The organism is Streptomyces hazeniae (genome assembly GCF_031845485.1).
Lineage (GTDB): Bacteria > Actinomycetota > Actinomycetes > Streptomycetales > Streptomycetaceae > Streptomyces > Streptomyces hazeniae.
The window spans coordinates 57,187-114,857 of sequence record NZ_JAVREQ010000021.1 but is presented as its reverse complement, the minus strand read 5'-3'; the positions used below and the strand labels follow the sequence as shown (position 1 = coordinate 114,857).

The following is a 57,671-nucleotide window of genomic DNA, read 5'->3' as shown; positions in this document are numbered from 1 at the left end:
ATGGGGAGCGCGCCCCCACATTCCGCGGCGCCTGCGCGGACCTCCCGCGCCCGGCCGACCGCGGCCCCGGACCAGCACCCCCGTCGCGCGCCGGAGACCGGGCCGCCGCAGGCCGCGCGTACACCCGGGACGCCGTGGGGGAATATGGGGGCGCGTTACCCATGCGGGGCTCCGCGGCCGCTGGCAGCGTGGGGGACGTGACGAACCCGAGATCCTTCCACGACCCCGCGGGAGAAGGCCTCGCCCCGTACTGGTGGGCGCGTGGGCTCACCCTGCGCGACCGGCTCCACGCCGGCGCCGCCGAGGCGGTCACCGCCGCGACGGGTGCGGAACTCGACGACTGGCGGCGACGTACCCGGACGCTCGATCCGGACGGGGCGATGGCCCTGCGTCTGGACGACCTCCAGCTGGGAGAGGGCGAACTCGCCGCGCTGGCCTCGGAACCGGCGGCCCGCCTGGCCGGCCGCAGCGAACTCCCGTCCTGGGCACGGTTCGTGGCCGACGCGCTGGCCGACGCCCCCGCCGCGGCCCCCGAGGCCGCCTGTGCGGCCCCCGGTGCCGGGCCGGACGGCGACTGGCGGGCGGCGTTCGCCCAGGTCTTCGCGCCGCTGGTACGCGCCGCCGCTCTCCGCCTGCAGGCCGGAGTGCCGCAGGACCCCCAGGTCGTGGACGCCCGCGTCGGCGCCCGGTTCTCCGAACGGCTGGGACGGCGACTCGCCGAACCCGCGGCCCGCACCCTGGTCCTGGAACTCCACCGGGCACGGGAGGCCGGCAGGCTCGCCGGCGCGGACCCCCGCACCCGCTTCGCGGACTTCGTCCGGCGCACCGGCGGGCGGCAGGACCTCTGCCGGCTCTTCGCGGACTATCCCGTCCTGGCACGGCTGCTGGCCCAGCTCTGCCTCCAGACGTCCGATGCCACCGCAGAGGTGCTGGGGCGCTACCGGGCCGACCGGGACGCCCTCCGCACCACGCTGTTCGGCGGACGCGACCCGGGCCCGGTGGTGGAGGTGGACCTCGGGCAGGGCGACACCCACGACCGGGGACGGTCGGTGGCGAAGCTGCGCTTCGCCTCGGGCGCCCGCGTGGTGTACAAGCCCCGGTCCACGGCGCAGCACGCCCCGCTGGACCGGATGATCCACTGGCTCAACGGCAAGGTGCCCGGCCTGGCGCTGCGGACCCTGGCGACGCTGGACCGGCCGGGCTACGGATGGGTCGAGCACGTGGAGCGGCGTCCGTGCGACGAGGACGCCGACGTGGACCGCTTCTACCGGCGGCAGGGCGCCCTCCTCGCCCTTCTGCACGCGGTGGAGGGGGTGGACATGCACTGCGAGAACCTCATCGCCTGCGCGGACCAGCCGGTGCTCGTGGACGTCGAGACGCTGCTGCATCCCTCCGTGCCCCCCGCCACCACGGCCGGCTCCGACCCGGCGGCCGTCGTCTTCGCGGCCTCCGTGCACCGCACCTGCGTCCTCCCGCAGCCGATGTTCGGCGAGAACGGGGCGCTGGACGTGTCGGCGCTCGGCGGATCGGGCGGCGGGACCTACCCCACGGACTGCGTGACCTGGGCCGACCCCTGCACCGACACCATGCGCCTGGTGCGCCGTCCGCAGCCCTACGCCGGGGCGGACAACCTCCCCGCACGCGCCGGGGCGGACGCCGACCCGGGCGCCTACGAAGCCGCCCTGCTGTCCGGCTTCCGCGCCGGATACGACGCGCTCACCGCGCACCGGGACGAACTCCTCGCCCCCGGAGGCCCGTTGAGCGCCTGCGGCGAGGCGCAGCTGCGGCTGATCGCGCGCCCGACGCGCCTGTACGGCACGCTGCTGGAGGAATCCACCCACCCCGAACTGCTCCGGGACGCGCTGGACCGGGACGCCGTCCTGGCCGCCCTCCATCTGGAATCGGAGGGCGACGCCCTGCGCAAGCGGCTCGTGGAAGCCGAGATCGCGGACCTGTGGCAGGGCGACGTGCCGCTCTTCCGGCACCGCCCGCAGCACCGGCACGCCTGGACGTCCGACGGCACGCGGCTGACGGGCCTCCTGGCCCGGTCGGGGCTGCAGTCCGCCCACGAGAAGGTCCGTACCCTGTCCGAAGTCGGGCGGCACCAGCAGGAGTGGCTGATCTCCTCGGCGCTGGCCGTCCACCGGAGCGGTCCCCAGGCCCACCGCAGCGGAAACCCCTCGCCGTCGGCGCCCCCCGCGGCGGCAGTCGGGGAGCGGCGGCTGATGGCCGCGGCCTGCGGAATCGCCGACGAGATCGTCGGCCGCGCCGTCCACCGGGACGATCGCGCCAACTGGCTCGGCATGGAACCGGTCGACGGCGCGCACTGGTCCGTGCTGCCGATGGGGGCGGGCCTCGCCCACGGGTACACCGGCCCGGCCCTCTTCCTGGCCCAGCTGGGGGCGCTCACCGGCGTCGCGCGCTACACCGAACTCGCCGCGGACGCGGCACGCCCCCTTCCGCTCCTCACCCGCGCCCTGGCCGACGACCCCCGGCTGGCCCGCGCGGTGGGCATCGGAGGCTTCCACGGGCTCGGCGGCCTGTGCTACGCACTCGCCCGGCTCGGCACACTGCTCGGCGGGACCGCCGGTGACGGTCTCGCGGACGCCCTCACCGCCTGGGCGGCCGCGGGAGCGGCGGCGGCCGAGGAGGACGACGGGCCGACGGGTCTCGGCGACGGAACGGCCGGAGCGCTGGTCGCCGCCCTCGCCGTACACCGCGAGACCGGTCTCCCGCACGCCGCCTCGCTGGCCGACGACTTCGCCGCACGCCTCCTGCCGGCGGCCGAGGCGCACCTCGCCGCGCCCGCCGTCTCCCCGTCGTCCGGCGGCGGTTCGCCCCACGGCTTCGCCGACGGCCTCGCCGGCGTCGGCTGGGCACTGGCCCGCTATGCGGCCCGGGGCGGCCGCCGCACGCGGTACGCCGAGGTGGCCCGCGCGGTGCACCGGACGGCGCTCCAGCGGGCCCGCCGGGCCGGCGACGACAGCTGGTGCTCCGGGATGGCCGGCGCGCTGCTCCCGGCCCTCGAACTCGAACCGGCGAGCCCGGGGTCGTCCGCCGACGTCGACCCCTGGCTCGCTCGGCTGGCCACCACCCCGGTCCGCGCCGATCTGAGCCTGTGCCACGGCGAACTCGGCGTCCTGGAGGCCCTGCACCTGCTGCGGACCTCCGGGAACACCACTGCCGGAGACCTGCTCGCCCACCGCTCGGGCCTGGTGCTCGGCGCTCTCGACCAGGGCGGCCCGCGGTGCGGCACGCCCGAGGGCACCCGCACTCCCGGGCTGCTGAGCGGGCTCGCCGGAATCGGCTACGCGCTGCTGCGTCTCGGCGCGGACCGGCACGTGCCGTCGGTGCTGCTCCTCGACGCCCCGCCCCGGCCCGAGCCGGGGGACGCCGGCTTCGGGGGGCACGACGGCTCCGCCCGGAACGGTACGAACTCCCGGGGCGCCATGAACTCCCCCAGCGGCACGAACTTCCGGGGCGGCCGGGCCCATGGAGCCTGCGAGGCCCCGGAACGCACCTCCCACACACCCTTCCCCACCCCGACCGTCATGTGACCGTCCCACCCACCGAAAGGAACCACCCATGCGTCAGCACACCGCACGCCAGACCGTGTCCCCCCGCGAGGCCGACTCAACGGCGCTCGTCGCAGGACCGGCCGGCGAGATCAGACCGACGGGACGCGCCGGCCGCTCCGCCCGGGCGCAGGTCCTCGCCGGACTCAACCTGGGTACGGGCCTGGTGCCGGTCCTGAACGAGGTGCACACCAGCGTCAGCGTGCCCGTCGTGCCCTCCTGACGCGACGCAGCGGGCCACCGCCGCCGGCCCGGCAGCCCTCCCGGGCGGCCGGGCCCACTGCCGTCGTGCCGCCGGGAGAACGATTGGTCATCTCCGAGATGTGACCGAGTGGTGCACATGGCGGGTACATTCCGCCTCATGCAGCCTCAGGTTCCCCAGACGGTCGGCCGCGAGGAAGAACTCGCCCGGTTGCAGTCGCTGGTGCATTCCGGGAGCGCCGGCCGCGGCCGCTCGGTCTTCCTCGTCGGCGAGGGCGGCATCGGCAAGTCCCGCCTGGCGGCGGAGGCGACCGGGCGAGCGGTCGGCGCCGGGATGCGCGTCATGACGGGCCGCGGCAGCACCATCGGGCCGATGCTGCCCTTCCGGCCCCTGACGGAGGCGCTCATGTCGCTCTTCCGTACCGGGCCCCCGGTCGAGGAGTCCGGACTCGGGCCCTACCGGCCCGTGCTGGGCAGGCTGGTGCCCGACTGGAGCACCGGGGAGCACGGCGACGAGTCGCTGGTCGTCCTGGCGGAGGCCGTACTGCGGCTCCTCGCCGTCGTCGGCCGCGACGGCGGCTGCATGCTCGTCCTCGAGGACCTGCACGACGCCGACACCGAGACCCTCGTCGTCGTCGAGTACCTCATCGACAACCTGTCCCAACTCCCCGTGGCGCTCCTGGTGACCACCCGCGCCGAGCCCTGTCCCGCCCTCGACCTGGCGCGCTCCGCGGCACAGCGGCGTTCCGGGGAGCTCCTCGCCCTCCGTCCGCTGACGGAGGGCCAGGTCGTGAGCATGGTCGCGTCGAGCCTCGGGACGGAGCCGGACCAGGTTCCCCGGGCCGTCGTCGAGAGACTCTGGCAGGACAGCGCGGGGAACCCGTTCCTGGTCGAGGAGCTGTTACACGGACTCGTCAACAGCGGCTCCCTGGTGCAGGGCGCCGACGGCTGGCGCGCCATCGGGCCCCAGCGGACCGCCGTGCCCAGCACCCTGGTGCAGGGGATAGCCCGGCGTACCGATCGCCTCGGGCCGCAGGGCCGCGAACTGCTGTCCGCCGCCGCCGTGCTCGGGCGCCGCTTCCCCCTCTCCGTCCTGCAGCGCACCACGGAGATCGACGACCGGAGCCTGCTCAGCCACCTGCACGCCGGCGTGGCCGCCCAACTCGTCGTCCCCGACGACCCCGCGCCCGACTGGTACGCCTTCCGCCACCCCCTCACCGCGGAGGCGCTCCTCGCCCAGCTCACCTCCTTCGAGCGCGCCTCCCTCAGCCGCCGGGCCGCCGACGCCGCGGAGTCGCTGCATCCCGCGCTGGACGGCGAATGGTGCGCCCTGGTGGCGGCGCTGCGCCGTGACGCGGGGGAGACGGACGTCGCCGCCCGGCTCTTCACCGAAGCAGGCCGCAGAGCGTTGGACCGCGGCGCGGTGCAATCGGCGATCAGCCTGCTCGAAGGGGCCGACGAACTGCTGGCCGACGGCCGGGACACCACGGCCCGCGCGGACACGCTGCAGGTCCTCCTGCCCGCACTCGCCGAAGCGGGCGAACTGGACCGTGCCCTCCGCCTCGCGGAAACCCTGCACGACACCGTGGGCACCGGGGTGGCCGCGTCCCGGCTCGCCGACCTGCACACCAGGCTCGCCCGCATAGCCCACCTCGCCGGCCGCGGCGCGGACGGCGAGGCGCAGGTGGCCGAAGCCCGGAGGCTGCTGTCCGCCACGCCGGGCAGTGAACACACCGCGTCCGTCGACGTGGTGGCCGCCCACCTGGCACTGGACGCCCCCGGGGCGGACCGCACGCAGCACGCCGAGAAGCTGGCGCGCGCCGCGGTGGCGTCCGCCTCGCTCCCCGAGGCCCCGCTGCCGCACGTCGCCTGTCAGGCATGGGAGATCCTCGGGGTGCTCGCCCGGGAACGCGACCTGTCGGAAGCGGCCGACTGCTTCGAACGCGCCCGCAGCACCGCCGAGGAGCACGGCCTCACCATTCCCCGGCTCTACGCCATGGTCCACCTGGGCGGCAGCCAGTGGCTCGCCGACGGTGAGACCTCCGTGCTGCAGACCGCCCGGGCCGAGGCGGCCCGGGTGGGCGCCGTCGTGATCACCCTGACCATCGATGCGATCACCGTGCTCCACGACATCCTGCGCGGCCGGCTCGACCAGGCCGCCGCACACGCCGACGCCTGTCTGGAGACCGCGACACGGCTGCGCCTGGCACCCGTCGCGCGTTACCTCCTGATGGCCCGCTCGGTCGCCGCCGCCCACTGCGGGGACCGCGCCGGGATGGAGCGCGCGGAGGAGGAGTTCGCCCGCTGGGAAGGCGCGGGCTCCCACGAGGAGCCCCTCCAACTCGGTCTCGCCCGCGTCTTCTGCGCGCTGCTGGAGGAGGACCGGGAACGCGCGCTCCGGGACCTCGACCGGGTACGCAGCAGGGAGGAGGACGGCCCCACCCGCTTCCACCTCGGCGGGCGCCACGGCCTCCGCATCCTGCTGGATGTCCTGTCCGGCGACGCGGGCTGGGACCGCTACATCGAGGCGTCCGCCACCTCCGCCGGACGCATGCGCTGGAACCGGCAGTTCGTGGAGCTCGCCCACGCGGTGCTGCTCGGCCGCGACGGCCGCGGTGAGGAGGCCGCCGAGGCCGTCGCCGAAGGGGTACGGCACGCCGAGAGTTTCCCCGTCGCCCGGCACCTGGGACTCCGGCTGGTGGCGGAGGCGGCCCTCGACGGCGGCTGGGGCGATCCCGTCACCTGGCTGCGGGAGGCGGAGGAGTGCTTCCACGGCAGGGACGTGCCCGCCGTGGCCGGGGCGTGCCGGGCCCTGCTGCGCCGCAGCGGCGTGTCGGTCCGGCAGCGCCGGAGCGGCACGGACCGCATCCCCGCCGCTCTGCGGGCCCGCGGGGTGACCGTGCGGGAGTACGAGGTGTTCCAGCTGCTGCCGGAACGCCTCAGCAACAAGGGCATCGCGGCCCGCCTGTACATCTCGCCGCGCACGGTGGAGAAGCACGTCGCCCAGCTCATCGCCAAGATGGAGGTGCGCGACCGCGAGCAGCTCTGCGCCGTGGCCGCGGACACCTGACATGCGCGCCTCCGGGGCCCGGGGTGCCGCTCCGCGGCACCCCGGCTCCGTCGCGTACCGTCGGCCCCCGTACGAACCCGGCCGGGGCTCCCACCCCGGCTCGGGAGCCGGTGCCGAACCAGGAGACACCTCATGGCCGACCCCGTACCGGGACAGTCACCCTTCCGCGACGCGCGGAGCCCGGAGGAGGAGCCCGCGCCGCACGCACTGCTCGGACCGGTGACCGGCCTGCTGGGCACCTGGGCCGGCGGCGGAGACGGCGGATACCCCACGCTCGACGGCGACTTCGCCTACCGGCAGCAGGTCACCTTCAGCCACGACGGCCGCCCCTTCCTGCACTACGAGGCACGTGCCTGGCTCGTCGACGCGGACGGCACCCCGCTGCGCCCCTCCGCACGCGAGACCGGCTGGTGGCGGCTGCAGCCCGACGGGCACGTGGAAGCGCTGATCACGCAGCCCACCGGCGTCGCCGAGCTCCTGACCGGCCGGGCCGGCTCCGGCTCGGCCGACCTCGTCAGCGGGCAGGTGGCCCTCACCCCCACCGCGAAGCACGTCGACGCCAGCCGCCGCCGCTACACCCTCACCGACGCGGACACCCTCGACTTCCACCACGACCTGCAGGCCGTGGGACAGCCGATGCAGCGCCACCTGTCGGCCCGTCTCCACCGCACCCCGGCCCCTTGACCGGATCGGGCCGCGCGGGGATTGTTCACGGCTTCGGAAGCACCTGCTGAACAATCCCCGCGGTGCTTCGCTGAAGGGTCCGACCACGTGAGCGCCCTGCGGGCGGCGACCCGACCCCCGCCACCGGCCGCTCGCAGCCGCCGACCCCGGGGGAGCCCGTCCGTGCCCGACACACTCGGCTTCGACACGCTGCTCGCCGACGACGGACTCTTCGCCCGGTTGCTCGGCACGACGCGCACGGGTCGTCATCGCAGGCCGCTCCACGGCCCGGACCTCCCCGTGGTGATCCTGGTCGGCGGCCCGGGGATGGGAAAGGGACGGTTGCTGCGCTGCATACGGGAGGAGTTCGGCCCGTACGTCCCGACCGCACAGATCGACTGCGGGTCGTCCGTGCACCGGGCCCGGGCCGCTCAGAACCCGGCGACCCGCACCGAGGCGACCGAGGCGCTGCGTGAGCTGGCCCTGCAACTGCACGCCTGGCAGGGTCCGGGCGGTGCGGTGGCCACCCCCAGGTTGTACGCGGGGCTGGTGGCGGTCGCCTCCGGCGGTGAGCCGGGCGGTGCCGAGTCGCTGGCGGAGGTGCAGCGGCACGAAGGGCTGCTGCCTCCGGGCTCGTTCTGGCGCGGCGTCCTGAAGAAGGCCGTCAAGGGATACCTGAGCGCCCTCGGCGGGCTGGTGGCCGGGCAGGCCACGGTGCCGTTCACCACCGCGGTGCTGGACGAGCTGTTCGCACGCGTGTCGCCGGAGGGCAACACCGCCCTCGAGGAGTGCTACGGCGCGTATCCGGGCGCGGGCGGTCAGCCGAAACTGGGCCTGCACACACTCGCCGGCGACTTCCGGCAGGACGGCGCGACGCGCGAACAGGCCGAGGGCTTCCTCTTCCGCGCGCTGCGCCACGACGTGGAGGCCGCCTACGGCGGGGCTCACGGATGGCTGCTGCGCACCGGCCGGCCCGCGCTGCTGCTCGACCGCGCCGACTGCGCACTCGGACGCCACCTGCTGAAGCCGGTGCTGGAGGACCGGGAGGCGGGCCGCCACGACCGGACGCTCGTCGTCGCGACGGCCCGCCGGGAGGACGGCGGACGGTTCCTCCACGGCCCCGGCCGGTCCGGCCTCGCCGCCGACGGGGCGCAGCCGTGGAACCCGGGGGAGGGCGGGCTGCCCCGCTGGAGCCGCCCCCCGGGAGGGGTGCCGGGCCTGGCGCCCCTCGCCCGCGGCACGCTGCTCGTCCGCATGCCCGTCCTGACGCCGGAACAGCAGCGCGACGAGACGGCCCGGACGCGGAACCCGGGGCAGCGGCCGGACAACTCCGGGCCGATGCGCATCGACGCCGGCGTCCACCGGCTCAGCGCCGGACGCCCGTCGGTCGTCGTCCAGCTGGCCAGGGCCACCGGTGCCCTGCGGTCGCCCCGCTCGCACTGGGAGCTGCTGGACGCGCCGATACGGCCACCGCACGAGACGCACGGCGACGGCCGGTCCGACCGGCCCGTGGCCGATGTCCTGCTCGACGAGCTGATCGACGACCACCTGCCGGAAGAACTCCCGCCCGAGTACCGCGGCGTCTGGCTCGACGTGCTCAGCCACCTCTCGGTGGCGCACGGCACCGAGTGCGCGCAGCTCCTGATGGACGAACGCAAAGCGGCGGAGCACCGCGACGAACACCTCTCCGCGTACCAGATCGCCGAACTTCTCGCCGACAGCGGCTGGCCGGGCTGCCCCCGGCACTTCATCGGCGACCTGGGACTGCGCCACCTCCTCCTGCGCCGGCTGTACCGCCTCGAACGGGGCGGCGGCGCCTGGCGGCGGGACCATGAGCTGCTCTGGCGCCACTACCGAGCGATCCCGGGCGACGCACCCGACGACCTGTTCGGGTCCGCCGTCGCGCACGGTCTGCACCACCGCCTCGCCGCCGGCGACGAGCGGGCCGCCGACGCCGTCGTCGACCACCTCGACCGGACGGTCGCCACCCGGGACACCGCACAGTGGGCGGCGGAACTGCTGGGCGTCGCCGAGGCTCCGTTCCTCGCCGAGGACCGCGACGACCGGCGTGCCACGGCCCTCGGCCGGATCACCCCGCCGGGCGACGTGCGCCGCCGCCGGATCGCCCGGGTCCTGCACGCCGTCCGCCTCTGCGAGGACCGGATGCACACGGCCGACCCGGAGGTGGCCGGTGCACTGCGCCGGCACCTGCACCACCTCGGTGACGAGTCGTCACACGGAACGGAGGTCCTGGTGCGTCTGGCCGGGGACTGGGAGGCGCGAGCGGCCGCCGGACAGCCGCTGAAACCGTGCGTCTGCACGCAACACCTCAGGTAGGAGGAGCACCGTGAAGGACTGGCTCTACCGCACGTTCCTGCTCAACCGGCTCCGCAAGGCCCTGTCGGCGGCCGGTGCCGTCGCGCTGCTCCTCCTCGGCCACCTCTTCGTGCCCGACGCCCTCGACCGGTTCCACCGCTGCGCCGACGGCGTGCGGGAGATCGACGCCGAATGCATCGGAGTCAACGGCTCCGGATACGACTTCGGCACGCCGGGGATCGGCAAGGTGGCCGACGCCGTCGCCGCGGAGAACCGGCGGATCGCGTCCGTGCCGCACGTGACCGTGGCCATGATGCTTCCCCTCCAGCCCGCGAGCCGGGCGGGGCAGGACCAGCTCCGCAGCGACCTCCAGGGCGCCTACCTCGGCCAGCGCCGGGCCAACCAGACCGGGGAACTGCCGAAGCTCCGCCTGGTGCTGGCCAACCCGGGAAGCGGCTACCGCCACCAGGAGGAGGTCGTGGACCGGCTCGCGGAGATGGCACGCTCGCCGCGGCACCGCCTGCGCGCCGTCACCGGCTTCAACCTGAGCCTGTCGGAGACCGAGGCGGCCATCGACCGGCTGACGAACGACCTGGGCATCCCCGTCCTCGCCAGCCGCGTGAGCGCCGACGACCTCGCCAACGACGAGACCGGACCCCGCCGCTTCGACGGCCTGGCACGGGTCATCCCCACCAACGGCCGGCAGGCCGACGCCCTCGCCGCCTTCCACGGCGACCTGCCGGACCGCCGGACGGTGCTGGTGACCGACACCCGGCCGAACGACATCTACGTGGCGTCCCTCGCCGACGCCTTCCGCCGCGACGAGCCGGGGCGGCCGGGCCCGAAGGACCAGGAGTTCGAGTCCCCCTCCCTCGACGAGGCGGGCAGCACCGGCAACGACTTCTCGCTCATCGGGCACAACATCTGCCAGTCGGAGGCCGAGGTCGTGTACTTCGCCGGCCGGCCCGTACACCTGCGGCTCTTCGCCCTGAAACTGGCCGAGGTGCCCTGCGGCGACCGCCACTACACGGTCGTCAGCGGCTCCGGAGCCGCCACCCTCGCCCGCTACATGGACGAGGGGGACTGGCGCACGCTGCGCGGCGACGACGCGGACGAGCCGCTCGTCACCGTCCGGTACGCCGCCCCCGGCCATCCGGACGCCTGGGACGCCGAACTCCGCGCCTGGCGGGCCGCGCAGCAGGAGGGTCCGTCGGCCGAGCAGCCCCCCGCCCACCTGACCCAGCCACAGGAGGAACTCCAGCGCCTCGAGGAACTCCTCGCCCGGGAGGAGCCCCGGATGGGCGACGGCGACCTCCAGGACTCGCGCACCATGCTGGTCTACGACGGAGTCCGCACCATCGCCCGCGCGGTGTTCCTCGCCCACTCCGGCCCCGGCACGGACGGCCCGGTCCCGCCCGCGGAGCGCGTCGCCGCCCAGTGGAAGCGGCTCGAGTCCCAGCACCGGGTGTACGGCACCAGCGGCTGGATCTGCCTCACCAACGCCGGCAACCCCTACAACAAGCCCGTCGCGGTCGTCGAACTCGCCCCCGGCGACCAGGAACTGGCCTTCGTCGGCCTCGCCTGGCCCGAGAGCCGTCCCCAGCCGCCCGAGTGCGTCGTGCCCAGCCACACCGGCTGACGGGCGGCAGGGGGCGGGGCCGCGCGACCGCGACGCTCAGTTACGACAACATGACCCTCTGCAAAGTAAGATCGCATCTACGTAAGGACGCATCTGCCTGAGAAGTTCTGCCGGTCCGCCGGAAGCGGACTTCATCTCGGCACGGTGACGACGCTTCCCCTCGAGTCCGGGGAGCGGTCCCGATCAACGACGTGAACTCACTGTTCCAGTCTGCGAGGTGAGGGCCCCGAGGTGAGCGGCGTCGGTGGAGAGGCCGGGCGGGGACAGCTCCGGGGCGTCGGCGCGTGACGGGTTCCGGAGGCGACACGACCCCCCGTGCGTGCCTCGAGGTGTGCCCGCCGGTAGACGTCGATAATCGTTTTCATTACAGTGCTACCGTTCTCGTTCCCGGTGACCGCGCGACTCCGCGTGTCGCGGACCGGAGCCATGTCGTCGCACTGAGGGAGCAGCATGTCCACACCCCGCAGCCGCAGGAACTTCCTCGCCCTGGCGGGCACCGCGAGCACGGCAGGAGCCCTGGCGCTCACCGGCTGCGGCGCCGGGACGGGGAGCGGGAGCGACGGGGCGAAGGGCCGGCCGCAGCGCGGCGGGCGGTTCCGGGCGCTGTTCACCGGGGGAGGCGAACGGGAGACCATCGACCCGCACGCCGAGGCGCTGGCCATCGACATGGCCCGCACCAAGGCCCTGTTCGACCGTCTCGTCGAGCTGGACGCCTCCATGGCACCGGTTCCGCGGCTCGCCACGAAGTGGGAGTCCGACGCCGAGGCGACCGTGTGGCGGTTCACACTGCGGGACGCGACCTTCCACGACGGGAAGAAACTCGTACCCGACGACGTGCTGTTCAGCCTCGCCCGCATTCTCGACCCGAAGGCCACGAGCCACTTCGCGCAGTCGCTGCTGTCCGTCGTCGACCTCAAGAAGAGCCGCAGCATAGGCAAGAACACCGTCGAACTCCGGCTCACCAGGCCGTCCGCCGATTTCCCCTCCCTGCTGGGCACACTCGGCACCGCGATCGTCAGCTCCCGCTACGACGACCCCTCCGAGCCCGTCGGGACCGGTGCCTTCCGGCTCACGTCCTTCCGGCCCGGACGGTCGTTCACCGCCGAACGGTTCGACGACCACTGGGACGGCGGCGCCTACGTCGACGAACTGCGCATCCTCTCCGCGGAGGCCGAGGCCCGCGGCAACGCCCTGCGCGCCGGTGAGGCGGAGTACGGCTACGAGATGACGCCGACCTTCGCCCGCACGGCGGAGGCGGACGGCTCGGTGCGCATCGTGACGGCCGAGGCCGGCACCGCGCAGGCGATCGTCATGAAGTGCGACCAGGAGCCCTTCGACAACCCGGACGTCACGCTCGCCTTCAAGCTCCTGGCCGACCGGCAGAAGCTGGTCGACGTGGTGCTGGCGGGCCGGGGCACGGTCGGCAACGACATGTTCGGCAAGGGCTACCAGTACTACCCCGAGGACGTCCCGCAGCGCCGGCGCGACGTCGCCGAGGCCCGCTCCCTGCTGAAGAAGGCAGGGGTGCTGAACAAGACGTTCTCGATCTTCACCTCCTCCGTCGCCGCCGGTTTCGTCGAGGCCGCCACGCTGTTCGCCGAGCAGGCCGCCGACGCCGGGGTGCGGCTCAGGATCGACCAGGGCTCCTCGGAGACCTACTTCAAGGACCAGCTGACCAAGGGCGCAATGGGCAGCCACCGCTCGGGAGCCATGACGATCCCCAACTACCTCAACGACCGGATGCTGACGGAGTCGCCGTTCAACGCCTCCGCATGGCGCCGCCGTGACTTCGACAAGACCTTCGCCGAGGCGCAGTCGACCACCGACGAGGCGACCCGCACCCAGCTGTACGGCGAGCTTCAGCGCACCGTTCGCGACGAGGGCGGGCTGCTGTTCTGGGGCCACGCGGACTGGCTGAACGCCGTCGCCTCCCGGGTCGGCGGCGTCAAGGAGGCCCCGCCCAACACGATGGACTCGGGCCGCTTCGACAAGGTGTGGCTGGCCTGACGATGCGCGGGTACGCCTTGCAGCGGCTCGCTCTGGGAGTCGTCCAACTCGCTCTGCTCGCCGTCCTCGTCTTCGCGCTGACCTCCCTGCTTCCCGGTGACGCCGCGGACGTCCGCAACAACGAGGACGCCACACCGGAACAGGTGCAGGCGCTGCGCGAGCAGCTCCAGCTCGACCGGCCGCCCCTGGAACGGTTCGGGGACTGGGTGCACGGCGTGCTCACCGGTGACCTCGGCACCTCCCTGGTCAGCGGTGGGCCCGTGCTGGACGTCCTGGCCGGGTCTGCGGCGGTCACCCTGGTGCTCGCCGCGGTGACCCTCGCCGTGGTCGTGCCGCTCGCGGTGCTGCTCGGGGTGCTCTCAGGGCTGCGCGAGGGCGGACGCCTGGATCGCGCCGTCACCTCCCTGACGCTCACGCTGAATTCGGTTCCCGACTTCGTCCTCGCCCTGCTGCTGGTGGCCGGCCTGTCCCTGCGGCTCGGCTGGCTCCCGGCAACCTGGGTCGGGGTGGGTGCCGCCGAACTCCTGGTGCAGCCGGCACTGCTGGTCCTGCCGGTCACCGTGGTCGCCGCCCGGATGATCTGCCTGCTCTCCCGGCAGGTGCGGGCAGGGATGGTGACGGTGCTCCAGGCCGGCTACGTGGCCCAGGCGCGCCGGCTGGGCGTGCCGCGCCGGACGCTGCTGCTGCGGCACGTGCTGCCCAACGCGGCCGTCCCCGGCATCCAGGAGCTCGCCCGCGTGGGCGACAACCTGGTGGGCGGCGTACTGATCGTCGAGGCCGTCTTCGCCATCCCCGGCGTGGCCACCGCCATGGTCAGCGCGGTGGAAGCACGTGATGTGCCGACGGTGCAGGGGCTGGCGCTCGTACTCGCCGTCGCCGCGCTCCTCTTCAGCCTCGCGGCGGACCTGGTCTGCCATCGACTCGTTCCCCGAACGGAGGTGCTCCGGTGAAGGCGAAGAGCGTGACGGTCTCCCTCGGCGGCATGCTGCTCCTGCTGCCGGTGGGGCTCGCGCTGGCCGGCCCGCTGGTCGCCGCCGTCCCGGAGCCCGGGGCGGCCCTGCCCTACGCGAGCAGCGGTGGGGTGCACCCGCTCGGGACGGACGGCCTGGGCCGCGACGTGCTGGCCCTGCTCCTGCACGGTGGCCGCAGCGCGCTGGGCATGGCGCTCGGTGCCGTGGCACTCGCCTACCTCCTCGGTGGCTGTGTCGGCCTGCTGGCGGCCTCGGCCCGCAGCCGCTGGCTGGACGAACTCCTCATCCGCCCGCTGGACGTGCTGCTCCCGCTGCCCACCCTCCTGGTGATCAGTGTCGTCGCCGTGGGATGGCGGGGATCGCCTCTCGCCATCACCCTCGCGGTGGCTTCCGTCAACGTGCCTCCGGTCGCGCGACTGGTGCGGGCAGCCGCTCTGGACGCCGCCAGCAGCCCCGTCGCCGAGGCGCTGCGGCTGCAGGGCGAGTCCCGGGCACGGGTCCAGCTCGACTGGGTGGCACGTTCGGTGCTGTCCCCGGTCGCCGCCGACGTCGGCACCCGCATCACCCTCGCCGTGTTCCTGGTCGGGTCCGCGAACTTCCTGGGCCTCGGGCTGAGCCCGACGGCGCCCGACTGGGCGGTGAGCATCGCCCGGAGCCGTGAGGGCCTGCTGCTCCAGCCGTGGGCACTGGCGGCACCCGCCGCGATGCTCGTCATGTTCACCGTGGGCATCAACCTGCTCGCCGACCACAGGCTGGCGCGCTCCCGCCGTATCCGACAGGAGGCCGCTCGATGACCCCGCAGGCGCCCGTGGTCTCCGCACGCGGGCTGACAGCCCGGGTGGGGAAGACCCTGCTCCTCGACGCGGTCGACTTCGACCTGCACCCGGGACGGGTCACCGCCCTCGTCGGGCCCTCCGGCAGCGGCAAGACCACGGCGGCCCTGGCCCTGCTGGGCGAGGCCGGCCCGGGGGTGAGCCTCACCGGCAGGGTCACGGCCGGCTCCGTCACCGTCGTCGACGGGGACGGGGTGACCCGCGACGCCGCCGGGATACCGGGCCGCGTCGTCGCCTACATGCCCCAGCACCCGGGCAGCGCCCTGAACCCGGCGCGGCGCACCGGGACCGTGCTGGCCGAACTGGCGCGGCTGCACCACGGGCCCGGCACGGGACCGGTGACCAACGCGCTCCAGGCGGCGCAGCTGCCCACCGGCCGGGACACGCGACGACGCTTCCCCCACCAGTTCTCCGGCGGACAGCGCCAGCGCGTGGCGCTCGCGCAGACCCTCGTGTGCCGCCCCCGGGCACTGGTCCTCGACGAACCGAGCACCGGCCTCGACACGGTCACCCGCATGCGGCTGGCGGAGGAACTGGCGGGCCTGGCCCGTGCCGGCCTGGCGGTCCTGTTGCTCAGCCACGACCACGATCTGGTGCGTGCGCTCGCCGACCACGTCGTCGTCCTGCACCGCGGACGGGTGACCGCGGCGGGGGAACCGGAGGAGGCACTTCCCCCTCGACGGCCCGTGACCGCCGAACGGCACACCCCTCACGACGACTTCGGCCGGCCCCCGGTGCTGGAGGTGCGCAACTTGACCGCACATCTCCACGGCCGCGGCCGTGGGCGTCTACTGGACGGAATCGGGCTCGAACTGCCCGCAGGCGCGTGCCTCGGCGTCGCCGGCGTCTCCGGAAGTGGCAAGACGACACTCGCCCGCTGCATCGCCGGCCTCCACGAGCGCCACCGCGGCGAGGTGCTGCTGGACGGGACCCCGCTTCCCGTACTGCGCCGCCGCTCCGCGGAGCAGAAGCGGCGCGTGCAGTACGTGTGGCAGGAGGTGCGCACGTCGTTCGACGAGCGCCGCCCGGTGGCGGAACAGGTCGCCCGCACCGCCGTACGGCTGCGCGAGGTGGAGCCGGACCGTGCCCGGGCGGAGGCGCGTGACCTGCTCACCCGTCTCGGGCTCGCCCCCGGCACCGTCGAGCGGCGCCCCGGCGGCCTGTCCGGAGGCGAACTGCAGCGCGCGGCCCTCGCCCGTGCCGTGCTGGCCCGGCCGGACGTGCTCGTCTGCGACGAGATCACCACCGCCCTCGACCCCGACGCGACCCGGGCGGTCCTGGACGAACTCGCCCGGCTGCGCGGCGAGCACGGCACGGCTCTGCTCTGGGTGAGCCACGACCTGGAACTGCTCTCCGCCGTCGCCCACCACCTCGTCGTCCTCGACGGTGGACGCATCGTCGAGGACGGAACCCCCGAGGAGGTCCTCCACACGCCCCGAACCCGTCAGGCCGGAGAACTCGTCGGCGCGTCGGACCTGAGCAGAACACGGCTGAACCCCGCGGTGGCCGCGCCCGCGCCCGGCGCGTGACCGCACCTTCCCCCCCACCCAGTCCCGATCACGGAGGACACATGACCGACCGGACCACAGCGGACGTTCCCCCCTCCCAGGACGCCGTCCGCGCCCTGCTCGACGAACTGCCCGACACCCTGCCCCGCGACGAGATCCTGGCCCTCAACAGCTCCTCGTCCGACATCCACACGCAGCGCGCGTACTCCTACAACGGCTGGTCGTTCGAGCTGCCGCCGGGGGTCTTCAGGCCCGGTGACACCAGCCGGATCATCCACGACCGCATGCTGGACGGCACCATCGCGCTCGCGGGACGTTCCTACGCGGCGATCGGCGTCGGTCTCGGCGTGGAAGCCGTGATCGCCGGAGTCACGGGTGCCCGTGAGATCTGGGCTGCGGACATCCACCCGGACAGCGTGGCCACGGCCCGCGCCGGATACGAACGTCTCGTGCCCCACCGGCCGGACACCACCTTCCGGCCGCTCGTCTCCCATCTCTTCGAGGAGTTCCCGGACTCCGCCCGTCTCGACGTCATCACCTTCAACCCGCCGGCGGTCAGCACCCGGACCAGTGACGACCCGACGGTCATCCGCAACGTGTGCGTGGGCATCGAGATCGTGAGGCGCTTCTTCGACCAGATCGAGGACCGTGATCTCCTCGCGCCCGGCGGCGAGGTGTACCTCATCGTCTCCAACACCTCCGAGCTGAAGAACATCGTCGCTCACGCGATCGACGCCGGGTTCACCCCGGAGGTCGTCCACCGGCAGACCTGGGAGGGCGACAACTGCCAGGCGTACCTGTTCAGGATGCGCCGCGGACACCAGGCCTGAGCGGGAGACACCGACCATGTACGAGCACATAGCCGAAGCACTCAAGGAACCCGACCTCGTCAGGATTCCGCCCGGAGCGGTCTGCGTCCGATTCGAGACGATGAAGCTCTACTCGGCGCTCGGCGCCGTCCGCCACCTGCTGGAGACCGGACAGGTCGCCCCCGGCGACACGCTCGTCGACAGTTCCAGCGGCATCTACGCACACGCCCTGGCCCTCGCCTGCCACCGGTACGGCCTGCACTGCCACATCGTCGGCTCCACCACCGTCGACCGCACGCTCCGCGTCCAGCTGGAGGTACTCGGAGCCACCCTCGAACAGGTCCGCCCGTCCAAGAACCTGCGCCTGGACCAGAACCTCCGCGTCGAACGGATCGGCGAACTGCTGAAGAAGAACCCCGACTACCACTGGATGCGGCAGTACCACGACGACATCCACTACCTGGGGTATCGCGACGTGGCCGCGCTGATCGGGGACGCCGTACCCGAGGGCCCCCTCACCCTGGTCGGAGGCGTCGGCACCGGGGCCTCCACAGGAGCGATCTCCACGTACCTGCGCGAGGCGGGACGTCAGGTCACCCTCACCGGCGTGCAGCCCTTCGGCAGCGTCACCTTCGGCAGCGAGCACGTCTCCGACCCCGACATCATCATCGCGGGCATCGGCAGCTCCATCCCCTTCGACAACGTCCGCCACCACCTCTACGACCGCATCCACTGGGTGAACTTCGACTACGCCATGTCCGGCGCCGTCGAACTCCTCCGCGCCAGCGGGATCTTCGCCGGCCTGTCCGCCGGAGCGGCGTACCTCGCGACCCTCTGGGAGCGTGCGCGCGACGACGCACCCACCTACGTCTTCCTCGCAGCCGACACCGGGCACCGCTACGTCGACACCGCCTACGCCCACCACTGCAAGGCCCTCGGCCTGGGCTCGATGTCCCCGCACGAGGTCACCACCCACGACGACCTGCGTCACCCCTGGTCGGTGATGGACTGGCCGCCCGGCGAGAGCGCACGCGCGCGTGACGAGTCCGTCCTCGTCCCCGGAGCGGCGTGAGCTCCCGCCCGGCACCGCGGGTCCCGACGCGCGGGCCCGAGACCGCTCCGCACTCCCGCGTCACACAGGACGGCTGAGGCTTCCTCACCCGAGCGATCCTCCGACCGATCGCCCTCCCAACCGAGCCCCGACCGGCCTGCCCCCGACCGCCGAACCCCCCCGACCCCCCGACAGAAGAGAGTCCGCATGCCCGCCCCACCACCCCGGTCCACAGCCTCGCTCCGCCAAGCAGTCCTCGACGGCGTGTACGGGCCGCCTCCCGCAGATTTCACCGTGACCAGCGCGTTCTGGCTCCACCACACCACCCGCCTCGCGGGCAGCCAGGTCACCTACCGCAACCACTACCTCCTGCTGCGGTCCGGGAACGTCTTCGGGGCATGCTCCTTCGAAGCAGGCGACCTCGACCCCGACTTCTGCGCGGACGCCTCCGGCCACACCCTCGACGAGCTCATCCGGCACGAGAAGCCCGCCGTCGGCGTCGCGGCTCTCGACGCCTATCTGGCCCGCCTCCAGCCGCACTCCGCGCATCCCGGCGCGGAGACCGTCACGCTCCCGGCCGGGACACCCGATGTGCGAGCCCGGGCCAGGGACGCCGCAGTCGCCGGCCTTCTCGACATCCCCGAAGGCGCGAAGGTGGCCCTGATCGGCGTCGTCAACCCGCTGGTCGCGGCGATACGCGACCGGGGCGGCGTCCCCCTGCCCTGCGACTTCAACCTGCGGACCACCAACTGGGGCGATCCCGTCACCGACGACATGCACGAGGTGCTCGCCGAGGCGGACGCGGTGATCGCCACCGGCATGACCCTCGTCAACGGCAGCTTCGACGACATCCTCGACCACTGCCGCAAGCACGGAACACCCCTCACCGTCTACGCCCACAGCGGCGGCGCCGTCGCGCGGGCGTTCCTGGGCGCGGGCGTGACCGCACTCTCCGCCGAACCGTTCCCCTTCTCCCAGTTCAGCGCCGACGAGACCGCGCTGTACCGGTACCGGGCGGTGACGTCATGAGCAGCGGTGCCGAGCGGTTCGGGAAGAGTGCGCCACCCCGCGCGGAGGACCCGGCGGGCACCCACGCACCGCAGCCGGCAGCGGCGCCGACTTCGGCACCGGCGCCAGGGTCGGAACCGGGGAAGGACGCCGTCCCGAACGACTGGCGGATGGCCCGGGAGTTGTGGCCCTTCATGCTGGCCTCGGCCGTGGGTCTCGTCCCCTTCACCATCTACAGCACCTTCCTCGTCTCCATCGCCGAAGTCTCCGAGGGCTCGGTCGCGGCGCTGGGACAGCTGCGCGGCCTCGGCGGCCTCGCCGCGCTCGCGGTGGGCACCGCCCTCGCCCCCTTCATCGACCGTGTGCGCAAGGAACGGGCGGCGGCCGCGGGACTGGTGGTCCTGGCCGTGTCCGCAGCGCTCGGCGCCGGCGGCGAGTTCCTGCTGCTGGCGGCCTTCTGCCTGCTCGTCGGGGGCGGCACCGCCGTTCTCAACCCGGCGCTCACGGCCGCCGCCGCGGACCGCTTCTCCAGCGAAGCCGCCGCGGGCCGGGCCGCGACGCTCATCACCGCCACGCAGTCCTTCACCGCGCTCCTGGCGGCACCGCTGGTGGCGCTGCCGGCCATGGTGTGGGGGTGGCAGGGGGACCTGTGGGCCGTCACGGCCCTCTGCTCCGGGCTCGCCCTCTACTTCCTCCTCCGCCTCGGTCGCCGCGCACCGGGCGGCCCGCACGGGGACGAGGAGACGCAGCAGGACCGGCCCGGCTACCTGGCGTCGTTCAGGCTGCTGGCCGGACTTCCCGGGGTGATCCCGCTGCTGTGCGTGGCCATGCTGCGCACCGCCGCGTTCATGGGGTATCTCGCCTACCTGGCGGCGTTCTACGACGAGCGTTTCGGACTCACCCCCAGCACCTTCGCTCTGGTCTGGACGCTCAGCGGAGCCTCGTTCTTCGTCGGCAACCTTCTCGCGGGCAGGCTCCTGAGCGCCGACCGGCACACCGCCTCCACCGACCGCCTCATGACGATCGCCCTGTTCGTCGCCCTGGTCGCCCTGGTCGGCGTCTTCCTGAGCCGCTCCCTCTACGTGGCTCTCCCGCTGACCGCCATGATCGGCGTGGGCCACGCCACCGTCGCCGCCTGCGTCACCACCTCCCTCGTACGGCGATGCGGGAACCTGCGCGGCACGGCCCTGAGCATCAACGCCGCCGGCATGAGCTTCGGGGTGTTCCTCGGCGCCGGAGCCGGCGGCATCGGCCTCGCCGCGGGCGGATATCCGGGGACGGCCGCGGCACTCGGCGGACTGACCCTCGTGGCACTCGTCTTCGCGCGTCTCGCCGGCCGCTCCGCGGCGACCGCGGGGAAGTGACCGCGGGCGCTACACCTCCAGGGCCGCGGCGGGCGACGCGGGGAGGCGTCCGTTCGCGTGCTCGGTCTGCAGTGTCACGTGCGACAGCGCGAACTCCTTCGCCAGTATCCGTCGCAGATCCCGGCTTACGGCGTGGCAGTCGCCTCTCACCACGACGTGGGCCGACAGCGTGGGTTCACCCGAGGTGATCAGCCAGACGTGCAGGTTCCTCACCCCTTCGACCCCCGGCAGCTGGGCCATCCGTCGCCGGATGGTGTCGGGGTCGAGGTGGTCGGGCGCCGCCTGGAGGAAGACGCGGGTCGCGTCCCGCACCAGGCCCCAGCCCGCCTTCACCATCAGGGCGACGACCAGGAGCGTGGCGAGGGGGTCCGCGCGGACGAATCCGGTCGTCACCACGATCACGCCCGCGACCGCGGTGCCGATGAAGGCGAAGAGGTCGTTGAGGACGTGCTGGTAGGCGCCCTCGACGTTGAGCGAGGACCGGTTGGCACGGGAGATGCACCACGCGCACGCGACGTTGACGACGATTCCCGCCAGCGCCGTCCACACGACCACCCCGCCCTCCACGTCGGGCGGGGAGAAGAGCCGGTGCACCGCCTCGTGCGCGAGCCAGCAGGCCAGGAGGAGCAGCGTCAGGCCGTTCGCCTGTGCGGAGAGGATCTCCACCCGCTTGAGCCCGTAGGTGTACCCGCCCTTCGGGGGCCGGGACGAGAGACGGAGCGCCACCAGCGCCAGGACGATGGAGACCGCGTCGGTGAGCATGTGTGCCGCGTCCGACAGCAGCGCCAACGAGCCGGCCATGACTGCGGCGACCGCCTCGACCAGCATGAACGCGACCAGCAGAGCCAGGGCCAGGGTCAGCCAGCGTCTGTCGGTCTCCGCCGACACGCCGTGATCATGCCCGTGACCACCGTGTCCGTGATCGTGTCCACCCACTGTCGCTCCCTCGCTCGACGGACCGAAACGCGCAGAACCCGCGGATCCGCACCTCGCCCGGCTTCAACCGCGGGTTATCCAACCACCCCGACTCCTCTTCGGGTAGGTCGTGTTGGGCTCGCTGCCGACCCGCGCACCGCCCTTGGACCGGGCGTCCGCCCCGGATGCCGGCGGGTCCCCGCCGACGCTTCCGCGAAGATGTCCCGTCCGCGGTTCCGGCGCCGGACCGCCGGCCGGGGCCGCAGCCGGACGGTGCGTGGTCGCGCACCGTGGACACCCTGTACATCGCCTTCGGCGGGGTCAAGGAACGCCGCGGGGTAAGGCGTCGCGACCGCTGGTGTGCCACTCGCCTGGCAGGGAGGTGAGGACTTCCCGCCGCCGGTTCCCGCCGGTCCCGGAGCGGGCACGTCGTGGTGCCGCACGGCGACCGCGTCGACCGCGTCCACGACGGCCACCGCCACGCCCTCCCCGATGGTCACTGCGACGAACACCGACCTCGCGGTCCGGTGCCGGGTCCGCGTCCCGCGGGGGGCCGGCGGTGGGGGCACGCCTTCGAAAGTCCCCCTCAGCGGGCGTCGCTGCTGCACACGGTGAGGATGCGGACGGCGCGTTCGCCCGTGTGGGCGTCGCGGCCGTGCCAGACGCGGTAGTTGTCCAGGACGAGGATGTCTCCTTCGCCGAGCCGGAAGCGGGGCAGCGGGGGCTCCTCTTCGTGCACGATCTTCGCGAACCGGTCGAGCATGGTGCGGACGTGCTCGAGGTCCGGGTCCCGGTGGAGGGGGACGGCGCCGTCGGTGCGACGGACGATACGGCGCCCGGTGCGGGTGTACTCGACGTGCCGGGCGACGCGAGGGCTCGCCGGCAAGCCGCGCAGGTGGGGCCACGCCCCGTAGAGGTCGACGTCCTGGGTCGTGAGGAACCGCCACAACTCCGGGTCCGCGGTGCGGCATGCGTCGGCGAAGCGGTAGGCGTCGAGGGCGAAGGAGTCTCCTCCCGCGGGCGCCGCCTTCAGACACTGGATCAGGACGTAGTCCTCGTCGGGATGACGGCGCCGGTGCCGGACGCCTCCGATGTCGACGGTCAGGTCGAGACTGTCCGCGTGCAGGTGGACGGGGCCGCCGTCGTGCGAGGCTCGCACGCGTTGAGGGAAGAGCCGGCTCAGGCGGCTGCCGAGAACCTGGGCGGCTGCCACGGTGAGGGCGTCGCCGCTGCTGCCGTACCCGGCGAGGATGACAGCACCACGCCGGTCCAGTTCCGCGGACGCGTGGTGGATGTCCTCGGGCCCGACCCGAGCGGGGAGGTCCATGGGCGGCGCTCCTTGCTGCGGAGTGAGGGGTGTGCACTGCTGCGTCGATCCCGCGGAGGGCACGGCCGGCTCGAGGCGGGCGGCGCCCTGCGCGGCGGCGGGCGGGCCAGGGCCTCCCTGTCGGTACGCAGAAGCTCTTGCATACAGCTTGCAACAAGTGGAGGGCTCGCCACCAGTCGGGTCATCCTCGTGCCACACGAGCCGGCCCCTTGCGCGGGCAAGGTGTCACCGGCCCTGCGCCTCGCGCCGTCATCGACGGAACGAAACCTGTCGTCGGCCCGTCACAGACGGGCGACGGTCGCGCGCTGTGATGCCCGGGAAGTGTGCGGCCGTGGTGCGCCCGGAGCGGGCGGCCCACCACGCGGCGCTTCACCGGGAGGACGGGATCACCCCCGCCCCCCGCAGGTCCCGTACCGGCATGCTGACGCACGGTCTTGTGGGGGTGCTGCGCCGTCAGGTGGGGGTGCATGAGGGTGGCTGGTTTCAAACGGCTTCTTTCGGCCATCCGGCCGATTGTTGACGCGTCCCGTGGCTGGTCGCCGGAGCGGACCTCGTCCCCTCGAGCGTGGGTGCCCGAGGCCTGTGGTGAACGGCCTGCTCAACCGCTGCGCGGGTCGCCCGTGGGTGGTGAGGGCGCGTCATACCGGAGTGGTCCGTGCTGCCGCGCGGGGTCGGGTCGGCTCGTTTCGCCGGGACGGCACATGTGGTCGCTTTCACCCTGAATGCCCTATGGGGACGCGGTCGCAGCCGTGACCTGAAACACACCTTGCTGCCGCGGCGAGCAGTCGGGAATGCTGGTCGGCGTCTGGCGCAGACATGTCAATGTAAGCGCTGGTCAGCGGCCGTCCCCACCGGCCGTTCCCCCACAGCACCACCGGAGGAATTCCGTGAGCATCAGATTCGCAGGGCGCGCGCGCACCATGGCAGTGGCCACCGGACTCCTGGCGGTCGGCGCGCTCGTCACCCCCACAGCCGTGGCGGCCGAGGCGGACGCGCCCAAGGCCACGGTGGCCCAGCTCAAGGCAGTCGACAGCGCCGTCGAGAAGTCGGACATCGCGGGTACCGCCTGGTACACCGACGCCAAGTCCGGCAAGGTCGTCGTCACCGTCGACAGCACCGTGAGCAAGGCGGAGATCGCCAAGATCAAGCAGACCGTCAAGACCGACTCCGCCCTCGAGATCAACCGCACCAAGGGCGAGTTCACCAAGTACATCGCCGGCGGCGAGGCCATCACCACCGGCGGCAGCCGCTGCTCCCTCGGCTTCAACGTCCAGGACAGCGCGGGCACCAAGTACGCCCTGACCGCCGGACACTGCACCAACATCGGCAGCTCCTGGTCGATCGGCAGCACCGTCGGGTCCAGCTTCCCGAACAACGACTACGGCCTCATCCAGCACTCCAACCCGGGTGCCGCGGACGGCCGCGTCTACCTGTACAACGGCAGCTACCAGGAGATCACCGGCGCCGGCAACGCCTCGGTCGGCCAGTCCGTCCAGCGCAGCGGCTCCACCACCGGCCTGCACGGCGGCTCCGTCACCGGCCTCAACGCGACCGTCAACTACGGCGCCGACGGCATCGTGTACGGCATGATCCAGACCAACGTCTGCGCCGAGCCCGGCGACAGCGGCGGCGCCCTGTTCTCCGGCAGCACCGCGCTGGGTCTGACCTCCGGCGGCAGCGGCAACTGCTCCTCCGGCGGCACCACCTTCTTCCAGCCGGTCACCGAGGCGCTCAGCGCCTACGGCGTCAGCATCATCTGACGCACACCCCACAGCACCACCACGGCGGGCCGCCCCTTCGGGGCGGCCCGCCCCCGTGCGTCCGGCGGTGTGACGCGCACCGGGCGGGGCCTGCACGACCGTTCGCCGACCCCGTTTCGCACATACCGGGCTTCGTGTGAGTCCTGGAGCAGGTGGGGCCCGGTCGGCCGGCATCCGGCCGGTCACGCGGTCAGCCGCCCCGTCCGGCCGGAACGGGAACCGCTCAGCAGCGTCCCTCGCTGACGCTCACCGACAGGTCGTGCTCCTCGAGTACCGCGCCGCCGCCTTCCGTCGGAATCCCGATGCCGCCCTCCGGCGCCACGGACTGCGTGATGTGCATGCAGTACGCGGCGTCCGTGTCGGTCTCGGGGGAGCTGCCCGTGATCTCGTAGTCGTCGGAGTCGCCGACTGCTTCGACCCTGGGGCCGACGGTGCTGTCGGAGTTGGCCACCGCGTCGTCGAGGGCGTCCTCGACCGCACCGGAGTAGCCGCCGAACGACGCCTTGGTGTGCGGTTCCTGCTCCAGGGCTTCCGCGGCGGTGTGGACGGCGTCACGCAGTTCGTCCCCGCTGAGCGAGGCCCTGTTCTGCATGACGAGCACGAAACCCGCGACGGCGACGAGAGAGGCCACGATCAGCACCACTCCCACCGGGTTGCCCGGGTTGTAGGTGTAGTGGTTCGTCCCCCACCGGCTGCGTACGAAGACGGGTTCGTGGTCGTCGTCGTCGTGTGTCATGCCCGCCAGCCTATGGGCATGCACACGTCGCTCGGCCCCCGGTCCCGGACGGTGCGTCAGCCGCAGCGACCTGTGGGATCGGCGGGGCCGGTGGGCCGGCGGACGGACAGAGGACTGTTGCCGCACTCCTCCCCGACCCGCTGAGCAGCCGGTCGGGCCGGGTGCGGCGGCATCGGCGGTTCAGATGTCGCGGAAGGTTTCGATCTGGGCGCCGACCTCGTTGAGGCGTTCGGCGAGGTCCTCGTAGCCGCGGTTGATGACGTAGACGTTGCGCAGCACGGACGTGCCCTCGGCGGCGAGCATGGCGAGGAGGACGACGACGGCGGGGCGGAGGGCGGGCGGGCACATCATCTCGGCGGCGCGCCAGCGGGTGGGGCCCTCGACCAGGACCCGGTGCGGGTCGAGCAACTGCAGGCGTCCGCCGAGGCGGTTGAGGTCGGTGAGGTAGATGGCGCGGTTGTCGTAGACCCAGTCGTGGATGAGGCTCTGCCCCTGGGCGGAGGCGGCGATGGCCGCGAAGAAGGGGACGTTGTCGATGTTGAGGCCGGGGAAGGGCATGGGGTGGATCTTGTCGATCGGCGCCTCCAGTTTGGAGGGACGGACCGTCAGGTCGGTGAGCCGGGTGCGGCCGTTGTCCGCCGCGTACTCCGCGCTGCGGTCGACGTCGAGGCCCATCTCCTCCAGAACGGCCAGCTCGATCTCCAGGAACTCCACCGGCACCCGGCGCACCGTCAGTTCGGATTCGGTGACGACGGCGGCGGCGATGAGGCTCATGGCCTCGACCGGGTCCTCGGAGGGGGAGTAGTCCACGTCGCGGTCGATCTCGGCGACGCCGTGCACGGTGAGGGTGGTGGAGCCGATGCCCTCGACGCGCACGCCGAGCTGCTCCAGGAAGAAGCAGAGGTCCTGGACCATGTAGTTGGAGGAGGCGTTGCGGATGACGGTGACGCCGTCGTAGCGGGCGGCGGCCAGCAGCGCGTTCTCGGTGACCGTGTCGCCGCGTTCGGTCAGCACGATGGGACGGTCGGGGGTGACGGAGCGGTCGACCTCGGCGTGGTAGACGCCCTCGGTCGCGGTGACGTCCAGGCCGAAGCGGCGCAGGGCGATCATGTGCGGCTGGACGGTGCGGGTCCCGAGGTCGCAGCCGCCGGCGTAGGGGAGGCGGAACGCGTCGGTGCGGTGCAGCAGCGGGCCGAGGAACATGATGATGCTGCGGGTGCGGCGGGCGGCGTCCGCGTCCATCGCGTCCAGGTCGAGTTCGGCGGGCGGCACGATCTCGAGGTCGCCGGCGTCGTTGAGCCAGCGGGTGCGCACGCCGACGGAGCCCAGCACCTCGAGGAGGCGGAAGACCTCCTCGATGCGGGCGACCCGACGCAGCACGGTGCGGCCGGAGTTGAGGAGCGAGGCGCAGAGCAGGGCGACGCACGCGTTCTTGCTCGTCTTGACGTCGATGGAGCCGGAGAGGCGGCGCCCGCCGACGACGCGCAGGTGCATCGGGCCGGAATAACCGAGGGAGACGATTTCGCTGTCCAGGGCCTCCGAGATGCGGGCGATCATCTCAAGGCTGATGTTCTGGTTGCCGCGTTCGATGCGGTTGACCGCGCTCTGGCTGGTGCCCAGTGCCTCCGCGAGTTGCGACTGGGTCCAGCCGCGGTGCTGGCGAGCGTCGCGGATCAGCTGGCCGATGCGTGCGAGGTAGTCGTCCGTCATGGCAAGGACCGTATCTCAGATGTGAGATAACGACGAACGCTGACGCGCCGATTCAGGTCCGAACGGGTGAACGAGGCGGAATCCGGGCACGCGGACAGGGGAGCGGTACGGTCGGCAGGCCGGGGCGTGACCGTGCCGCGGTCGTGTACTAGAGTTATCTCGACATCGAGATATCTGGCGGAAGGCGCGCCCCGGCGACCGTGACGGGGAGCCGCGCCACTTAGGCAAGGCTAGCCTAAGCACAGGCAAAAGGAGACTGTCGTGTCGGCGAACAGCTTCGACGCCCGCAGCACCCTGCAGGTGGGCGACGAGTCGTACGAGATCTTCAAGCTGGACAAGGTCGAGGGCTCCGCCCGCCTGCCGTACAGCCTGAAGGTGCTGCTGGAGAACCTGCTCCGTACCGAGGACGGCGCCAACATCACCGCCGACCACATCCGGGCGCTGGGCGGCTGGGACGCGAAGGCGCAGCCCAGTCAGGAGATCCAGTTCACGCCGGCTCGCGTGATCATGCAGGACTTCACCGGCGTGCCCTGCGTCGTGGACCTCGCGACGATGCGCGAGGCCGTGAAGGAGCTGGGTGGCGACGCGGACCGCATCAACCCCCTCGCGCCCGCCGAGCTGGTCATCGACCACTCGGTGATCGCCGACAAGTTCGGCACCCCCAACGCCTTCTCCCAGAACGTCGAGCTGGAGTACGGCCGCAACCGCGAGCGCTACCAGTTCCTGCGCTGGGGCCAGACCGCGTTCGACGAGTTCAAGGTCGTCCCGCCCGGCACCGGCATCGTGCACCAGGTCAACATCGAGCACCTGGCCCGCACCGTCATGGTCCGGAACGGGCAGGCCTACCCCGACACCCTGGTCGGCACCGACTCGCACACCACCATGGTCAACGGCCTCGGCGTGCTGGGCTGGGGCGTCGGCGGCATCGAGGCCGAGGCCGCGATGCTCGGCCAGCCGGTCTCCATGCTGATCCCGCGCGTGGTCGGCTTCAAGCTCACCGGCGAGCTGCCCACCGGCACCACCGCCACCGACCTGGTGCTCACCATCACCGAGATGCTGCGCAAGCACGGTGTCGTCGGCAAGTTCGTCGAGTTCTACGGCGACGGCGTCGGCTCGGTGCCGCTCGCCAACCGCGCCACCATCGGCAACATGTCGCCGGAGTTCGGCTCCACCGCGGCGATCTTCCCGATCGACGGCGAGACCATCAACTACCTCAAGCTCACCGGCCGCGACGAGCAGCAGCTCGCCCTGGTCGAGGCGTATGCCAAGGAGCAGGGCCTCTGGCACGACGCGGCCAACGAGCCGGAGTACTCCGAGTACCTGGAGCTCGACCTCGCCACGGTCGTGCCGTCCATCGCCGGCCCCAAGCGCCCGCAGGACCGGATCGCACTCGCCGACGCCGCCCACCAGTTCGGCCAGGACGTGCGCAACTTCGTTTCCGACGCCGACCTGGACGAGGCCGGCAAGGAGTCCTTCCCGGCCTCCGACGCCCCCGCCGTCTCCAACGGCGCGCCCAGCAAGCCCAGCCAGGTCACCGGCCCGGACGGTCAGGTGTACGAGATCGACCACGGCGCCGTCGCGGTGGCCGCGATCACCTCCTGCACCAACACCTCCAACCCCTACGTGATGGTCGGCGCCGCGCTCGTGGCGAAGAAGGCCGTGGAGAAGGGCCTGACCCGCAAGCCGTGGGTCAAGACCACCCTCGCGCCCGGTTCGCAGGTCGTCATGGACTACTACGACCGGGCCGGCCTCACCCCGTACCTGGACAAGCTCGGCTTCCACCTGGTCGGCTACGGCTGCACCACCTGCATCGGCAACTCCGGCCCGCTGCCGGAGGAGGTCTCCCAGGCGGTCAACGACAACGACCTCGCCGTGGTCTCCGTCCTCTCCGGCAACCGGAACTTCGAGGGCCGCATCAACCCCGACGTCAAGATGAACTACCTGGCGTCCCCGCCCCTGGTCGTGGCGTACGCCATCGCCGGCTCCATGAAGGTGGACATCACCAGCGAGGCGCTGGGCACCGACTCGGACGGGAACCCGGTCTACCTCAAGGACATCTGGCCCTCCGAGCAGGAGGTCGAGGAGGTCGTGGCCGGGGCCATCGGCCAGGAGATGTTCACCAAGTCCTACTCCGACGTGTTCGCCGGCGACGCCCAGTGGCAGGCGCTGCCCGTGCCCACCGGCAACACCTTCGAGTGGGACGCGGAGTCCACCTACGTCCGCAAGCCCCCGTACTTCGAGGGCATGGGTGAGCAGCCGGACCCGGTCGAGGACATCTCCGGCGCCCGCGTGCTGGTCAAGGTGGGCGACTCGGTCACCACCGACCACATCTCCCCGGCCGGTGCGATCAAGGCCGACTCCCCGGCCGGCACCTACCTCACCGAGCACGGCGTCCAGCGGCGCGACTTCAACAGCTACGGCTCCCGCCGCGGCAACCACGAGGTCATGATCCGCGGCACGTTCGCCAACATCCGGCTGCGCAACCAGATCGCGCCCGACACCGAGGGCGGCTTCACCCGGGACTTCACCCAGGACGGCTACCCGGTCAGCACGATCTACGACGCCTCGCAGAACTACCAGAAGCAGGGCATCCCGCTGGTCGTGATGGCCGGTAAGGAGTACGGCTCGGGCTCGTCCCGCGACTGGGCCGCGAAGGGCACCGCCCTGCTCGGCGTGAAGGCCGTCATCGCCGAGTCCTACGAGCGCATCCATCGCTCGAACCTCATCGGCATGGGCGTGCTGCCGCTCCAGTTCCCGGAGGGCGCCTCGGCCCAGTCGCTGGGGCTGTCCGGCGAGGAGACCTTCTCCTTCGCGGGTGTCACCGCGCTCAACGACGGCGGCATCCCGGAGACCGTCAAGGTCACCACGGACACCGGCGTCGAGTTCGACGCCACGGTCCGTATCGACACCCCGGGCGAAGCGGACTACTACCGCAACGGCGGCATCATGCAGTACGTGCTGCGGTCGCTGATCGCCAAGTGACCGGCCGGGTGACCCACGTCACCCGCCCCCGGTGACGCCGGCGCGGCCGGACGTTCACCTCGTGAACGCGGCGCCGCACCCCTCCCTCGGGCGGGGTGCGGCGCCGTCGTGCGTGCCCTGCGGCGTGGCGCGCCGCGCGAGGTCTCAACTCGGGAAAGACTGGCACGAACAAGCGCGTACGATCTTGCCCCGCTGGCGAGAAGTGGACTATACCTGTCGGCACCCGAGCGGCCGTGCGCAGAGCGGACGCCGTCTTACAGCCACAGGGCGGATCACCCAGCAAAGGGGCAGCAATGGGATCCACTTTCGACGTCCACCGCCGTGACCTCATCAAGCGCGCCGCGGCCGCGGGTCTGATCGCCGTCCCCGCGGTGGGTGCGCTCACCTCCTGCGCCAGCGGAGGCGGCGAGAGCAACCAGGTCGACAAGGGCGAGAAGAGCAAGGACAACCCGCTCGCCGTCAACGGCACCGCGGCGCTCGAGGTCTACATCTTCGACGGCGGCTTCGGCACCCAGTACGCCAAGGACGCGGCGAAGACCTACGAGCAGCGGTTCCCCGAGGCCAAGGTCAGCGTCAAGAGCACGCAGAAGATCCAGTCCGTGCTGCAGCCGCGCTTCAACGGCGGCACCCCGCCGGACCTCATCGACAACTCCGGTGCCGAGCAGATGGACATGGGCGTCCTGGTGGGCCAGAAGCAGCTCGCCGACCTCAGCCCCCTGCTCGACGCGCCCTCGATCGACGACGCGTCCGTGAAGGTCCGCGACACGCTCCGGCCGGGCATCGTCGAGATGGGCCAGTACGACGGCGAGCAGTGCTACGTCCTGAACTACGCCTACACCGTGTACGGCGTGTGGTACTCGCAGACCAACCTCGACAAGATCGGCGAGGAGTACCCCAAGACCTGGGACGACATGCTCAAGGTCTGTGCCAAGGCGAAGAAGAAGGGCGTCGCCGGCTGGACCTACCCCGGTAAGTACCCCTACTACCTGCCGTTCTCCCTGTACCCGTTCATGGCCAAGATCGGCGGCGACGAGGTACTGAAGAAGATCGACAACCTGGAGCCGGACGCCTGGAAGCAGCCCGCGGTCAAGGCGGCGCTGGAGGCGTACTACGAGCTGCACAAGAAGGGCTACATCCTCCAGGGCACCCCGGGCCTGACCCACATCCAGTCGCAGACCGCCTGGAACGAGGGCGAGGCGCTGTTCATCCCGAACGGTTCCTGGGTCGAGAACGAGACGGCCAAGACCACCCCGGACGACTTCGAGATGCGCGTCGCCCCGCCGTCCAGTCTGGACAGCGGCGACAAGATGCCCTTCGCGACGACCTGGGCGTCCGGCGGCGAGCCGTTCATCGTGCCGGCCAAGGCGAAGAACCCGACCGGCGGCATGGAGCAGATGCGCGTCCTGCTGGGCAAGAAGGCCACCCAGAACTTCGTCAAGCAGGTCTCCTCGCTCACCGCCCTGGACGGCGGCACCGACGGCCTGGACCTGCCCCCGGGCCTGAACTCGGCGATCGGCGTGCTGGATGCGGCCGGCGACAACATCGTCAACCCGCGCATCCCGAACTGGTACGTCTCGCTGCACAAGGACAAGATCGGCACCGGCTGCCTCGGTGAGATGATGGCCGGCCGCATGACCCCGGCCGAGTGCATGAAGAAGGCGCAGCAGTTCACCGACGAGGCCCGCGAGGACGACTCCGTCAAGCACTACACGCGCTGACCCCCGCGGCGTCACCGCGGCCGCCTCCCCCGCACTACCCGATCGGAGCCGAGTAGGCATGCAGCACGGCAAGTACCGGTTCATCGCGGGGTTCCTGGCGGTACCCCTGGCGATCTACCTGATGTTCGTCGTCTGGCCGTTCATCCAGTCCATCTACTACTCGTTCACGGACTGGACCGGGCTGAGTCCGGAATTCTCCTTCGTCGGGTTGGCCAACTACCAGAAGATGCTGAGTGACAGCGACTTCTGGGACGCGCTGGGCCACAGCCTGCTGTTCCTGGCGCTGCTGCCGGTGATCACGATCGGCTTCGCCCTGTTCCTCGCCTTCATGATCAACGTCGGCGGGCGGAAGCGGAAGGGCGCGGCCGTCAGCGGCGTGCGCGGCTCGTCCACCTACAAGATCGTCTACTTCTTCCCGCAGGTGCTGTCGATCGCGATCGTCGCGCTGCTCTTCCAGTTCGTCTACAACCCCCGAAACGGCGCGCTCAACGCGGGCCTGGAGGGTGTCGGACTGGGGTCATGGAAACCGAACTGGCTCGGCGACCCGGACCTCGCGCTGTGGTGCGTGATGTTCGTGCTGTTCTGGTGCACGGTGGGCTTCTTCGTCGTGCTCTTCTCCGCGGGAATGTCCTCCATCCCGAACGACATCTACGAGGCCGCGCTGCTGGACGGCGCCAGCCGTTTCACCACGTTCTTCCGCATCACCCTGCCGCTGCTGTGGGACACCGTGCAGTCCGGCTGGATCTACATGGGCATCCTGGCACTCGGCCCGGAGGCGTTCGCCGTCGTGCAGATCATGACCGTCGGGCCCGGCGGCCCGGCCAACGCCACGACCGTGCTGCCGCTGGAGGTCTACACCACGGCCTTCTCCGACGCCCAGGCCGCGTACGCGACCACCATCGGCGTCGCGCTGCTGATCGTCACCCTGACCTTCGCGGCCATCGTGCTGAAGCTCGGCCGGCGCGAGCGACTGGAGTACTGAGAACCGATGAAGACGACCGACAAGCCCCTGCCCAGCGCCGGCCCGGACCCGACGCGCCCGGCCGTCACCAAGGACGACGCTTCCCGCCCCGCCCCCGAGCAGCCGAAGAAGGAGGGCACCACCCTCAACGTCTTCTCGCACGGCGTGCTCGTGCTGTGGGGCTTCATGGTGGCCATGCCGCTGCTCTGGGCGGTGATGACCTCGTTCAAGACCGACCGGGAGATCTTCACCTCGCCCTGGGCGCTGCCCACCGAGCTGCATTTCGAGAACTGGTCGCGCGCCTGGAACCAGGCGAACATGAGCGACTACTTCGGCAACACGGTCGTCGTGGTCGGCTGCTCGCTCGTCGGCACCATGCTGCTCGGTTCCATGACGGCGTACGTACTGGCGCGCTTCGAGTTCCCCGGACAGCGCTTCCTGTACTTCCTCTTCATCGGCGGGATGAGCTTCCCGATCATCCTCGCGCTGGTGCCGCTGTTCTACGTCATGAACAACATGGGCCTGCTCAACACCCGGCACGGCCTGATCCTGTCCTACATCGCCTACTCGCTGCCGTTCACGGTCTTCTTCCTCACCGCCTTCTTCCGCACGCTGCCCAGCTCGGTCGCCGAGGCCGCGATGATCGACGGCGCGTCCCACGCGCGGACGTTCTTCCAGGTCATGCTGCCGATGGCCAAGCCCGGCCTGGTCAGCGTCGGCATCTTCAACTTTCTCGGGCAGTGGAACCAGTACATGCTGCCGACGGTGCTCAACACCGACCCGGACAAGCAGGTGCTCTCCCAGGGACTGGTGCAGCTCGCCGTGAGCCAGGGCTACAAGGGGGACTGGTCCGCTCTCTTCGCGGGCCTGGTCATGGCGATGCTGCCGGTGCTGGCGGCGTACATCGTCTTCCAGCGCCAGGTGGTCTCCGGCCTCACCGCCGGCGCACTGAAGTAGCGCCCTCGTCACACTCCGCCGACCGGCGGGTACGGCCCGCCCACGGGCCGTACCCGCCGGTCGGCGTGCCTGCTCACCCCCGTAGGATCGCTCACATCTGAGCGTCGACCTCATTCAAGGTCTTGACGGGAGAGAACCCTCAGCGCTCTGCTTGGAGTTCAGATGTTGGAAGCAGGCCGCTCCAGGGACACGTCGGTGCGGCCACGGGCGGTGGTCGCGCCGCCCGCCGAGGCGGGAGTGGAGCGTCACGTGGAGACTCCGGGGTCGCAGTCCTCACTGCACCGGGCGAACCTGGAACGGGTGGTTCGCGCCGTCCGGATGGCCGGGTCCCTCACACAGGCGGAGATCGCCCGCACCACGGGCCTGTCCGCGGCGACGGTCTCCAACATCGTCCGCGAGCTGAAGGACGGCGGGACGGTGGACGTCACCCCGACCTCGGCCGGAGGACGGCGGGCTCGCAGCGTCTCCCTCTCCGGGGACGCGGGCACCGTGGTGGGCGTCGACTTCGGCCACTCCCACCTGCGCGTGGCCGTCGGCAACCTCGCCCACCAGGTGCTGGCCGAGGAGGCCGAGCCCATCGATGTGGACGCCTCCGCGCAGGAGGGCTTCGACCGGGCCGAGGCGCTGGTGCACCGCCTGCTGGGAGCCACCGGCATCCGGCTGGAGAAGGTCGTCGGCGTCGGGCTCGGCGTGCCCGGCCCGATCGACGTGGAGACCGGCGCGCTCGGCTCGACCGCCATCCTGCCCGGCTGGGCCGGCACCCATCCGCGCGAGGAGCTGGCCGAGCGCCTGGGCGTGCCGGTGCACGTCGACAACGACGCCAACCTCGGCGCGCTGGGGGAGAAGGTCTGGGGGAGCGGCCGCGGCGCCACCGACCTCGCCTACATCAAGATCGCCAGCGGCGTCGGCGCCGGTCTGGTGATCAACAACCAGATCTACCGCGGGCCCGGCGGCACGGCGGGCGAGATCGGCCACATCACGCTGGACGAGTCCGGTCCGGTCTGCCGCTGCGGCAACCGCGGCTGCCTGGAGACCTTCACCGCCGCCCGCTACGTGCTGCCGCTGCTGCACTCCAGCCACGGCGCGGACATCACCATGCCGGCCGTGGTGCGGCTCGCCCGGGACGGCGACCCGGGCTGCCGCAGGGTGGTCGCCGACATCGGCCGGAACATCGGCTCCGGCGTCGCGAGCCTGTGCAACCTGCTCAACCCGAGCCGCATCGTGCTGGGCGGCGACCTCGCGGAGGCCGGCGACCTCCTGCTGGACCCGGTGCGGGACTCGGTGGCGCGCTACGCCATTCCCAGCGCCGCCCGCCAGCTCACGCTGGCCCCGGGCACGTTGGGCGGCCGAGCGGAGGTACTGGGTGCGCTCGCCCTGGTGTTGAGCGAGATGGGCGATTCCTCCCTTCTGAACTCCTCCGCCCCTTCCGTTCCTGCCGCCGCGTCCGTCTCCGCGTGAGATGTCGCCCGATGTCGCCGTGAGCGCACTGCGTTCACGCTCGTAACGCATGGCATCGTTGCCGTCTCGTTAAGGATTTACTTCTTGACGACGGGATGCACGGAGAGTTGACTTCACGCCACCTCGGCCGCACCGATGCGGCCTCGTCAGGGAGGTTGTGAAGGATGAAGGCAAGGACGCGCCGCGTGCTCGTCGGTACCGCCGCCATCGCGATGTCCGTCTCGCTGGCCGCCTGCGGGCAGGCCGGCGGCGGTGACAGCGGTGACGGTGGGGACGACGGCAAGAAGCTGATCGGTCTGCTGCTGCCGGAGAACAAGACGACGCGGTACGAGGCCTTCGACCGGCCGCTGATCACGGACAAGATCAAGGAGCTGTGCTCCGACTGCGAGGTCAAGTACAACAACGCCTCGCAGGACACCCAGCAGCAGAAGAAGCAGTTCGACGCGCTGGTCACGCAGGGCGCTGACGTCATCATCCTGGATGCCGTCGACGCCACCGCCACCAAGTCCTGGGTCGACCGGGCCGCCGAGCAGGGCATCGAGGTCGTCGCCTACGACCGCCTGGCCGAGGGCGACGTCTCCGGCTACGTGTCCTACGACAACGAGGCCATCGGCAAGCTCCAGGGCGAGGGCATGGTGGAGGCGCTGGGCGACGACGCCGCGGACGCCCGCACCGTGATGATCAACGGGTCGCCCACCGACCCGAACGCCGCGCTGTTCAAGAAGGGCGCCCACTCCGTCCTCGACGAGCAGGTCGGCAAGATCGTCTACGAGCAGGACATCCCGGACTGGTCGCCGGACGAGGCCAACAAGAAGATGTCCGCCGCGATCACCTCGCTGGGCAAGGACGGCTTCGACGCCGTCTACTCCGCCAACGACGGCATGGCCGGCGGCATCATCACCGCCCTGAACAAGGCCGGCATATCCGACGTCCCCGTCGGCGGCCAGGACGCCGAACTCGCCGGTCTCCAGCGCATCGTGAAGGGCGAGCAGGCCTTCACCATCTACAAGGCGATCAAGCCCGAGGCCGAGACGACCGCCCAGATGGCCGTCGCCCTGCTCGAGGGCGAGAGCATCGGGAAGTTCGCGCCCGAGACGGTGGACAGCAAGAGCAAGAAGGGCATTCCCAGCAAGCTCTACGGCGCGAAGATCGTCACCAAGGACAACATCAAGGACACCCTCGTCGCGGACGGCGTGTACACGGTCGAGGAGATCTGCACCAAGCAGGTCGAGAAGGCCTGCAAGGCCGTCGGCCTGATGTGATCCCGCGGCCCGCTCCCCCCGCCCCCCGCCGGGGCCGGAGGAGCGGGCCCCCGCGGTGCGCCCGCCTCCAGGGCGCACCGCGCCGTACCGCCTTCACGGGAGCCCCGACCCGCCCCCGTACGCCTCCCCGCCACCGCCGGCCGCCCCGTCGGGCCCGTCCGCGGCGGCGGGACGCGTGCACCGCCGGAAGCGCTCCCAGACAGATCGGAGTCGACCCAGTGCCGAACGAACCCGTGCTGGCCCTGCGCGGTGTGTCGAAACGGTTCGGTGCCGTCCAGGCGCTCACCGACGTACACCTCGAGATATCCCCGGGCGAGGTCGTCGCCCTCGTCGGCGACAACGGCGCCGGCAAGTCCACCCTCGTCAAGACCATCGCCGGCGTACACGCCATCGACGAGGGCCACATCGAGTGGAAGGGCCGCCCGGTCCAGATCCACCGCCCGCACGACGCGCAGGACCTCGGCATCGCCACCGTCTACCAGGACCTTGCGCTCTGCGACAACCTCGACGTCGTCGCCAACCTCTTCCTCGGCAGCGAGGTCCGCACCGCCTCCGTGCTCGACGAGGTCGCCATGGAGCAGCGCGCCATGGAGCTGCTCCAGACGCTGTCCATCCGCATCCCCAGCGTCCGCATCCCGGTGGCCTCGCTGTCCGGCGGTCAGCGGCAGGTCGTCGCCATCGCCCGCGCCCTGATCGGCGACCCGCAGGTGGTCATCCTCGACGAGCCGACGGCCGCCCTCGGCGTCGAGCAGACCGCCCAGGTGCTCGACCTCGTCGAGCGGCTCCGCGAACGCGGCCTCGGCGTCATCCTCATCAGCCACAACATGGCCGACGTCCAGGCCGTGGCCGACCGCGTCGCGGTACTCCGGCTCGGCCGCAACAACGGTGTCTTCTCCGTCCGGGACACCTCCCACGAAGAGATCATCGCCGCGATCACCGGTGCCACCGACAACGCGGTGACCCGTCGCCAGGCACGTACGACGGAGGCAGCGAAGTGAGCGACACCACCAAGTCCACGGTCACCAAGGAGAAGGCCGACGGCACCCCGGAGCCCGCCACCGAACAGGCCGTCGACCCGCGGCTGCTGGTCCGCCAGCAGGGCTTCGCGGGCTACCTGAGCGACTTCAAGCGCCGGGTGCGCGGCGGCGAACTCGGTTCCATCCCGGTCGTCATCGGCCTGATCGTCATCGCCGTCATCTTCCAGTCGCTCGACCCCACCTTCCTCTCGGCGCGCAGCCTCAGCGACATCAGCGTCTACACCGCGGGCCTGGGCATCATGGCCATCGGCATCGTGTTCGTGCTGCTGCTCGGCGAGATCGACCTGTCGGTCGGCTCGGTGGCCGGCGTCGGCGCCGCCATGTGGGCCGTGCTGAGCGTCACCCACCAGCTGAACGACCTGCTGTCCGTGCTGATCGCGCTGGCCACCGGTGGTCTCATCGGCCTGCTGCACGGGTTCTTCTTCGCCAAGGTCGGCGTCCCCGCGTTCGTCGTCACCCTCGCCGGCTTCCTCGGCTGGAGCGGCCTGCAGATCTGGATGATGGGCAACGAGGGCAGCATCAACACGCCCTCGAACAGCCTCGTCCAGGACATCACCGGCTACTACTTCAGCGACAAGGCCGCCGCCTACGCGCTGGCCCTCGTCGCTGTCGGCGGCTACCTCTTCGCGCTGCTGCGCGACACCCGGCGCCGCCGCACCGCCCGCCTGCCGCACCGGCCGGTCAGCGAGATCGCGCTGCGCACCGGCGTCATCGCCGTCATCGCCTTCGGCGCGGCCTACCAGCTCAACGAGCCGGCCGGGGCTCGCGGCCTTCCGCTGGCGCTGCTGATCTTCCTGATCGTCCTCTTCGTCGCGGACTTCGTCTCCCGCCGCACCACCTACGGCCGGCAGATCTTCGCCGTCGGCGGCAACGCGGAGGCAGCCCGGCGGGCGGGCATCAACGTGGAGAAGATCCGCATCACGGTGTTCGGCATCGCCGGCATGCTCGCGGCCTTCGGCGGTCTCTTCATCGCCAGCCAGCAGGGCGGCGCCACCAAGAACCTCGGCGCCGGCAACACCCTCATGAACGTGATCGCCGCCGCCGTCATCGGCGGCACCAGCCTCTTCGGCGGCCGCGGCAAGATCCTCTCCGCGCTGCTCGGCGCCCTGGTGATCATGTCCATCCAGCAGGGGCTGAACCTGCTCGGCATGGCCAGCGAGATCCAGTACATGATCACCGGCGCGGTGCTGCTGGCCGCCGTCGTGATCGACTCCGTCTCCCGCCGCACGCAGAAGACCGCGGGACGCACCTGACCTGCCGTCCCGACCCCAGGCGCACCCGTGCCCGGCTCCGTCAGGGGCCGGGCACGGGCATGTCACAGGTCCGCACGGGTGACGCGAAACCGGCCGGTCGGGGCCGGGTGGGCGAACGTCCAGGCGAACGGGACATTAGACTCGACGGATCGGCACGGCTCTACAGCAGCTCGAAGCAAGGAGGCACGGGTGGCACTGCTGACCCGCATCACCGGACCGCGCGATCTGGACCGGCTCAGCCCGCAGCAGCTGGAGCAGCTGGCCGAGGAGATCCGGACGTTCCTCGTCGATTCGGTCTCCCGCACCGGCGGTCACCTCGGCCCCAACCTCGGCGTCGTGGAACTCACCATCGCGCTGCACCGGGTGTACGACTCCCCGCGCGACAAGATCCTCTTCGACACCGGACACCAGTCCTACGTGCACAAGCTGCTCACCGGGCGGCAGGACTTCTCCAAGCTGCGCGCCCAGGGCGGCCTCTCCGGCTATCCCTCGCGCGCCGAGTCCGCGCACGACGTCATCGAGAACAGCCACGCCTCGACCGTCCTCGGCTGGGCCGACGGTCTCGCCAAGGCCAACGAGATCCGCCGCACCGGCGACCACGTCGCCGCCGTCATCGGCGACGGCGCGCTGACCGGCGGCATGGCCTGGGAGGCGCTCAACAACATCGCCGACGCCAAGGACCGCCCGCTGGTCATCGTCGTCAACGACAACGAGCGCTCCTACGCGCCGACCATCGGCGGCCTCGCCAACCACCTCGCCACGCTGCGCACCACCGACGGCTACGAGCGCTTCCTCGCCCGCGGCAAGGACGTCCTCAACCGCACGCCCGTGGTGGGCAAGCCCCTGTACGAGACGCTGCACGGTGCGAAGAAGGGGCTCAAGGACCTCGTCGCGCCGCAGGGCATGTTCGAGGACCTGGGCCTGAAGTACGTCGGCCCCATCGACGGGCACGACATCGAGGCCGTCGAGTCGGCGCTGCAGCGCGCCAAGCGCTTCGGCGGGCCGGTGATCGTGCACGTGCTGACGGAGAAGGGCCGCGGCTACCAGCCCGCGCGCCAGGACGAGGCCGACCAGTTCCACGCCGTCGGCGTCATCCACCCCGACACCGGCCTGCCGGTGAAGTCCTCCGGCGCCGACTGGACCTCCGTCTTCGGCGAGGAGATGGTGAAGCTCGGCCGCGAACGCGAGGACGTCGTCGCCATCACCGCCGCGATGATGCGCCCGGTCGGCCTGCACGACTTCGCACAGGAGTTCCCCGAACGGGTCTTCGACGTCGGCATCGCCGAGCAGCACGGCGCGGTGTCCGCGGCCGGGCTGGCCACCGGCGGACTGCACCCCGTCTTCGCGGTGTACGCCACCTTCCTCAACCGGGCCTTCGACCAGGTGCTGATGGACGTCGCCCTGCACAAGTGCGGCGTCACCTTCGTCCTGGACCGGGCCGGGGTCACCGGCACGGACGGCGCGTCGCACAACGGCATGTGGGACATGTCGGTGCTCCAGTGCGTGCCCGGCCTGCGGCTCGCCGCGCCGCGCGACGCCGAGCAGCTGCGCGCGCAGCTGCGGGAGGCGGTGGACGTCGACGACGCGCCGACCGTCGTCCGCTACTCCAAGGGCGCCGTGGGACCGGCCGTCCCCGCCGTCGACACGGCCGGCGGCATGGACGTCCTGCGCAAGCCGGACACCGAGACCGCCGACGTGCTGCTGATCTCCGTCGGCGCGCTCGCCCCCATGTGCCTGGAGATCGCCGACCACCTGGACCGGCAGGGCATCTCCGCCACGGTGGTCGACCCGCGCTGGGTCAAGCCCGTCGACAAGGCGCTGCCGGAACTGGCCGCCGCCCACCGGGTGGTGGTCACCGTCGAGGACAACAGCCGTGCCGGCGGCGTCGGTTCCGCGATCGCGCAGGCGCTGCGGGACGCGTCGGTGGACGTGCCGCTGCGCGACTTCGGCATTCCGGAGAGGTTCCTCGACCACGGCTCGCGGGGCCAGGTGATGGCCGACATCGGTCTCACCGCGCCCGACATCGCGCGTCAGGTCACCGGCCTCGTCGCACGCCTCGACGGCCGCCTCCACGACGAGGCGGCCGTCGCCCGGGACTAGTGACCACCCTGGTTTCCCTCCACACGAAACGGTAACTTCGCGACAAGGGCCCTTTCCGCAACTCGGTTCGCGAAAAGGGCCCTTGACATCCCGACAGGCCACTGAAACGATCGCTGCCACTCGATCGCTGTATTCACGTTGCCCGACGGTTCGAGGCCATCCGGCCCTGGTTGCCCTCCCGGCAGATCCCGCACAGGTAGTGGCGTGCCGGTTCCCCTGCGGAATTCCGCCTCCCCCACCGGTCGTCGAGAGCCGTTCGACACGACCCTGGGAGCTTGCATGGCGGAGTCACCTACGTCCGGTCGGGAATTCCGGCACCGTGTGACCCGGCATCTCCTTCTCGGCGACATCGCGCTGCAGTACCCGGTGCGGCCGACGCCGGATGCGGGGCTGCTCGCGGTCCGCCTGGCGGACGAGCCGGGCGACGCGGGCCGGGCGACGGAATACCTCACGCCGGCCGACACGGCGCCGCGCGGCCTCCACCTCCTGCGGCCGGAGCCCCGCACCCTGCCCGACCCGCCCGCCGGGTCCGACGCGGCCGCCGCAACGTGGGCGGGCATCGCCCTGGACGACGACTTCGGCGCCCACCTCGACGAGGCGCTGCCGCCCGGCGTGCGCACGGACACCCTGGCCCCCGTCCTGCTGCTGCGGACGCACCGGCAGGCGGCACAGCCCTTCACCGAGGTGCTCTCCTGCGCCCGGCTGCGCAAGGTCGGCATCCTGCTCGTGCGGACGGCGCGCTTCCCGCACGAGCCGGACGCCCCGGTCGCCGACCTCGTCGCCATGGCCGAGCGCGCCCGGGAGGCGGCGTCGGAGTACGCCGTCCCCCTCCTCTCCGAGGGGCGCGGGCTCACCACCTTCGAGAGCGGCACCGAGATCGAACAGAAGATCACGCTCGGGCCCGGAGCGTCCTCGTGGCGGCTCACGAAAGAACTGTGGGCGCGGGCCGACCGCGGCCTCCTCGGCGACTTCATTCCGGAGCCCGGCTACGAACTCACCCGCTGGCATTTCGAGCAGCACACCTACGAGGTCCTGGAGCCCGCCGGGGAACGCGGCTATCTCGCCTTTCTCCGGGGCCGGGACGGACGGTGGAACCTGAAGCGCAAACGCTTCGAGCGGGAAGCGCTCCGGCGCGAGGAGACATTCCAGCGGGGTGTGGCGGTGACGGAATCCACCTTCGAGGAATTCCTCTCCCGGGAATACCCGGAACTCGTCGTACGGCGGCTCCCCGATTTCCGGAGGACCCGGTTCGACGTCAATGTGGAGTCCACCCGCACCGGCCACGCGTACGGGGTGGAGATCGACGAGGTGACGGTGGAGGGCGAGAGCGGGGGCGACGGCCCCCGGGTGCTCCGGCAGCTCGAGATCGAGTACCTGCACTCCCGGCTGCACGAGGGCCTCGACCCCGCTTCCATCGACGCCGACATCGCCGACCTCACCGGCCGGGTCGAGGACCACCTGAAGGCGAACGGCACCCCGGGGGAGCGGACCTTCTACTCCAAGCTCGCGTTCCTGCGGGAGTGCGCAGGCGAAGCGGCGGGGCCGCAGTGAGCGGGCGGCTGGTCGTCATCGGGGCGAGCCCGTCCATCGCCGCCGTCGCACGCGAGGTCGACCCGGCAGCCGTGTTCCTCCAGCAGCCGGGCTCCCCGGTCGACGAGATCGTGCGGATCGGCTGCAACCTCTACACCACGGACTTCTCCCGCGACGAGGAACTGCGGGTGCTGCTGCGGGAGGTGGTCGCACCCCTCGGCGTGTCCGCCGTGGTCTCCGTGACCGAGACCGGGCAGCTGCCCGCGGCCGTCGCGAACGAGACGCTGGGCACCCCCGGGCTGCGCCCCGAGGTGGTGCGCCGCTTCCAGGACAAGGCCGTGATGCGGCAGCGGATGGCGCAGACCGTCCCCGACCTGTCGGTGCGGTACGCCGTCCCGGCCGACGGCGCGGAGGCCGCACGCCGCGTGCGCGCGTGGGGCGCGGCGCGCGCGGTGCTCAAGCCGCTCGAAGGAACGGCGAGCCGGGACGTGCGGATCGTCGCGGACCCGGCCGAGCTCGAACGGCTCGACCTCGACGCGCCCGCCCTGCTGGAGGAGTTCGCCGAGGGCGACGAGTACAGCGCCGAGACGTTCAGCACCGGCGGAACCCACCGGCTGGTGGCCGTCACCCGCAAGCACCTCTTCGACGCCACGGTCGTCGAGGCGGCACACGTCGTCCCCGCCCCCGGCCTGGACGACGGCGAGCAGGCACTGGTGGAGAAGTGCGTGGCCCGCTTCCTGGACGCCATGGAGCTGACGGACGGCCCCGCGCACACCGAGTTCAGGCTGCGGGACGGCGAGTTCAGGATCATCGAGTCGCACACCCGGATCGGCGGCGACGGCATCACGCGTCTGGTGCAGCGGGTGACGGGCGTGGACCTCAAGCGCTGGAGCCTCGGCTGGTCCACCGGGCTGACCGGCGCGGACGTCACCACCGCACCGGAGTCGGGCGCCGCGGCCATCGCCTTCGTCACCGCCCCGCCCGGGAGGGTGACCGCGGTGCGGGTCCCGGACTTCGCCCCGCAGGGAGCGGACGTGCGGGATGTCGACCTCTACGTCGGCCCCGGCGACGAGATCGGCGAGCTGACCGACTCCCGGCAGCGCGCCGGCCACGTGCTGGCGACGGGGGACGACCCGGCGACCGTGCTCGCCGCCGTCCGGGACATGGCCGCCCGCGTCGTCGTGGAGACCGCACGGTGACCGCCGCCCCGCCCGTGGTGCTGCTCAGCCGCAACGTGTACGCGAGCCTCCACCACGGCACCCGGTGCCTGGTCCCCACCGACGAGGTGGACGTCCGCCTCGTCACCCACCCGTACGGCGGGACGACGGGCCTCGACCCGGTCCGCTTCCCCCACGTCTCGGTCTGCGACACCAACGACGAGGAGCAGGTCCTCGCCGTTCTCCACTGGCTGGTGCGCCGGCACGGCGCACGCCGGATCGTCGCCGTGCACGAACGGATGGTGCTGCCCGCCGCCCGGGTGCGCGACGCCCACGCGCTGCCGGGCATGGACCTGCCCACCACGCTGCTCTTCCGCGACAAGGTCGCCATGAAGCGGGCGGTCGCCGCGGCGGACGCCGCCGCCGTGCCGCGGTTCGCCGAACTCCGGGGCCCCGCGGACCTGGACGCGTTCGACTGGTCGGCGGGCCGCAAGGTCGTCAAGAGCCGGTGGGGCGTGGGAGCGGAGGACGTGCACGTCGTCGCCTCGCGGGCGGAGGCCGACGCCGTGCTGGCCTCGCTCGGCACCTGCGGCGACGACTGGGAGATCGAGGAGTACGTCGAGGGGCCCATGTACCACTGCGACGCGGTGGTGCAGGACGGCGCGGTGCGCTTCGCGGCGGTGTCCGAGTACCTCGCCAAACCCGGCGACTTCGCCCCGGGTTCAGCGGCCGGCAGCATGCTGGTCGACCACGCGGACCCGGTGTGGGGCCGGATACGGGAGACCAACGCCCGGGTGCTGCGGGCCCTCGGCCTCCGCGACGGCGTCACCCACCTGGAGGTCTTCCGGACGCCGGACGACGCGCTGGTCTTCTGCGAGGTCGCCGCCCGCCCCGGAGGCGGCGGCATCGACCGCATCGTGGAACGGGCGTACGGCTGCAACCTCAACGAGGTGGCGTACCGGCTCCAGTCCGGGGTGGACCCGCGCCTCGGCGACGACGCCGCGACCCGCCCGGCGCGCGGGGCGTGGGCCGTACTGGGCTTCTACCCGGACGAGTCCGGCGCGTCGCCGGCGCCCGGCATCCCGGAGCACCGCCACGCCGCGCTCGGCATCGCCGAGCACACCCGTTCCGACACCGCGGGCAGCGGCCCGCAGGGCGTCCGCCACTGCGTGGACTACCGGGACCGCTACGTCGTCGGCGCCGCCGACCGCCAAGCCCTGGAAGCACGTCTGGCGGCGGTCCGCAGCGCCTACCGCTCCGCCTCCGGCGGCTCCTGACAGCCGCCTTCGTCCACGGAAGAACGAGGTGCCATGGGTTTCCTGCCCCGGCCGAAGCGTGTCATCACCGAACCGCCGCAGGGCCGCCGCGACTTCTGGGTGTTCGTCTCCTCCGGGCTCTTCGCCCGCGGCGGCGACCAGCTCTTCACCATCGCCGTCCCGCTGAGCGTGCTCGCGGCGACGGAGTCGGTCGCCGGCACGGTGCTGGCCTTCTCCGCCCGGGTCGCGGCCTACCTGCTCTCTCCGTTCATCGGCATGCTGATCGACTCCTTCGACCGGCGTGACGTCTACATCCTGGCCCAGCTCTACCAGGCGCTGTGCCTGGGCCTCATCGCCCTCTTCCTGGACGACGTCCTCGTCCTGGCGGTGCTGGTGCTGCTCTCCGGACTCGGCGCCGTGGTGGCGAACATCTCCAGCTACTTCGTGCTGGTGCCCAGACTCGTCACCCCGGAACGACGGTCCAAGGCGCTCAGCGACTACAGCGCCCTGCGCGAGGTCGTGAAGATCGTCGGACCGCTGTCCGCGGGGGGCATCGTGGTGCTCGCAGGCGGCGCCACGGCCCTGGTCCTCACCTGCACGCTGTTCGCACTGTCCGCCCTGGTGGCGCTGTTCGTGCCCCGGGTGGTCATCGAGGAGGAGGAGCCCGCCGAGCCGGGGGAGAAGCCCCGGCGCGCGCTGAGCGTGGGCTTCTCCTGGCTGTGGCGCAACGGCTCCGCCATCGCGCTGGTCGCCACCATGACGCTGGCGAACATCGGGGTCGGCACCCTCGACGTCATCTTCATCACGCTGCTCGGCGACTCCGGCATGGCCGCGACCGGGATCGGACTGGTGGTCTCCATCGGTGCGGTCGGCGCCGCCGCCGGCACCTGGGCCGCGGGCAGGCTCTTCCCCCGGTCGTCCTTCCAGCGCCGCATCCTCTACTGGCAGCTGGCCGCGCTGGCCGGTGTCACGGTGATGGCCGTACCGGTGCTCCAGGTCCGGGTCGTCGGCTACGTGATCACGACGTTCGCGCTCGGCGCCAGCAACATCAACTCCATCCGGTACCGCCAGGAGTCGATACCGATGGCCATCTCCGGCCGGGTCAACTCCGTGATGCGCATGTTCATCACCGGTGCGATCCCGCTGTCCGCGGTCGTGTTCGCCTTCTTCCACAAGTGGGCGCCGTCCGAACTGCACTGGACGCCGGTCGTCCTGTTCAGCGCGCTGGGCGTGGCCGTGTGGGCGTGGTACCTCGCGCGGGCGGGCCGCCGCTCGCCGCAGCAGCCGGACGGTCCCGGGGGCGAGGCCGTCGCCGCCGCGGACCGCGGCGCGGCGTCACGCGGATGACCACGCCGTCGCGGTCGACGCCCCGTCCGTGCGGTACACCTCCCGGCCCACGGCCGCGTTGACGATCCGTGCGCTGCGCCAGGCGGACAGACTCAGGTTCGGGTCGGCGATGCCGTGGCTGTCCTCGGCGAAGTTCTGCACGAAGACGCGGAGACCGGGCGGCCCGTCCCAGTCCAGCGAGTAGTCGCGGCGCACCCGGAAAGCGCCGTCGTCCCCCGTCAGCGCCTCCCGCAGCGGTTCCAGGTAGTCCGGGAACCGGCTGCGGTAACCGGTGCAGAAGACGACCACGTCGGCGGGCACGGTCTCCCGCACGTCGCGGTCCGTGTCCAGCACCGAGACCTCGAGCCCGTCCGCGTGCCCGCGCAGATCGGTGACGCGGCGGCAGGGCAGCAGCCGGTGGGACAGCGTGCCGCCCTCCAGGTGGTCGAGGCGGTAGAGGCGCTGGTAGATCTTGCGCAGCAGCGACTCGGACACGCCGTCGCTGGCCAGCCGCTGACGCCCCAGCAGGTCCGCACGCCGGCCGGCGGGCAGCGAGTGGAAGTAGTCCACGTAGGACGGCGCGAACCACTCGTTGCTGAACGGCGAGTCGTCGATGGGGAGGAAGCCCACCCGGCTGGACACCCAGGTGAGTTCGGCCGGTGTCGCCGCGTCCTCGGAGAGCAGGTAGTTCACCACCTCGGCGCCGCTCTGCCCGGCCCCGACCACCATGACCCGCCGTCCGGCCAGGTCGGGGCGGACGGACAGCAGCTCGCTGCCGTGCAGCACGCGCGGACCGTGGAACGCGGCGGCGAAGGGCGGCAGGTACGGCTCCCGCCCGGAGCCCAGCACCAGGCTGCGGGCCGTGGCCGTCAGACCCGTGTCGCAGACCACCTCGAAGCGGTCGCCCACCACGGAGACGGACTTGACGCGGGACTGCCAGTGGATGTCCGGGAGGCGACCGGCGGCCCACTGGTAGTACTGCTCGAACTCCTGCCGCGAGCAGCTCATCCCGTTGGCCACCAGGGCGCGGAAGATGCGGCCCTCCTCGGAGAGGAAGTTGAGGAAGGAGAAGCGGCTGGTGGGGTCGACGAGCGTGACCAGGTCCTTGAGGTAGGAGACCTGGAGCCAGGCGTCCGGAAGCATCAGACCCGGGTGCCACCGGAAGCGCGGTTTCGACTCGAGAAAACCGGCCCGCAGCCCCTCGACCGGTTCGGCGAGTGCCGCGAGGCTCAGGTTCGACGGTCCTACCCCGATTCCGACAAGGTCGAACGATTCCATGGGCACCCTTCTCGCGCGTGTTTCGCCCCGGGACCGCTTCCGGCCGCCGTCCTTAATTCTCCCGCGCTGCGCGCAAGGTCGCGTCCGCGGCAGAAGTGTGGAGGACGCCCGAGGCGCTTGGCAAGATATCCGGAGGAAATCCCGCGTCCCTCTGCTCTTTTTCCTCGCGTCACCCTGGCAGCGCCCTCCCGCGGGTCCCGGTGATAACGGGCATAAGCGGGCAAGGTGTGGAGGTGTGAAGGGATCCCGCAGTTCTCGTGAGTCCCCTGACATGCCGTGTCCCCGGAGAGCGGTCGGGCTGCAACTGCAGGGGAAGCATGCCTTGTTCGCCGGTGAACGCTGAGGTACGTTTCCTGGCGCACGAGCGGGCAGCCCCGTCGGGAGGCCCGCGACGGGCATTCTTCTTGTCTGGTGCTTTTCCTAGTTTCTTCGTGTGTGCGGCCCTGGACAACCGCAATGGGTATCGGTTTCTCACTAGTGAGGGTGCAATGAGTCAGGACACTGCGGGCGTAGCGTCGGTGAAGCCGTTCGACTTCGGTCTCGAATACATTCGCGAGCACTTCGGAAGCAACACGGCGCTCTTCACGCAGCAGATGACGCACAACGTGTACCGCGAGAATCCCGAGCCGCTCATCGACCACCTGCTGCGGTGCCTCGACCTGAACGGAACCGAATCGGTCCTGGACCTCGGCTGCGGAAACGGATTCATTCTCCGGGACGTGGTCAGCCGGCTCCGGCACGGCGGCCGCGCGGTGGCCATGGACATCTCCCCGGCCATGCTGGAACTCGCCCAGCGCAACGCCACCATCGCCTGGGCGCCGCTGGAGTTCACCGAGGGCCGGGCCGAGGACCTCTCGCGTTTCGCGGACGGCAGCTTCACCCGCGTCATGGCCAACTACATCTTCCACTACATCGAGGACCCCGACCTGGTCTGCTCGGAGATCGCCCGCGTCCGCGACCCGAAGGGCCTCGCGATCGTCACCATCGAGGCGCGCCGCTCCATGCCGGAGATGTACGACCTGCACTTCGAGACCATGGAGAAGCTCGGCTTCCCCGCGGACTTCATCGCCCGGCTGCCGCGCGGGCGCCGCGGCAAGATGACGCTCGACAACACCGAGGAGACGCTCGTCCGGCACTTCGACAGCGTCGAGGAGCGGCCGTACGTGGACGCCCTGCGCTTCGAGACGCCGCAGCCGTTCATGGACTTCTACTCGGCGGGCCACCGGCTGCTCGGCGTCCAGGCCATGGGCGGCGACGACATCACACAGGAGATGAAGGACGAGCTGTACCGGGGCGTCGAGAAGGCCGTCAGCGACCGCATCGCGGAGGTCGGCCACTTCGAGGTCAGCAAGCGCAACTCGGTCTTCGTCTGCGCCTGACCCCGCGCCCGAGCCGGAAGGACACCAGATGACAGGCGCATCCCGCTCCGTGCAGCGCGTCGCCCTCTTCGGGCTGCCCGGAGCCGGCAAGTCGACGGCCGCCGGCCTGCTGCGGCGGACACTGGCCGGCATGGACCGGCACGTCGAGGTGATCAAGCTCGCCGCCCCGCTGTACGACGTGCAGGCCGCCTTCTACGCCCGGGCACGCACCCGGCTCGCCGAAGGGCAGCAGGACGGCGAGCTGCTCAACTTCCTGGGCTCCCACTTCCGGACGGCGGCCCCGGGCCTCCTGCTGGAGGACTTCGCCCAGCGCGCGGCCGCCGCCGAACTCGCGGGCGCCGACGTGCTGCTGTGCGACGACGCCCGCCCCGCCGACCTCGACGGTCTCCGCGACCAGGGGTTCACGCTGGTGCGGGTGACGGCGCCGGACGCGTTGCGGCGGGAACGCAAGGCCGGCCGCGGCGACCGGCGGGCCGGCCGGGACGACCACCCCACGGAGCTCGGCGGCGACGGCGTCGAGGCCGACCTGGTCCTCGACAACGCGGGCGACCTCCCGGCGCTGGAGGAGCAGGTCGTCGAACTCGCCAAGCGGCTGCCCGCCGCCCCGGCGGAGCAGGAGGCCGCCGAGCAGGTCGTCGCCTCCCTCGTCGGGCTGGCCCGGGAGGTCATCACCGAGCGCTATGCCGAGAACCGGCACCAGATCGGGGCGGTGGTCGTCACCGGCGACGGGCGGGTGTTCACCGGCATCCACCTCGAGGCGATGGTCGGCCGCGCCTCGGTCTGCGCCGAGGCCGTCGCACTCGGCCAGGCGCGCGCGGCGGGCGCCGGCGACCTGATGCTGGCGCTGGCGGTACGTCACCCCAAGCCCTCCGAGGAGCGACGGGACATCAAGCTCGTACCCCCCTGCGGCCTGTGCCGGGAGCTGCTGCTCGACTACGGTCCCCGCGTCAGCACGGTCGTCCAGGACGGCGACGAGATGCGCGTCGTCCCCCTCGCCTCCCTCCTGCCGCACAAGTACGTGGGGACCAAGTGGCCCACCCGCTGACCCGGCCCACCGCCTCCCCTCCGAACCGCCCCTTCTCAGACTGGTGATCACGTGACCACGTTCCGGGACTTCCTCGTCGACGAGTTCCCCGACGCCCCCGTCAGCGAGCTGAGCGGCTCGAACAACCTCGTGTACCTCGTGCGGACGGACCAGGGCCCGGTCGTCGCGAAGCACGTCGTCGACGGCGACATCCCGCTCGGCTACCTCGCCGAGGCGACCGCCGCGCTCGGCGCGCACCTGCCCGTCCAGCGCATCCACCGCGTCTGCCGCACGGAGGACGGGGACCCGTTCGACGCCGTCTTCGCGGAGTACGTGGAGGGGGAGAACCTGGCGGCGGCCATGGAACGCGAGGACGACGGGCCGTCCACCGACGCGCTGGTGGACCACCTGTGCCGGTTCGTCCTGGCCTGCCGCCATCTCCCGCCGATGCGGGACGGCTACGGCCTGTACAAGCGAGAGGCGCCCGCCCTCGCCACCTGGCCCGAGTTCGTCGTCCACTACGGCCGCCGGTACTGGAACCGCGTCCGGCCGTTCTACGAGGGCACGGAGACCGCCGCGGCGGTGGACGCGTGGCTCGACGGAGGGTTCGCCGAGGCGGCCAAGGCCCACACGGCGCCGCACACGGTGGTCTCCATCGACGCGAACCTGAAGAACACCGTCGTCGCGCCGGACGGCCGGATGGTCGTGCTCAACGTGCCGATCGCCGCACTGTCCGCGCCGGCCCACGCCGTCGGAGCGATCAGCCTCCACCTGCGGCACCGGCCCCCGTACAAGCCCTTCCTGGACGCCGCCGCCGAGCGGCTGTGCCCGGACGACGCGCCGCTCGTCCCGCACTTCGAACTCTGGGGCATGCTCGGCATCCTGTCCTTCTACGCCGTCCGGCAACCCGACCGGCAGCACGAGTGGCGCAACTGGGGTTCGCCGGTCCTCCTGGACGACGACTTCCGCGACCTGGTCCGCACCCACCTGCCCGCCCCGGAACGACCATGATCCTCACCGGCCAGGCCATCACCGAGGCCGTACGGGACGGAGACATCGTCATCGACCCGTTCGACGACGACCGGGTCAACCCCAACAGCTACAACTACCGCCTCGGCCCGGAGATCTACCGGGTCGAGTCGGGCCCCGACCCGCGCCGCGACGCGGTGCAGGAACCGGTGGAGACCGTCGACGGGCGCTGCCTGCTCCGCAAGGGCCAGCTCTACCTAGGCCACACCCTGGAGCGCATCGGCTCCACCCGGTACGTCACCTCGCTCATCGGTCGCAGCTCCATCGGCCGGCTCGGCCTGTTCGTCCAGCTGTCCGCCGACCTCGGACACTGCGGAGCGGTCCACCGGTGGACGCTGGAACTCCTGCCCGCCCTCGACATCTACGTCTACCCGGGCCAGATCATCGGCCAGGTCTCGTTCTGGACCGCCACCGGCGACGTCCTGGCATACCGGGGCTGGTACGGGCGGCACGACCGGCCGATGCCCTCCAAGCTGCACAGGAACGACGTGCGACAGCCACAGATTCGAGAGTTGCAGTGATTCTCAGCGGTCATGAAATCCAGCGGCAGGTCGAGTCCGCGGCGATCACGGTGACGCCGTTCGACTCCGCGCTCATCAACCCCAACAGCATCGACCTCACGCTCGACGACACCCTGCTGCGCTACCGCGACCCGGTCATCGACCCGCGCGTCGAGCCGGAGGTCGTGGAGGAGCGCATCCCGGCGGACGGCCTGGTGCTGGAGCCCATGAGCTTCTGCCTCGGTTCCTCCCGCGAGATCGTGGGGAGCACCGAGTACGTGCCGATGGTGCACGCCAAGTCCAGCACCGCCCGCGCCGGGCTGTTCGTGCACGTCACGGCCGACCTGATCGACATCGGCTCCATCGGCACCATCACCTTCCAGCTCTTCTCCACCCTCGCCCTGCGCGTGTACCCGGGGATGCGCATCGGACAGATGACGTTCTGGAAGCCCCAGGGCGAGATCACCCTGTACTCCGGCAAGTACCAGGGCTCCAAGGGCCCCCGGAAGTCGGAGATCTTCCGCGACCCGTACTGGGAGACGCTGGCACGATGACGACCGACCCGCAGCGTATGCACGCGTCGTGCGGCACGGCCCGGGTGGAACTCGTCGCCCCCGCCGAGGCCGTCGCCGAGTTCGGGCGGATGGCGGGCGACTTCGTGCGCCTGACCCCCGCCGACGACCGGCCCCCGCCCGCCGTCGTCCAGGTCGCCACCCGGGCTCCCCGGGGCGACGGCTGGCGCCGCCTCGCCTATTCCTCGGACTACGAACCCGACCGCGTGGTGTGGGTGGACGACGCCCGCCGGCGCATCGCCGTCGTCGGCGAGCCGTCCGAATGGCGGGCGCAGCAGACCCTGCGCTCCGTCCGCCACCTGCTGCGCTGGCAGGTCTACGCGGCGGGCGACCTGCTGCTGCACGGCGGGCTGGTGCGCATGGACGGCCGCGGCGTCGCCTTCGCCGGGGCGAAACGCTCCGGGAAGACCTCCAGCATCCTCAGCGCCCTCGTCCACGGCGGTGCCGACTTCGTGTCCAACGACGACCTGACAGTGGGAGAGACCCCCGACGGGGCGCTGCGCGGCTACGGATCACCCCGCACCGTGAACGTGCGCACCGACGCGCTGCTCGCCCTCGCCGAGTCGGCCCCGGTCGTCTCCCGCCTCCTCACCGACTCCACGCACCCCACCAACTCCTTCGAGGGACGGCACCGCACCGCCGAGGCGCTGCACACCGCCTCCGGCGCCGCCCTGCCCGGGTCGTTGTGGGTCCGCGCCGGAGAACTGTGCGCGACCGTCGGCTGCGACGCGGTCCCGGAGAGCCGGGTCGACGCGCTGGTCTTCCCCCGGTTCGAGGACTGCCCCGACGGGCCCGCCCTCGTACGGCTGGACCGTGAACAGGCCGCGGCGGAGCTGCGGCACCACATGGAGGACCGGGGCACCAAGTACGACCCGTTCCTCGCCGACTGGTACCCGCACACCGACGCCGCGCGCCGAGCCCGGCTGTCCGAACGGCTGCTGGACGAGGCCGTGTTCTTCCGGATGTCCCAGCACATGCACGGCCTGCGCGAAGCGACGGCGGCGCTGCGCGACGCGCTCCGCGCGGTGCCCGCGTGACCCTGCCGCCCCGCGGCGCCCCGGAACGTGAGGCCGCCGCCCTGCTCGTCACCGACGATGCGGGGCACGTCCTGCTGGTGCGGGGGCCGGGCCGCCGCGCCTCCTGGGCCCTCCCCGGCGGCACGGTGGCGGATGCGGGAACGCCCTGGGACACCGCCGTGCACGAGACCGCACGGTCCGTCGGCCTCACCCCGCGCCCGGGCGGGCTGCTGGCCGTCGACTGGCCCCGCACGCCGCGCCCGCCCGCGGCGCCCTGCTGGTGTTCGACGGCGGCGGCATCAGCCGCTCGGCGCGGCACCGCGTCACCTCCGCCCGGCCCGGAAGCGACGAGGTGGCGTTCGTCCCCGTCGAGCAGCTGGACGGACGGGTCGGCGGCCCCGTCCGGCGCGTCGTCGAAGCCGCCCTCCGGGCACGGCGGGACGGCTGCCCCCGCTACCTGGAGGACGGGTGGGAACCGGCCGTCCTGAACACGATGCGCCGTCACGGCATCGCGCCGTGGGTGCACAGCGGCTCCGCGTGGCGCTGGTACGACGCGCCGGTGCCCGACGAACTGCCCATCCGCCAGTCGTGGGTGTGGGTCTTCGCACCCGACGGCCGCGTGGTGATGTACGTGGACGACACCGGGCAGGCCGGCCTCCCCGGCGGAACGCTGGAGCCGTTCGAGCAGCGGGACGCCGCCGCGGCCTCCCGGCGCGAGGTGCGGGAGGAGACGCAGATCGAACTCCGCGGACTGCGCTACCTCGGATACCTCCGCGACGCCCCGCCGGACGGCCCGGCGTGCGCCCGCGTCCGGATGGCCGCCGCCATCGCACGCGTCGGCCGCGCCGCGACGGACCCCGCCACCGGCACCGTCCACCGCAGGTTGCTGGTCCCGCCCCGCCTGGCCGCGGAACTGTGCGGCTGGGGACCCTCCGCGACGGGCCAGGTCGACGCCGCACTCCACGCCGCCCGCAGCCTCGGCGTCGCGGAGTGCGCCCCCGGCGCCCCGGTGGAGGAGATCCCCGTGGACGGCGACGCGGCCCCCGGAAGGCGGCCCGGGCGATAGGTTGACGGCATGCCACCGTCCGGAGAGCCCTCGCCGCGCACGCTCACCGCCGACACGACGCTCCCGGGCCCGCGCCGCCGCTCCGCGCCGCCCGCGGCCGGCACGCAGCGGGCGCAGCGCACGCAGCGCTTCTGGGCGCCGCTCCTCGCCGTCCTGACCCTCCTCGCCGCACTGACCCGCCTCCCCTCCTTCACCACCGCCCTCTGGAACCCCGACGAAGGCTTCCTCGCCACACAGGCCCGCCAGCTCGCCGCGGGCGGCGCACTGTACGAGACCGTCGTCGACCGCAAACCACCGCTGCTGCCCTGGCTGTACCAGGCGGCGTTCGCCGTCTTCGGCGACGCGTCGCTGTGGCCGCTGAAGGCCCTTGCCGTGGTCGCCACCGTCGCCACGGCCGCCCTGCTCGCCTCGACCGCGCGCAGGCGCTGGGGCGACCGCGCGGGCTGGACGGCCGGCGTCGTCTCCGTGCTGCTCTCCGTCGGCCTGAACCCGGAGGACACGCAGGCGGCGACCTTCGAGGTGTTCATGCTGCCGTGGACGGCGGCCGCCGTCATGTACGCCGACCGGCGCCTCTGGGGCCGTGCGGGCCTCGCCGTCGCGGCGGCGCTCCTCACCAAGCAGACCGGTGGCGTCGTCCTGCTGCCCGTGCTCTTCCTGCTGCTCCGCGACGCCGACCGGTCACGTGCGGGCGCGTGGCTGCGGCTGCTCGCCGCGACCGCGCTCCCGGTCGGCGCGGCGGCGGTGCACTTCGGACCCGGACGCTTCGCCTACTGGACGTTCGCCGGCTCGGGGGAGTACGCCTCGGCGGAGGGAGCCGAACTCCTCGCCGCCGGCCGCGCCGCCGGCGGCACCGCGCTGCTCCTGCTGGCCGCCGCGCCGCTGGTCGCCGCGCTCACCCACGCCGCGTACCGCCGTGGCCTCGCCGGCACCGCCGACCTGTGGGTGTGGCTGGGTGCCTCCGCCGTCGCCGTCACCGTCGGGTTCCAGTTCTTCGGCCACTACTTCCTGCAACTGCTGCCCCCGCTCACGCTGCTGGCCACCGCCGCGCTGCGGACGGCGGCCCCACGCCGTGCGGCCGTCGCCGTCGCTCTGACCGGCGTCCTGACCGCCGGGTTCGTCGCCTGGGGGTTCACCGCCGAACGGGCCGAGCTGGAGCACGCGCGCCGGGTCGCGGCCGAACTCCGGCAGCGCACCGCCCCCGACGAGCCGGTCCTGGTGTGGGGCATGCATCCCGAGGACTACTGGCTCGCCGACCGCCGGCCCGCGACGCGCTACCTCACCGCCGGATTCCTCACCAACTTCAGCGGCGGCCGGGGCGGCGTCCGCACCGGCGAGCAGTACGCCATGCCCGGCTCGTGGCCGCGCTTCCTGCGCGACCTGCGGGAGCACCCGCCCGCCGTCGTCGTGGACGATTCGCGCGGCGCCCCCTACCGCCCCGCCCGCATCCCCCGCCTCGACGCCTACCTCACCGCCCACTACCGCCCGGTCGCCACGGTCGACGGTGCGGTGTTCCACGTCCGCCGCGACGGGCGGTGACCCACGGGCGGTGACTCACGGCCGGGGGCGGACGGTGCGCGGGCCGGCGACCTCGGCGCCCAGCGACCGGACGCGCTCGCGGAGGGCGCGGTCGGCGGTGACGACCAGGCAGGTGCGGTCGCGGCCCTCCTCGGCGACGAGTTCGACGATGCGGTCGTCTCCGGAGCCCTCCGCGGCGACCGTACGGACGCCGGGCACGGACGCCACCGAGCGTGCGGCGCCCTCGACGACGAGGACGACCTCCAGGGGCCCCGGATGCCCCGGCACCCCCGAGTCCGCGTAGGGCACGAGGCGGTCCCGGAGCCGTTCGGCGGCGCCGCGGCGGTCGCGCCACCACCCGTCGGGCACGGAGCCGACGACGTTCGCCGCGTCCACGACGAGGAGGGTCTTCATGCCGCAAGCCTCCCACGACGCCGTACGTACGGGAGCCCGGCCGGGAACGCGCGGAAGGGGTGCGCCGCGTGTGCGGCACACCCCTTCGCGAGCCGTCAGCCGTCAGCCGTCAGCCGTCAGGCCGGGACGGACGCGACCCCCGGCTCCAGGAAGCGCTTGCCGGTGGCCCGCTCGCTGACGCCCTCGCGGTCCAGGTACGGCGTGATGCCGCCCAGGTGGAAGGGCCAGCCGGCGCCGGTGATCAGGCACAGGTCGACGTCCTGCGCCTCGGCGACCACGCCCTCGTCGAGCATCAGGCGGATCTCCTGCGCGATGGCGTCCAGCGCGCGGTCGCGGACCTGCTCCTCCGTCAGCACGGTGTCACCGGTCTCGAAGAGCTCGGCGACCTCCGGGTCCAGCTCCGGCGTGCCGGAGTCGTAGACGTACAGGTTCCGCTTGCCCGCCGCGACGATGCGGCCCAGGTTCTCCGAGATGCCGAAGCGGTCCGGGTAGGCCCCGTTCAGCGTGCCGGCCACGTGGTGCGCGACGGCCGGGCCGACGAGTTCGAGCAGCACGATCGGCGACATCGGCAGGCCCAGCGGGGCGAGCGCGCGGTCGGCGACGTCGACGGGCGTGCCCTCGTCGATGGAGCGCAGCACCTCGCCGAGGAAGCGGGTCAGCACGCGGTTGACCACGAACGCCGGGGCGTCCTTGACCAGCACCGCGGTCTTCTTCAGCTTCTTCGCCACGCCGAAGGCGGTGGCCAGCGACGCGTCGTCGGTCTGCTCGCCGCGCACGATCTCCAGCAGCGGCAGCACGGCCACCGGGTTGAAGAAGTGGAAGCCGACGACCCGCTCCGGGTGCCGCAGCTGCGAGGCCATCTCGGTGACGGACAGCGAGGAGGTGTTGGTGGCGAGGATGGCGTGCTCCGGCACGACCGCCTCGACCTCGGCGAACACCTTCTGCTTGACGCCCATCTCCTCGAACACGGCCTCGATGACGAAGTCCGCGTCGCCGAACGAGGCGGCCTTGTCCAGCGAGCCGGTGACCAGCGCCTTGAGGCGGTTGGCCTTGTCCTGGTTGACCCGGCCCTTGAGGAGCAGCTTGTCGATCTCCTCGTGGACGTAGCCGACGCCCTTGTCCACCCGCTCCTGGTCGATGTCGGTCAGCACGACCGGCACTTCCAGACGGCGCGCGAACAGCAGCGCGAGCTGGCTCGCCATCAGGCCGGCGCCCACGACGCCGACCTTTGTCACCGGCCGGGCCAGGGACTTGTCCGGGGCGCCCGCGGGTCGCTTGGCCCGCTTCTGCACCAGGTTGAACGCGTAGATGCCGCTGCGCAGTTCGCCGCCCATGATGAGGTCGGCGAGCGCCTCGTCCTCGGCGGCGAAGCCGGCTCCGAGGTCGCCGTCCTTGGCGGCGGCGATGATGTCCAGCGC

44 protein-coding genes (1 of these 44 running past the window's edge) are annotated in these 57,671 nt (G+C 72.1%); 37 read left to right on the top strand and 7 right to left on the bottom strand.

Annotated elements, in window-relative coordinates; translation table 11 throughout:
* Nucleotides 1-197: 197 nt before the first annotated feature.
* From RM572_RS21545 to RM572_RS21480, 14 genes are all read left to right on the top strand, one after another.
* Nucleotides 198-3,557: a type 2 lanthipeptide synthetase LanM family protein gene (locus RM572_RS21545; protein ID WP_311675029.1), complete on the top strand. Its 3,360-nt coding sequence runs from the start codon at nt 198-200 to the stop codon at nt 3,555-3,557.
* A gap of 28 nt (nt 3,558-3,585) precedes the next feature.
* Nucleotides 3,586-3,798 (top strand): hypothetical protein, encoded by a 213-nt coding sequence (locus RM572_RS21540; RefSeq protein ID WP_311675028.1) that lies wholly within the window; start codon nt 3,586-3,588, stop codon nt 3,796-3,798.
* Between the two features lie 138 nt (nt 3,799-3,936).
* On the top strand, nt 3,937-6,846 hold the full coding sequence (locus tag RM572_RS21535) for a helix-turn-helix transcriptional regulator (RefSeq protein ID WP_311675027.1): 2,910 nt from the start codon (nt 3,937-3,939) through the stop codon (nt 6,844-6,846).
* Nucleotides 6,847-6,978: 132 nt separating this feature from the next.
* The gene (locus RM572_RS21530; RefSeq protein ID WP_311675026.1) at nt 6,979-7,530 is read left to right on the top strand and encodes a nitrobindin family protein; all 552 of its coding nucleotides are present in this window, start codon (nt 6,979-6,981) and stop codon (nt 7,528-7,530) included.
* 162 nt (nt 7,531-7,692) lie between these two features.
* Nucleotides 7,693-9,846, top strand: coding sequence for a hypothetical protein (locus tag RM572_RS21525; RefSeq protein ID WP_311675025.1), 2,154 nt, complete (start codon nt 7,693-7,695; stop codon nt 9,844-9,846).
* Nucleotides 9,847-9,856: 10 nt separating this feature from the next.
* Nucleotides 9,857-11,464, top strand: coding sequence for an ABC transporter substrate-binding protein (locus tag RM572_RS21520; RefSeq protein ID WP_311675024.1), 1,608 nt, complete (start codon nt 9,857-9,859; stop codon nt 11,462-11,464).
* 450 nt (nt 11,465-11,914) lie between these two features.
* Complete coding sequence (locus RM572_RS21515) at nt 11,915-13,471, top strand: ABC transporter substrate-binding protein (RefSeq protein ID WP_311675023.1); 1,557 nt, start codon at nt 11,915-11,917, stop codon at nt 13,469-13,471.
* A 2-nt stretch (nt 13,472-13,473) separates the two neighbouring features.
* The gene (locus RM572_RS21510; protein ID WP_311675022.1) at nt 13,474-14,421 is read left to right on the top strand and encodes an ABC transporter permease; all 948 of its coding nucleotides are present in this window, start codon (nt 13,474-13,476) and stop codon (nt 14,419-14,421) included.
* On the top strand, nt 14,418-15,236 hold the full coding sequence (locus tag RM572_RS21505) for an ABC transporter permease (RefSeq protein ID WP_311675021.1): 819 nt from the start codon (nt 14,418-14,420) through the stop codon (nt 15,234-15,236). Before RM572_RS21510 ends, RM572_RS21505 begins: the two co-directional genes overlap by 4 nt.
* Complete coding sequence (locus RM572_RS21500; protein WP_311675020.1) at nt 15,233-16,804, top strand: ABC transporter ATP-binding protein; 1,572 nt, start codon at nt 15,233-15,235, stop codon at nt 16,802-16,804. The genes RM572_RS21505 and RM572_RS21500 overlap by 4 nt, the downstream gene beginning before the upstream one ends.
* A 41-nt stretch (nt 16,805-16,845) precedes the next feature.
* On the top strand, nt 16,846-17,613 hold the full coding sequence (locus RM572_RS21495; RefSeq protein ID WP_311675019.1) for a class I SAM-dependent methyltransferase: 768 nt from the start codon (nt 16,846-16,848) through the stop codon (nt 17,611-17,613).
* A 16-nt stretch (nt 17,614-17,629) separates the two neighbouring features.
* Nucleotides 17,630-18,664, top strand: a complete 1,035-nt coding sequence (locus RM572_RS21490) for a pyridoxal-phosphate dependent enzyme (protein WP_311675018.1) — start codon at nt 17,630-17,632, stop codon at nt 18,662-18,664.
* Between the two features lie 186 nt (nt 18,665-18,850).
* Complete coding sequence (locus RM572_RS21485) at nt 18,851-19,672, top strand: Rossmann-like domain-containing protein (RefSeq protein ID WP_311675017.1); 822 nt, start codon at nt 18,851-18,853, stop codon at nt 19,670-19,672.
* A 149-nt stretch (nt 19,673-19,821) separates the two neighbouring features.
* Nucleotides 19,822-21,015, top strand: coding sequence for an MFS transporter (locus RM572_RS21480; protein WP_311675016.1), 1,194 nt, complete (start codon nt 19,822-19,824; stop codon nt 21,013-21,015).
* Between the two features lie 9 nt (nt 21,016-21,024).
* Here RM572_RS21480 and RM572_RS21475 read toward each other — a convergent pair whose 3' ends face one another.
* Complete coding sequence (locus tag RM572_RS21475) at nt 21,025-21,951, bottom strand: cation diffusion facilitator family transporter (RefSeq protein WP_394813671.1); 927 nt, start codon at nt 21,949-21,951, stop codon at nt 21,025-21,027.
* A 565-nt stretch (nt 21,952-22,516) separates the two neighbouring features.
* On the bottom strand, nt 22,517-23,320 hold the full coding sequence (locus tag RM572_RS21470; RefSeq protein ID WP_394813670.1) for a TauD/TfdA family dioxygenase: 804 nt from the start codon (nt 23,318-23,320) through the stop codon (nt 22,517-22,519).
* Between the two features lie 857 nt (nt 23,321-24,177).
* Between RM572_RS21470 and RM572_RS21465 the strand changes: the two genes are divergently transcribed.
* A complete protein-coding gene (locus RM572_RS21465; protein WP_311675041.1) occupies nt 24,178-25,017 on the top strand; it encodes a S1 family peptidase in 840 nt (279 codons plus the stop codon).
* 223 nt (nt 25,018-25,240) lie between these two features.
* Here RM572_RS21465 and RM572_RS21460 read toward each other — a convergent pair whose 3' ends face one another.
* Nucleotides 25,241-25,753, bottom strand: coding sequence for a hypothetical protein (locus RM572_RS21460; RefSeq protein WP_311675013.1), 513 nt, complete (start codon nt 25,751-25,753; stop codon nt 25,241-25,243).
* 180 nt (nt 25,754-25,933) lie between these two features.
* The gene (locus RM572_RS21455; RefSeq protein WP_136181859.1) at nt 25,934-27,463 is read right to left on the bottom strand and encodes a helix-turn-helix domain-containing protein; all 1,530 of its coding nucleotides are present in this window, start codon (nt 27,461-27,463) and stop codon (nt 25,934-25,936) included.
* Between the two features lie 261 nt (nt 27,464-27,724).
* On the opposite strand from RM572_RS21455, the gene acnA reads away from it, so the two are divergent.
* From acnA to RM572_RS21390, 13 genes are all read left to right on the top strand, one after another.
* On the top strand, nt 27,725-30,445 hold the full coding sequence (acnA, locus tag RM572_RS21450; protein ID WP_311675011.1) for an aconitate hydratase AcnA: 2,721 nt from the start codon (nt 27,725-27,727) through the stop codon (nt 30,443-30,445).
* Between the two features lie 293 nt (nt 30,446-30,738).
* Nucleotides 30,739-32,163 (top strand): N-acetylglucosamine/diacetylchitobiose ABC transporter substrate-binding protein, encoded by a 1,425-nt coding sequence (ngcE, locus tag RM572_RS21445; RefSeq protein WP_311675010.1) that lies wholly within the window; start codon nt 30,739-30,741, stop codon nt 32,161-32,163.
* A gap of 58 nt (nt 32,164-32,221) precedes the next feature.
* Nucleotides 32,222-33,145 (top strand): carbohydrate ABC transporter permease, encoded by a 924-nt coding sequence (locus RM572_RS21440; RefSeq protein ID WP_311675009.1) that lies wholly within the window; start codon nt 32,222-32,224, stop codon nt 33,143-33,145.
* Nucleotides 33,146-33,151: 6 nt separating this feature from the next.
* A complete protein-coding gene (locus RM572_RS21435; protein ID WP_027764388.1) occupies nt 33,152-34,081 on the top strand; it encodes a carbohydrate ABC transporter permease in 930 nt (309 codons plus the stop codon).
* A gap of 249 nt (nt 34,082-34,330) precedes the next feature.
* Nucleotides 34,331-35,539, top strand: a complete 1,209-nt coding sequence (locus tag RM572_RS21430; RefSeq protein ID WP_311675007.1) for an ROK family transcriptional regulator — start codon at nt 34,331-34,333, stop codon at nt 35,537-35,539.
* A gap of 164 nt (nt 35,540-35,703) precedes the next feature.
* Complete coding sequence (locus RM572_RS21425; protein ID WP_311675006.1) at nt 35,704-36,801, top strand: sugar ABC transporter substrate-binding protein; 1,098 nt, start codon at nt 35,704-35,706, stop codon at nt 36,799-36,801.
* Nucleotides 36,802-37,034: 233 nt separating this feature from the next.
* The gene (locus RM572_RS21420) at nt 37,035-37,799 is read left to right on the top strand and encodes an ATP-binding cassette domain-containing protein (protein ID WP_311675040.1); all 765 of its coding nucleotides are present in this window, start codon (nt 37,035-37,037) and stop codon (nt 37,797-37,799) included.
* Entirely contained in the window at nt 37,796-39,091 is a 1,296-nt protein-coding gene (locus tag RM572_RS21415) for a sugar ABC transporter permease (RefSeq protein WP_394813669.1), read from the top strand. The genes RM572_RS21420 and RM572_RS21415 overlap by 4 nt, the downstream gene beginning before the upstream one ends.
* Nucleotides 39,092-39,280: 189 nt before the next feature.
* Nucleotides 39,281-41,191, top strand: coding sequence for a 1-deoxy-D-xylulose-5-phosphate synthase (gene dxs / locus RM572_RS21410; protein ID WP_311675005.1), 1,911 nt, complete (start codon nt 39,281-39,283; stop codon nt 41,189-41,191).
* Between the two features lie 321 nt (nt 41,192-41,512).
* Nucleotides 41,513-42,742 carry a hypothetical protein gene (locus RM572_RS21405; RefSeq protein ID WP_311675004.1) on the top strand — a complete coding sequence of 410 codons (1,230 nt, stop codon included), beginning with the start codon at nt 41,513-41,515 and terminating at the stop codon, nt 42,740-42,742.
* On the top strand, nt 42,739-43,920 hold the full coding sequence (locus RM572_RS21400; protein ID WP_311675003.1) for an ATP-grasp domain-containing protein: 1,182 nt from the start codon (nt 42,739-42,741) through the stop codon (nt 43,918-43,920). Before RM572_RS21405 ends, RM572_RS21400 begins: the two co-directional genes overlap by 4 nt.
* Entirely contained in the window at nt 43,917-45,155 is a 1,239-nt protein-coding gene (locus RM572_RS21395; protein ID WP_311675002.1) for an ATP-grasp domain-containing protein, read from the top strand. The genes RM572_RS21400 and RM572_RS21395 overlap by 4 nt, the downstream gene beginning before the upstream one ends.
* Nucleotides 45,156-45,188: 33 nt before the next feature.
* Nucleotides 45,189-46,481 carry an MFS transporter gene (locus RM572_RS21390; RefSeq protein WP_311675001.1) on the top strand — a complete coding sequence of 431 codons (1,293 nt, stop codon included), beginning with the start codon at nt 45,189-45,191 and terminating at the stop codon, nt 46,479-46,481.
* Here RM572_RS21390 and RM572_RS21385 read toward each other — a convergent pair.
* Nucleotides 46,470-47,738 (bottom strand): lysine N(6)-hydroxylase/L-ornithine N(5)-oxygenase family protein, encoded by a 1,269-nt coding sequence (locus RM572_RS21385; protein WP_311675000.1) that lies wholly within the window; start codon nt 47,736-47,738, stop codon nt 46,470-46,472. The two genes, RM572_RS21390 and RM572_RS21385, sit on opposite strands and share 12 nt — an antisense overlap.
* A gap of 488 nt (nt 47,739-48,226) precedes the next feature.
* On the opposite strand from RM572_RS21385, the gene RM572_RS21380 reads away from it, so the two are divergent.
* Genes RM572_RS21380 through RM572_RS21345 form a run of 9 tightly spaced genes read left to right on the top strand, consistent with a single transcriptional unit; the run spans nt 48,227 to nt 55,860 of the window.
* Nucleotides 48,227-49,117: a class I SAM-dependent methyltransferase gene (locus RM572_RS21380; RefSeq protein ID WP_311674999.1), complete on the top strand. Its 891-nt coding sequence runs from the start codon at nt 48,227-48,229 to the stop codon at nt 49,115-49,117.
* A gap of 28 nt (nt 49,118-49,145) precedes the next feature.
* Nucleotides 49,146-50,162: a cytidine deaminase gene (locus RM572_RS21375; protein ID WP_311674998.1), complete on the top strand. Its 1,017-nt coding sequence runs from the start codon at nt 49,146-49,148 to the stop codon at nt 50,160-50,162.
* A gap of 51 nt (nt 50,163-50,213) precedes the next feature.
* Complete coding sequence (locus RM572_RS21370) at nt 50,214-51,152, top strand: phosphotransferase (protein ID WP_311674997.1); 939 nt, start codon at nt 50,214-50,216, stop codon at nt 51,150-51,152.
* Nucleotides 51,149-51,691: a dCTP deaminase gene (locus RM572_RS21365; protein WP_311674996.1), complete on the top strand. Its 543-nt coding sequence runs from the start codon at nt 51,149-51,151 to the stop codon at nt 51,689-51,691. Before RM572_RS21370 ends, RM572_RS21365 begins: the two co-directional genes overlap by 4 nt.
* Nucleotides 51,688-52,224, top strand: coding sequence for a dCTP deaminase (gene dcd / locus RM572_RS21360; protein ID WP_311674995.1), 537 nt, complete (start codon nt 51,688-51,690; stop codon nt 52,222-52,224). Before RM572_RS21365 ends, dcd begins: the two co-directional genes overlap by 4 nt.
* Entirely contained in the window at nt 52,221-53,279 is a 1,059-nt protein-coding gene (locus RM572_RS21355) for a hypothetical protein (protein WP_311674994.1), read from the top strand. Before dcd ends, RM572_RS21355 begins: the two co-directional genes overlap by 4 nt.
* Complete coding sequence (locus RM572_RS29785) at nt 53,276-53,746, top strand: NUDIX domain-containing protein (protein ID WP_394813668.1); 471 nt, start codon at nt 53,276-53,278, stop codon at nt 53,744-53,746. Before RM572_RS21355 ends, RM572_RS29785 begins: the two co-directional genes overlap by 4 nt.
* Nucleotides 53,747-53,751: 5 nt before the next feature.
* Nucleotides 53,752-54,324, top strand: coding sequence for an NUDIX hydrolase (locus tag RM572_RS21350; protein WP_394813672.1), 573 nt, complete (start codon nt 53,752-53,754; stop codon nt 54,322-54,324).
* 9 nt (nt 54,325-54,333) lie between these two features.
* Nucleotides 54,334-55,860: a glycosyltransferase family 39 protein gene (locus RM572_RS21345; protein ID WP_311674992.1), complete on the top strand. Its 1,527-nt coding sequence runs from the start codon at nt 54,334-54,336 to the stop codon at nt 55,858-55,860.
* A 15-nt stretch (nt 55,861-55,875) separates the two neighbouring features.
* Here RM572_RS21345 and RM572_RS21340 read toward each other — a convergent pair whose 3' ends face one another.
* Together RM572_RS21340 and RM572_RS21335 are read right to left on the bottom strand one after the other, a co-directional pair.
* A complete protein-coding gene (locus RM572_RS21340) occupies nt 55,876-56,253 on the bottom strand; it encodes a PIN domain-containing protein (RefSeq protein WP_311674991.1) in 378 nt (125 codons plus the stop codon).
* Between the two features lie 116 nt (nt 56,254-56,369).
* Nucleotides 56,370-57,671 carry the 3' portion of a 3-hydroxyacyl-CoA dehydrogenase NAD-binding domain-containing protein gene (locus tag RM572_RS21335; protein WP_311674990.1) on the bottom strand. 828 nt of this gene lie beyond the right edge of the window, so only the last 1,302 of its 2,130 coding nucleotides appear in the window; its start codon lies off the right edge, out of view; the stop codon is at nt 56,370-56,372.

Coding starts and splice junctions, on each gene's coding strand:
- RM572_RS21540 (WP_311675028.1), top strand. CDS start 3,586: ATGCGTCAGCACACCGCACGCCAGACCGTGTCCCCCCGCGAGGCCGAC.
- RM572_RS21535 (WP_311675027.1), top strand. CDS start 3,937: ATGCAGCCTCAGGTTCCCCAGACGGTCGGCCGCGAGGAAGAACTCGCC.
- RM572_RS21530 (WP_311675026.1), top strand. CDS start 6,979: ATGGCCGACCCCGTACCGGGACAGTCACCCTTCCGCGACGCGCGGAGC.
- RM572_RS21515 (WP_311675023.1), top strand. CDS start 11,915: ATGTCCACACCCCGCAGCCGCAGGAACTTCCTCGCCCTGGCGGGCACC.
- RM572_RS21510 (WP_311675022.1), top strand. CDS start 13,474: ATGCGCGGGTACGCCTTGCAGCGGCTCGCTCTGGGAGTCGTCCAACTC.
- RM572_RS21500 (WP_311675020.1), top strand. CDS start 15,233: ATGACCCCGCAGGCGCCCGTGGTCTCCGCACGCGGGCTGACAGCCCGG.
- RM572_RS21495 (WP_311675019.1), top strand. CDS start 16,846: ATGACCGACCGGACCACAGCGGACGTTCCCCCCTCCCAGGACGCCGTC.
- RM572_RS21490 (WP_311675018.1), top strand. CDS start 17,630: ATGTACGAGCACATAGCCGAAGCACTCAAGGAACCCGACCTCGTCAGG.
- RM572_RS21485 (WP_311675017.1), top strand. CDS start 18,851: ATGCCCGCCCCACCACCCCGGTCCACAGCCTCGCTCCGCCAAGCAGTC.
- RM572_RS21480 (WP_311675016.1), top strand. CDS start 19,822: ATGGCCCGGGAGTTGTGGCCCTTCATGCTGGCCTCGGCCGTGGGTCTC.
- RM572_RS21465 (WP_311675041.1), top strand. CDS start 24,178: ATGGCAGTGGCCACCGGACTCCTGGCGGTCGGCGCGCTCGTCACCCCC.
- RM572_RS21460 (WP_311675013.1), bottom strand. CDS start 25,753: ATGACACACGACGACGACGACCACGAACCCGTCTTCGTACGCAGCCGG.
- RM572_RS21455 (WP_136181859.1), bottom strand. CDS start 27,463: ATGACGGACGACTACCTCGCACGCATCGGCCAGCTGATCCGCGACGCT.
- ngcE (WP_311675010.1), top strand. CDS start 30,739: ATGGGATCCACTTTCGACGTCCACCGCCGTGACCTCATCAAGCGCGCC.
- RM572_RS21440 (WP_311675009.1), top strand. CDS start 32,222: ATGCAGCACGGCAAGTACCGGTTCATCGCGGGGTTCCTGGCGGTACCC.
- RM572_RS21435 (WP_027764388.1), top strand. CDS start 33,152: ATGAAGACGACCGACAAGCCCCTGCCCAGCGCCGGCCCGGACCCGACG.
- RM572_RS21425 (WP_311675006.1), top strand. CDS start 35,704: ATGAAGGCAAGGACGCGCCGCGTGCTCGTCGGTACCGCCGCCATCGCG.
- RM572_RS21390 (WP_311675001.1), top strand. CDS start 45,189: ATGGGTTTCCTGCCCCGGCCGAAGCGTGTCATCACCGAACCGCCGCAG.
- RM572_RS21385 (WP_311675000.1), bottom strand. CDS start 47,738: ATGGAATCGTTCGACCTTGTCGGAATCGGGGTAGGACCGTCGAACCTG.
- RM572_RS21380 (WP_311674999.1), top strand. CDS start 48,227: ATGAGTCAGGACACTGCGGGCGTAGCGTCGGTGAAGCCGTTCGACTTC.
- RM572_RS21375 (WP_311674998.1), top strand. CDS start 49,146: ATGACAGGCGCATCCCGCTCCGTGCAGCGCGTCGCCCTCTTCGGGCTG.
- RM572_RS21365 (WP_311674996.1), top strand. CDS start 51,149: ATGATCCTCACCGGCCAGGCCATCACCGAGGCCGTACGGGACGGAGAC.
- RM572_RS21355 (WP_311674994.1), top strand. CDS start 52,221: ATGACGACCGACCCGCAGCGTATGCACGCGTCGTGCGGCACGGCCCGG.
- RM572_RS21350 (WP_394813672.1), top strand. CDS start 53,752: ATGCGCCGTCACGGCATCGCGCCGTGGGTGCACAGCGGCTCCGCGTGG.
- RM572_RS21345 (WP_311674992.1), top strand. CDS start 54,334: ATGCCACCGTCCGGAGAGCCCTCGCCGCGCACGCTCACCGCCGACACG.
- RM572_RS21340 (WP_311674991.1), bottom strand. CDS start 56,253: ATGAAGACCCTCCTCGTCGTGGACGCGGCGAACGTCGTCGGCTCCGTG.